49 protein-coding genes (2 of these 49 running past the window's edge) are annotated in these 57,671 nt (G+C 45.1%); 17 read left to right on the top strand and 32 right to left on the bottom strand.

Going from position 1 to position 57,671, the window contains the following annotated elements:
• The 8 genes from JHD69_RS02000 to JHD69_RS02035 all read right to left on the bottom strand — a co-directional run.
• On the bottom strand, positions 1-1,439 hold the 5' portion of the coding sequence (locus JHD69_RS02000; protein ID WP_199136819.1) for a M28 family peptidase. The gene continues 265 nt to the left of window position 1, outside the view; only the first 1,439 of its 1,704 coding nucleotides appear in the window; the start codon lies at positions 1,437-1,439; its stop codon lies off the left edge, out of view.
• Positions 1,440-1,581: 142 nt separating this feature from the next.
• Positions 1,582-2,028: a DoxX family protein gene (locus JHD69_RS02005; RefSeq protein WP_199136821.1), complete on the bottom strand. Its 447-nt coding sequence runs from the start codon at positions 2,026-2,028 to the stop codon at positions 1,582-1,584.
• A 146-nt stretch (positions 2,029-2,174) separates the two neighbouring features.
• A complete protein-coding gene (locus JHD69_RS02010) occupies positions 2,175-4,157 on the bottom strand; it encodes a beta-N-acetylhexosaminidase (protein ID WP_233165627.1) in 1,983 nt (660 codons plus the stop codon).
• Between the two features lie 38 nt (positions 4,158-4,195).
• The gene (locus JHD69_RS02015; protein ID WP_199136823.1) at positions 4,196-4,666 is read right to left on the bottom strand and encodes a hypothetical protein; all 471 of its coding nucleotides are present in this window, start codon (positions 4,664-4,666) and stop codon (positions 4,196-4,198) included.
• Positions 4,667-4,702: 36 nt separating this feature from the next.
• Positions 4,703-5,212 carry a GNAT family N-acetyltransferase gene (locus JHD69_RS02020; RefSeq protein ID WP_199136825.1) on the bottom strand — a complete coding sequence of 170 codons (510 nt, stop codon included), beginning with the start codon at positions 5,210-5,212 and terminating at the stop codon, positions 4,703-4,705.
• A 111-nt stretch (positions 5,213-5,323) separates the two neighbouring features.
• A complete protein-coding gene (gene dacB / locus JHD69_RS02025; protein ID WP_199136827.1) occupies positions 5,324-6,733 on the bottom strand; it encodes a D-alanyl-D-alanine carboxypeptidase/D-alanyl-D-alanine endopeptidase in 1,410 nt (469 codons plus the stop codon).
• A gap of 4 nt (positions 6,734-6,737) precedes the next feature.
• On the bottom strand, positions 6,738-7,862 hold the full coding sequence (locus JHD69_RS02030) for an ATP-binding protein (RefSeq protein WP_199136829.1): 1,125 nt from the start codon (positions 7,860-7,862) through the stop codon (positions 6,738-6,740).
• A 154-nt stretch (positions 7,863-8,016) separates the two neighbouring features.
• Positions 8,017-9,009, bottom strand: coding sequence for an aspartate-semialdehyde dehydrogenase (locus JHD69_RS02035; protein ID WP_199136838.1), 993 nt, complete (start codon positions 9,007-9,009; stop codon positions 8,017-8,019).
• A gap of 130 nt (positions 9,010-9,139) precedes the next feature.
• Here JHD69_RS02035 and JHD69_RS02040 point away from each other — a divergent pair, with 130 nt between their 5' ends.
• The gene (locus JHD69_RS02040) at positions 9,140-10,942 is read left to right on the top strand and encodes a lamin tail domain-containing protein (RefSeq protein ID WP_199136840.1); all 1,803 of its coding nucleotides are present in this window, start codon (positions 9,140-9,142) and stop codon (positions 10,940-10,942) included.
• 96 nt (positions 10,943-11,038) lie between these two features.
• Positions 11,039-11,392, top strand: a complete 354-nt coding sequence (locus JHD69_RS02045; RefSeq protein ID WP_199136842.1) for a YtxH domain-containing protein — start codon at positions 11,039-11,041, stop codon at positions 11,390-11,392.
• 79 nt (positions 11,393-11,471) lie between these two features.
• On the opposite strand, the gene JHD69_RS02050 is transcribed toward JHD69_RS02045, so the two are convergent.
• The 9 genes from JHD69_RS02050 to JHD69_RS02090 all read right to left on the bottom strand — a co-directional run bounded on the left by JHD69_RS02050 (position 11,472) and on the right by JHD69_RS02090 (position 21,071).
• Positions 11,472-12,353: a sugar phosphate isomerase/epimerase family protein gene (locus tag JHD69_RS02050; RefSeq protein ID WP_199136844.1), complete on the bottom strand. Its 882-nt coding sequence runs from the start codon at positions 12,351-12,353 to the stop codon at positions 11,472-11,474.
• An 18-nt stretch (positions 12,354-12,371) separates the two neighbouring features.
• Positions 12,372-13,610, bottom strand: a complete 1,239-nt coding sequence (locus JHD69_RS02055) for a nucleoside permease (protein ID WP_199136846.1) — start codon at positions 13,608-13,610, stop codon at positions 12,372-12,374.
• A 90-nt stretch (positions 13,611-13,700) separates the two neighbouring features.
• A complete protein-coding gene (locus JHD69_RS02060; protein ID WP_199136848.1) occupies positions 13,701-14,396 on the bottom strand; it encodes a 3-keto-disaccharide hydrolase in 696 nt (231 codons plus the stop codon).
• Positions 14,397-14,435: 39 nt separating this feature from the next.
• Positions 14,436-15,893: a Gfo/Idh/MocA family protein gene (locus tag JHD69_RS02065; protein ID WP_199136850.1), complete on the bottom strand. Its 1,458-nt coding sequence runs from the start codon at positions 15,891-15,893 to the stop codon at positions 14,436-14,438.
• 23 nt (positions 15,894-15,916) lie between these two features.
• On the bottom strand, positions 15,917-16,300 hold the full coding sequence (locus tag JHD69_RS02070; RefSeq protein WP_199136852.1) for a c-type cytochrome: 384 nt from the start codon (positions 16,298-16,300) through the stop codon (positions 15,917-15,919).
• A gap of 19 nt (positions 16,301-16,319) precedes the next feature.
• Entirely contained in the window at positions 16,320-17,372 is a 1,053-nt protein-coding gene (locus JHD69_RS02075; protein ID WP_199136854.1) for a sugar phosphate isomerase/epimerase family protein, read from the bottom strand.
• 6 nt (positions 17,373-17,378) lie between these two features.
• Positions 17,379-18,533: a Gfo/Idh/MocA family protein gene (locus JHD69_RS02080; protein WP_199136856.1), complete on the bottom strand. Its 1,155-nt coding sequence runs from the start codon at positions 18,531-18,533 to the stop codon at positions 17,379-17,381.
• A gap of 88 nt (positions 18,534-18,621) precedes the next feature.
• Positions 18,622-20,322, bottom strand: coding sequence for a GMC oxidoreductase (locus JHD69_RS02085; protein WP_199136858.1), 1,701 nt, complete (start codon positions 20,320-20,322; stop codon positions 18,622-18,624).
• 101 nt (positions 20,323-20,423) lie between these two features.
• The gene (locus JHD69_RS02090) at positions 20,424-21,071 is read right to left on the bottom strand and encodes a gluconate 2-dehydrogenase subunit 3 family protein (RefSeq protein ID WP_199136860.1); all 648 of its coding nucleotides are present in this window, start codon (positions 21,069-21,071) and stop codon (positions 20,424-20,426) included.
• Between the two features lie 319 nt (positions 21,072-21,390).
• Here JHD69_RS02090 and JHD69_RS02095 point away from each other — a divergent pair, with 319 nt between their 5' ends.
• Together JHD69_RS02095 and JHD69_RS02100 are read left to right on the top strand one after the other, a co-directional pair.
• On the top strand, positions 21,391-22,335 hold the full coding sequence (locus tag JHD69_RS02095) for an NAD-dependent epimerase/dehydratase family protein (RefSeq protein WP_199136862.1): 945 nt from the start codon (positions 21,391-21,393) through the stop codon (positions 22,333-22,335).
• Between the two features lie 78 nt (positions 22,336-22,413).
• The gene (locus tag JHD69_RS02100) at positions 22,414-23,142 is read left to right on the top strand and encodes a YebC/PmpR family DNA-binding transcriptional regulator (RefSeq protein WP_199136864.1); all 729 of its coding nucleotides are present in this window, start codon (positions 22,414-22,416) and stop codon (positions 23,140-23,142) included.
• A 91-nt stretch (positions 23,143-23,233) separates the two neighbouring features.
• On the opposite strand, the gene JHD69_RS02105 is transcribed toward JHD69_RS02100, so the two are convergent.
• The 13 genes from JHD69_RS02105 to JHD69_RS02165 all read right to left on the bottom strand — a co-directional run bounded on the left by JHD69_RS02105 (position 23,234) and on the right by JHD69_RS02165 (position 44,098).
• Complete coding sequence (locus JHD69_RS02105; protein WP_199136866.1) at positions 23,234-24,010, bottom strand: prolyl oligopeptidase family serine peptidase; 777 nt, start codon at positions 24,008-24,010, stop codon at positions 23,234-23,236.
• A gap of 5 nt (positions 24,011-24,015) precedes the next feature.
• Entirely contained in the window at positions 24,016-26,328 is a 2,313-nt protein-coding gene (bglX, locus tag JHD69_RS02110) for a beta-glucosidase BglX (RefSeq protein WP_233165628.1), read from the bottom strand.
• Position 26,329: 1 nt separating this feature from the next.
• The gene (locus tag JHD69_RS02115) at positions 26,330-28,072 is read right to left on the bottom strand and encodes a discoidin domain-containing protein (RefSeq protein ID WP_199136869.1); all 1,743 of its coding nucleotides are present in this window, start codon (positions 28,070-28,072) and stop codon (positions 26,330-26,332) included.
• 1 nt (position 28,073) lies between these two features.
• Positions 28,074-29,438: a glucoamylase family protein gene (locus JHD69_RS02120; RefSeq protein WP_199136871.1), complete on the bottom strand. Its 1,365-nt coding sequence runs from the start codon at positions 29,436-29,438 to the stop codon at positions 28,074-28,076.
• 8 nt (positions 29,439-29,446) lie between these two features.
• Entirely contained in the window at positions 29,447-31,111 is a 1,665-nt protein-coding gene (locus JHD69_RS02125) for a glucoamylase family protein (RefSeq protein ID WP_199136873.1), read from the bottom strand.
• A 66-nt stretch (positions 31,112-31,177) separates the two neighbouring features.
• Positions 31,178-32,002 carry a LamG domain-containing protein gene (locus JHD69_RS02130; protein WP_199136874.1) on the bottom strand — a complete coding sequence of 275 codons (825 nt, stop codon included), beginning with the start codon at positions 32,000-32,002 and terminating at the stop codon, positions 31,178-31,180.
• A 20-nt stretch (positions 32,003-32,022) separates the two neighbouring features.
• On the bottom strand, positions 32,023-33,504 hold the full coding sequence (locus JHD69_RS02135) for a RagB/SusD family nutrient uptake outer membrane protein (protein ID WP_199136876.1): 1,482 nt from the start codon (positions 33,502-33,504) through the stop codon (positions 32,023-32,025).
• Between the two features lie 11 nt (positions 33,505-33,515).
• Positions 33,516-36,491: a SusC/RagA family TonB-linked outer membrane protein gene (locus JHD69_RS02140; RefSeq protein ID WP_233165629.1), complete on the bottom strand. Its 2,976-nt coding sequence runs from the start codon at positions 36,489-36,491 to the stop codon at positions 33,516-33,518.
• A gap of 300 nt (positions 36,492-36,791) precedes the next feature.
• Complete coding sequence (locus JHD69_RS02145; RefSeq protein WP_199136880.1) at positions 36,792-39,698, bottom strand: ligand-binding sensor domain-containing protein; 2,907 nt, start codon at positions 39,696-39,698, stop codon at positions 36,792-36,794.
• 77 nt (positions 39,699-39,775) lie between these two features.
• The gene (locus JHD69_RS02150; protein WP_199136882.1) at positions 39,776-40,147 is read right to left on the bottom strand and encodes a DMT family protein; all 372 of its coding nucleotides are present in this window, start codon (positions 40,145-40,147) and stop codon (positions 39,776-39,778) included.
• Positions 40,148-40,178: 31 nt separating this feature from the next.
• Entirely contained in the window at positions 40,179-40,502 is a 324-nt protein-coding gene (locus tag JHD69_RS02155; protein ID WP_199136883.1) for an ORF6N domain-containing protein, read from the bottom strand.
• 75 nt (positions 40,503-40,577) lie between these two features.
• On the bottom strand, positions 40,578-41,510 hold the full coding sequence (gene trhO / locus JHD69_RS02160) for an oxygen-dependent tRNA uridine(34) hydroxylase TrhO (RefSeq protein ID WP_199136972.1): 933 nt from the start codon (positions 41,508-41,510) through the stop codon (positions 40,578-40,580).
• 134 nt (positions 41,511-41,644) lie between these two features.
• On the bottom strand, positions 41,645-44,098 hold the full coding sequence (locus JHD69_RS02165) for a DUF5686 and carboxypeptidase regulatory-like domain-containing protein (protein WP_199136885.1): 2,454 nt from the start codon (positions 44,096-44,098) through the stop codon (positions 41,645-41,647).
• Positions 44,099-44,233: 135 nt separating this feature from the next.
• On the opposite strand from JHD69_RS02165, the gene kbl reads away from it, so the two are divergent.
• The 5 genes from kbl to JHD69_RS02190 all read left to right on the top strand — a co-directional run bounded on the left by kbl (position 44,234) and on the right by JHD69_RS02190 (position 48,523).
• A complete protein-coding gene (gene kbl, locus JHD69_RS02170; RefSeq protein ID WP_199136887.1) occupies positions 44,234-45,424 on the top strand; it encodes a glycine C-acetyltransferase in 1,191 nt (396 codons plus the stop codon).
• Between the two features lie 16 nt (positions 45,425-45,440).
• Positions 45,441-46,373: an alpha/beta hydrolase gene (locus JHD69_RS02175; RefSeq protein WP_199136889.1), complete on the top strand. Its 933-nt coding sequence runs from the start codon at positions 45,441-45,443 to the stop codon at positions 46,371-46,373.
• 119 nt (positions 46,374-46,492) lie between these two features.
• A complete protein-coding gene (gene pheS, locus JHD69_RS02180) occupies positions 46,493-47,533 on the top strand; it encodes a phenylalanine--tRNA ligase subunit alpha (RefSeq protein WP_199136891.1) in 1,041 nt (346 codons plus the stop codon).
• A 1-nt stretch (position 47,534) separates the two neighbouring features.
• Positions 47,535-47,948 (top strand): Rieske (2Fe-2S) protein, encoded by a 414-nt coding sequence (locus JHD69_RS02185; protein WP_199136893.1) that lies wholly within the window; start codon positions 47,535-47,537, stop codon positions 47,946-47,948.
• Positions 47,948-48,523 carry a TetR/AcrR family transcriptional regulator gene (locus JHD69_RS02190; RefSeq protein WP_199136895.1) on the top strand — a complete coding sequence of 192 codons (576 nt, stop codon included), beginning with the start codon at positions 47,948-47,950 and terminating at the stop codon, positions 48,521-48,523. Before JHD69_RS02185 ends, JHD69_RS02190 begins: the two co-directional genes overlap by 1 nt.
• Positions 48,524-48,551: 28 nt before the next feature.
• On the opposite strand, the gene JHD69_RS02195 is transcribed toward JHD69_RS02190, so the two are convergent.
• On the bottom strand, positions 48,552-49,070 hold the full coding sequence (locus JHD69_RS02195; protein WP_199136897.1) for a hypothetical protein: 519 nt from the start codon (positions 49,068-49,070) through the stop codon (positions 48,552-48,554).
• A gap of 133 nt (positions 49,071-49,203) precedes the next feature.
• On the opposite strand from JHD69_RS02195, the gene JHD69_RS02200 reads away from it, so the two are divergent.
• From JHD69_RS02200 to JHD69_RS02215, 4 genes are all read left to right on the top strand, one after another.
• Complete coding sequence (locus tag JHD69_RS02200; RefSeq protein WP_199136899.1) at positions 49,204-49,314, top strand: phenylalanyl-tRNA synthetase subunit alpha; 111 nt, start codon at positions 49,204-49,206, stop codon at positions 49,312-49,314.
• 251 nt (positions 49,315-49,565) lie between these two features.
• The gene (rlmD, locus tag JHD69_RS02205; protein WP_199136901.1) at positions 49,566-51,002 is read left to right on the top strand and encodes a 23S rRNA (uracil(1939)-C(5))-methyltransferase RlmD; all 1,437 of its coding nucleotides are present in this window, start codon (positions 49,566-49,568) and stop codon (positions 51,000-51,002) included.
• 42 nt (positions 51,003-51,044) lie between these two features.
• Entirely contained in the window at positions 51,045-51,614 is a 570-nt protein-coding gene (locus JHD69_RS02210) for a hypothetical protein (RefSeq protein WP_199136903.1), read from the top strand.
• Between the two features lie 3 nt (positions 51,615-51,617).
• Positions 51,618-52,034: a hypothetical protein gene (locus JHD69_RS02215; protein WP_199136905.1), complete on the top strand. Its 417-nt coding sequence runs from the start codon at positions 51,618-51,620 to the stop codon at positions 52,032-52,034.
• Between the two features lie 75 nt (positions 52,035-52,109).
• On the opposite strand, the gene JHD69_RS02220 is transcribed toward JHD69_RS02215, so the two are convergent.
• Positions 52,110-52,826 carry a head GIN domain-containing protein gene (locus JHD69_RS02220; protein WP_199136907.1) on the bottom strand — a complete coding sequence of 239 codons (717 nt, stop codon included), beginning with the start codon at positions 52,824-52,826 and terminating at the stop codon, positions 52,110-52,112.
• A gap of 139 nt (positions 52,827-52,965) precedes the next feature.
• Here JHD69_RS02220 and JHD69_RS02225 point away from each other — a divergent pair, with 139 nt between their 5' ends.
• From JHD69_RS02225 to hemH, 4 genes are all read left to right on the top strand, one after another.
• On the top strand, positions 52,966-53,475 hold the full coding sequence (locus JHD69_RS02225; RefSeq protein WP_199136909.1) for a phosphoribosyltransferase family protein: 510 nt from the start codon (positions 52,966-52,968) through the stop codon (positions 53,473-53,475).
• Positions 53,476-53,596: 121 nt separating this feature from the next.
• Entirely contained in the window at positions 53,597-54,445 is an 849-nt protein-coding gene (locus JHD69_RS02230; RefSeq protein WP_199136911.1) for a 4-hydroxy-3-methylbut-2-enyl diphosphate reductase, read from the top strand.
• A gap of 148 nt (positions 54,446-54,593) precedes the next feature.
• A complete protein-coding gene (locus JHD69_RS02235; protein ID WP_255530373.1) occupies positions 54,594-56,897 on the top strand; it encodes a TonB-dependent receptor in 2,304 nt (767 codons plus the stop codon).
• 2 nt (positions 56,898-56,899) lie between these two features.
• On the top strand, positions 56,900-57,671 hold the 5' portion of the coding sequence (gene hemH, locus JHD69_RS02240) for a ferrochelatase (protein WP_199136915.1). 242 nt of this gene lie beyond the right edge of the window; 772 of the gene's 1,014 nt are visible here — the first part of the coding sequence; the start codon lies at positions 56,900-56,902; its stop codon lies beyond the right edge, outside the window.

The following is a 57,671-nucleotide window of genomic DNA, read 5'->3' on the forward strand; positions in this document are numbered from 1 at the left end:
ATAGCTGTATTTTCATTGGCTGTAACTAAAGTAAAGCCAGCTGTAAGGGCGCTCACGCCTACATTTTTCATGGTAGTGGCCGAAACTTTGTCGATTCTGTCGTTATCGGTATGGTAAAATACATCGGTAAAGTGCCACATCAACAAGCCTGGAATTTTGTTTTGCAGGAACGGTGTATGGTCGCTGCCCCCTTCAAAAGGATTGTAATTAACCGTCCAGTTGGCAAATTTGCCCTGCGCTTTGCAAATGTCGAAGATAAAATCGTTGTAATAATGTGGGAAGAGGTCTTTTTCTTTCACATCGCCAGCACCCCATTCGGTATGTTTATCATTGCCGCGGGTCCAGATGGCCGATGGGTCAGGCATTTTTTCGATCAGGAAAGAGCCGCCGGTTTTTTGGGTGTCTTCGCCCACCATGTCTAAGCTCATGCCCCACATAATGCCCTTGGCACGTGCCGCATCGTCGGTAATGTACCGGCCGGTCGATACAATTTCATCGCCCCATAAAAAGGTAAGCGTGCGTTGCGGCTTAAATTTGCCCGATTTAACCAAAGAAGCCGTTAGACGAGCCATTTCGGCCAAGGTGCCTACGCCGCTGGCATTGTCGTTTGCACCCGGTTCTTGCACATGCGCGCTGTACACAAAGCGTTCGTTAGGATTTACGCTGCCCTTTACATTGGCTACCAAGGTCAGTTCTTCGGCTTGGTAAATCTTGGTTTGGATATTTACTTTCAGCTCTACTTTTCCCTTAAGACAGGCGGCTTTCAGTTTTTCTTTTACGCCATACGACAGCAACAACGACCAAACGCTGGAGTTGGCAGGCATGCTGCCAAATTGAATAGAGGTTTGGTGTTTTTCGGGCTGCGTATATTTAGGCATCGAATAACCCATTACGCCAATGGCACCAGCTTTTGAAGCAACACTTAGCAATCGGCCGGCTGAGGCATCGGCAAATACGATCTTGCCTTTCAAGTCTTTGCCCTCCAAATCCTGCGCGGTGCCCTTGCCCACAAAAACAACTTCGGCCGTAACACCTGTAGCAGGGGTCGAAGGGCAGTTGATCGGTATCATGTTGCGGTTGGTTTTAAAAGCAATGAGGGGCTGGGTCTCGCCAATTAGGGTTACGCTGGCATCAACCGGCTCCCAAGTATTGCGTTTCATGGGGCGTTTTTCTATGCGATAGGTCAGGGGTGCTTCAAATTCGTCGGCTTTCTGCTCTGTAAAGCCTGCTTTTTTCAAGATGCCTTCTACATAATGGATACTGGCATTGAAACCCGTATTGCCAGGTACGCGAAAATATTGCTCTACAAATGCGGTGGTGGCATAGGCGTTTTTTTCGTTAAAGCCGGCACGGGTCAGTTTGAAGTAATCGTCGGTTTGGGTTTGTGCGATGCTGGTCGAAATTTTGAACAGCAAGGCAAAGAGTAGGAATTTCTTCATGATTGTTTCTTAAAACGGAAAGTTAGCAAGTTTATCGTTAACCTGCGCTATGGAAAACGTAAAATATAGCAGATAAACAACCATGGACAAAGCAATAACCATCCATGCCAGGCATAGATTTTTGTGGATGAGGAATTAAGGACTAAACCCGTTTGTACTTGATCTGGTGGTCGACCGAAAAAGGGCCGGAGCCAACTACCCAAAACAGCACCAATAGGCAAAGTACGATAAGCGATAGCCAAAGTTCCGAATTGAGAGCTGAAAAGCCGTTTGAAATGTTGACGAACAATACCGCGCAAACCAGGATTGGAATCTGGATAACGACGGCAAAACGCGTAACCAACCCAATGGTAATCAAAATTCCGCCCACCAAGTGCGCAAAGGCAACGAGGTGTATGGCAATGCTCGACATCATTTCGGAAAATCCGAATACGCTGTTCTTAAATAAAAGTTCCTGCTGATGGCCTGTGTCGCTGATTAGCGCTATGCCTTTGCTAAAGATGATGAGGCCTAATACAATGCGGACTACATCTAGCCATTTGGCGCGATGCGAATCGCCCCAGTGCTCAACTTTTTGGATAACGTTCATAATAAACCTCCTTTTAAAGCTTACGTCAAGTTACGAAAAATATTGAGTTAAACAAAACCAAACGGTGCTTGATTTAAATTGTTGAAAAATAAAGGATTAGCAGTTGCATGAAAAAGCCACAGACTGATTGGGTCTGTGGCTTTTTATTATCGTTTGCCTGCTCTTTTTTCGAGCTCTTCTATCGGCATGTTCATCATCCGGCCAACCGGCGTTTTGCCTCTGTAGGTAATTACTTTCAATACCTTGGCATCAATTGGTGGCACCAAAGGTCCATTATATTTTGGATAGAAACGGTCTGGAAACGAGTTGTCGAAACTGTAATACATGTCCAGGCCATCCACCTCTGTACTCAAAGTAATCAGCAAATTGCGGTCGGCAGTTCTCCTTACGGCAAATATCGGGTCGTAAACGCTTGGTGCGTATTTGGTTTCGGCCACATCCAAACGTTTAAAGTGTTGTTCGGTGCGGGCAAAGAAATTGGCCCAGTTCTTTTTCTCTTTTGGCGACCATACCGACTCGGCAATGGCAAATCCCCGTGGCCAGGTCATGTATTCGGCCTGACGGATGTTGTACACCTGCTCGGTCCACAAATTGGCTTGTCCGCCTTTGATAAAGGCCGGATTTACGCCATCGGGTACCGGATCAAACTCATACGATTTGCTCAAACGCAACGAAGCATACACACGAGGCTCGGTAATGGCATCGGCCTGCATGTAATCGATATAGGCATATTGTGTAGGGCTCATCACCACTTCATGGCCTGCTTTGGCTGCTTCGGTTCCGTATTTCATGCTTCGCCAGCTCATTACCGCTGCGCTTTGCGATACACCACCTTCTAAAACTTCATCCCAGGCCATGAATTTTTTGCCTTTCGATTGTACGATTTTCTCTACCCTGCGTTCAAAATAGCCCTGTACTTCAGGAATGGTTTTCAGGCCTTCCCGTTTCATCAGCTCTTTAACCTGGTCGTTCTTTTCCCAAAAATTATGAGAAGCTTCATCGCCACCCATATGGATATATTCGAAAGGAAAAAGCTGCGCAATCTGCGAAATTACGGTATCTAAGAAAACATAAACCTTTTCGTTGGCCGGACAAAGGGTATTGTCAACCAAAGCAATAGGCGGGGCACCGCGGCTCCAATCCATGATTTTCTCGCCGCTGCGTACTTTGTAGTTAACGGCGTCTGGCGTGCACGAAAGGTCTGGGTAAGAAGCAATGGCGGCCAAGCTATGTCCAGGCACATCAATCTCGGGCAAGATATTCACAAAGCGATCTTTGGCATAAGCTACCAGTTCTCTAATATCGTCTTGAGTATAAAAACCACCATAGTTACGGGGTTCATCAGGTGTTGGCGGAATAAAATCGCCAAAGCTGCCTACGCGTTTTACGTTCCAGGCACCTACTTCGGTCAATTTTGGTAAACCTTTGATTTCGATTCTCCAGCCTTCATCGTCGGTAAGGTGCAGGTGCAAAATGTTGTATTTGTAGCGCACCATGGCATCAATGTATTGTTTTACCTCTTGCTTGGTAAAGAAATGGCGGGCAACATCAAACATCAATCCCCTCCAGCCCAAGCGCGGGTAATCGGTAATTTCGGCACAAGGCATCGTCCATTTTATGCCTTTTACTTCTTCTTTGCTCTCAATTTCCTTGGGCAACAGCTGCAGTAAAGTTTGCACGCCATAAAATAGGCCTGCAGGCTTATTGGCCCTAATGGTTACCTGTTTTGGCCCTACGTTTAAGCGGTAGCCCTCCATGCCTATGGCGGCATCGTTGGTTTCGTTGATGATCAGTTTAATGGTGGCGGTAGCCGATGGGGCGCTGATGGTGCTTACATAATAGCCGGTTGGCGTTGACAAACGCTCCTGTAAAAAGGCGATAGTTTGTTTCAGCTCTGGCGATTTATGGGCCTGGATGACAATATTTGCGGGCAAAACAAAATGCCCGGCTTGTTTAATAATGCTTACCGGTTCTGGAATAATGGCAATTTCGCTATTGGCCATGCTTTCGGTTTCGCCAGATGTCTCCATGTCGGTACTGGCTAGCGTTGGACCGCTACCTTCGGCAGATTGTGCAAAAACATGAAGGTTAAAGAGCAGGAACAGAATAAAAGATAAGCTTCGTTTCATTGAACTGATTAAATTGGATAGAATGAAACCGCAATTTATTAATTTTTAGGTGAATTAGCAGGATCGTTTTTGCGAAAAAGATAGGCCAAGGGCAAGCCGATGCAAAGTACTAAGATCAAACAATTGACCAATCCTGCCGACCAGGAGAAGGGAATTTGTGGTGCCCTTGTGCTGGGCACGATAATCAGGTTCATCAGCAACCAAATCAAAATACCATACAAAATGGCAATCAGCCAGATGTTTTTAAACCATTGCCATAATTTGGGGTAAAGTAGCGCAAATAACACCGTAAATGCCAAGGCAATGAGGTAATGAAACAAAAGACCGGCCAATGTGGTAAAAATGCCACCGTTCATGGCTTCCTGGCCAAATGCCGCGCTGGCAATGTATTGGAGTACAAGGATTACATTTTTTCCGGTTTTAAGGTAGAAGTTAATGAAGGCGGCCAAAATATCCAATGTGCCCACCAAAAGGCCAGCCTTGAAAATGAGCGATAAGTTTTTGTGCATCTTTGCAAGTTAGTAAACCTAAAAATAACAATTGATTTACAAAACCGCAGGCTTCCGCACGGCATAAATCAGCTCGTCGTAAACCGTTCCGTTTTTATAAAACGTACCTGCCAGCTCTGCTTCTAGCTTAAAGCCTGCTTTTTCCAGTACGCGTTGCGATTTGATGTTGGTATCAAAGGTCCGTGCAAAGATACGGGTCACCTCAAAGGTCCTGAAACCATAGTTTAGCATCAGTTTTACCGCCTCTGGTACAATGCCCTGGCCCCAATATGCTTCGGCAATCCAGTAGCCCATTTCAGCATTTTTGCAATAGAAATCCTGTTGCGGGTGTACGCCGATAGAGCCTGCAGCTTCTCCGTTTACCACAATGGCGAATATCTCTTGGGGAGTGGCCGATAAAGCCAGATTGATAAAGGCAATGCCATCATCTTGGGTATAAGGAAAAGGAAATTTGTTGCTCAGGTTTTTGGCAATGTTGTAATTGTTGGCATGTTTAACCAAGCTGCGCAAGTCGCTCAGTTGAAATGGTCGGAGTTCGAACTGCATATGGAGACGTTGTTTGGGTAATGGGTTTTCAAGGTAACAAATAAAGGGGCCATTAGTTCGTTGGCCGCTAGATTCAATGGAATGTTAGTGCGAGCCTGTTGTTTGCAAGTGCTATTTTAGCGCATCGAGTACCTTGAACAGCTTTTTGCTAATGCCCGAACCGTTGTAATTGTTAATGTTGATGACTGCAATATACTTGTTACCGTTTTTATCGGTGTAATAGCCCGCATAGGCCGATACATCGTTAATGGTGCCGCTTTTGATCTTCATGCCGTTGTATTCGGGCAACGAATTGTAATAGGCTGGAAACCAATCCTCTTTTTGTGCCTGAAACAAGATGCTGGCCATGGCGGCGGTGGTAACCCGGGTGCCCGGCGAAAGTCCGCTGCCATCTAAAATATTCAGGGCATTTTTGTCGATGCCCTTGGCGGCCCAGAAATTAATAACCGAAGCTGCGCCGTTTTTGGTGCTTGGCGTTTTTCCCAGCTTCCAGGCCATGGTTTTGAGCAGTTGCTCACCATAAAGATTGATGCTCTTTTTGTTGAACCAGTATACGATTTCGCTCAGGTCGGGCGAGCTTAATGTAGCAAGTTTTTGGGCAATAGGGGCTACGCTTTTGTTTTCCAGAGCTAACCTACGTGCTGTAGTGGCTTCTTTGGTGCTTTGGATGTTGAGCCTTAACAAAGTGTCCTGCAAGCGATAGGCGGCCTCAAAAGCTGGGTCGGGCAGGGCTAAGGAAATACCGGCCTTGCTAATGCCCATGCCCCAGGTGCCTCTTAAATAAGCCGTGTAACTGTAGGGAGGCAAAAAGGCATAAGCATTGTCGCCAGAGCCATTTACGCCTGTTTTTAATTCGTTTACAATGTTGAGGTAAGGCATTGCGGGTACGGTTTCGAGTACCTTTACATCATTTCCAGGGGCTGTGCCAGGCTTTAAATGCACATCGAACTGGTTTTCGCGCCAAGCCAGCGCCGAAGTACCCGCCCCATAATAGTTGCCCATGTCTTGCCAAATCCAGCCTTCGGGCATCGATTGGGTACCGAACAGGCTATCGTCGCCAATTACCGAGCCTTCTATTTTTTTGATGCCCGCATTTCGTATGGCCCCAACCCATTGGTTTAAAACTACGTTTTCCTTACTTTGTGCATAACGCCAAGAGCCCAAGGTAGGATCGCCGCTGCCTATAATCACCAAATCGCCCTGCAAAGTGCCGTCGGCAGTAATTTTGCCCGTGTAGGCCAGGGTAGTCTGGTACCTGAAGTCTTTGCCCAAAACGCTAAAGGCCGTTGCCGAAGTAATGGTTTTCAGCGTAGAGGCTGTGGCCAATCCTATGTTTTCGTTCTTGGCAAAAATTACCTTGCCCGTTTGGGCATCCAGCACACAAAGCGAAGCGATGGCATATTTGGCTTGGTCGTCATTCATCAAATTGCTGTAAGCCTGCTCCAGTTTGGCCACAGTATTTTGGGCGAAACCGTTTAACGAGAAGAGTAAGAATAATAAAGCGGCCTTGTATGTTTTCATGGCATTAAATTAAAAAGTAAGTATAGTTTTTTCTGTTGATAACAATGGTTTGGTTAACCTGATAGTTCGCTGTAAAAGTTGTTGGGAATTTAACTTTTTTGTTGTCGTTCCATTTGATTTCGATGGCATTTGTTTCTCCGTCTATTGCTTCGATCAGGTCTATTTCCTGTTGCTGAAAACTCCTCCAGAAATAATATTTGGCAAATTTCCTATGGTTGTTGGTGGCTTTGATGTATTCGGCGATGACATAGTTTTCGAAAAGCTGGCCGCTGTCTAGTCTTAAACCAAGCGGACTAAAATTCTGTATAATGGCATTTCGAATACCCAAGTCGTAGAAATAGATTTTTTTGCTTTTTTTTATTTCATTTCTCAGGTTGCCGCTGTAGGCGTTTAGTCTAAACACCACAAAACATTTTTCGAGCAAATCGATATACCTCTCCACGGTTTGTTTGTCGGCTTCAATAAGCTGCCCCAGTTCGTGATAGGAAATTTCGTTGCCAATTTGCAATGCCAAGGCCTGTATCAATTTTTCAAGCTGCAGGGGTTTCCTGATATCGGCCAATGAAAGAATGTCTTTAAAAAGATAGCTATTGGTCAAATTAAAGAGTAGTTCTTTTTCTTCTCCGGGGTAATTGATGGCATCTGGATAGCTACCGTAAATCAATCTTTTTTCTAAAGCCTGTTCTTCGGTGATGAGATTGGTATGGTTAGCTAGTTCTTCAACGGAAAAAGGAAACAAATGGTATTCGAACTTACGCCCCGTTAGGGGTTCTTGTATTCCCGAGGCCAGATCTAATGTCGATGAACCAGTAACCAGGAGCTGTATATCGCTGAAATTGTCGACAATAAGCTTTAGCGTCAGTCCAATATTTCGCACCCTTTGCGCTTCATCAATCAGTATGATTTTGTTTTTTCCGATAATAGATTTAAGACGCTCGGTACTGATGTCCTGCAAGTTGTTGCGGACGCTTGCTTCATCGCAGTTTAAAAACGTAAATGGCAAGCCTGTGTTCTTGGCCAAACGTTTCAACAAGGTGGTTTTGCCTACCTGTCTTGCTCCAGTCAGGATAATGGCCTTTCCTTTGAAAAACTTGGATTCTATAATAGGCTCTAAAAGTCTGCTAACCATCACATAAATATATAAAATTTCGATTGTAATCTAAAAATTATATATAAAATTTAGATTATAATCACCTGATTATATATAATTTTTAGATTAGGATTTGGTGCCCTACAAAAAAAGTGATGCGTAAGCATCACTTTTCTATTTGAAACTAAAAAAATTAGATCAATTCTTTTTTGACCAGATACTCGGCAATTTGTACCGCATTGGTAGCGGCTCCTTTGCGCAGGTTGTCGGCAACAATCCACATGTTTAAAGTGTTTGGCATTGATTCATCCCTGCGGATGCGGCCTACAAATACCTCATCTTTTTCATGGGCATCTTTAGGCATTGGGTATTTGAGGTTGGCAATATCGTCAACTACTACAATACCTTCGGTTTTTTCTAGCAAAGCTACCACGTCGGCTAGGTCAAATTCGTTTTCGAATTCGATGTTTACCGATTCAGAGTGGCCACCCATTACCGGAATACGCACGGTTGTAGCGGTTAAGCGGATGCTATCGTCGCCCATAATTTTACGGGTTTCGTTAATCATCTTCATTTCCTCTTTGGTATAGCCGTTTTCGGTAAATACGTCGATTTGCGGAATAACGTTCAAGTCGATTGGGTAGGCATAGGCCATTGGGCCATCGTGGATGCCTTTTCTCTCGTTCATCATCTGGTCAACCGCCTTTACGCCCGTACCTGTAACCGATTGATAGGTTGATACCACCACTCTTTTGATTTTGTACTTGTCGTGCAAGGGCTTTAGGGCTACTACCATTTGAATGGTAGAACAGTTCGGGTTGGCAATGATTTTATCGTCGATAGAAAGTACGTTGGCATTTACTTCCGGAACTACCAGTCTGATGGCCGGATCCATGCGCCAGGCCGACGAGTTGTCGATTACCGTAGTGCCGGCTTCCTTAAAACGCGGCGCGTGCTCTAGCGAAGTGCTTCCGCCAGCCGAAAACAAGGCGATATCCGGGCGCATGCCAATTGCAGTATCCATGCTAACGATTGGATACTGCTTACCCTTAAACGTAATTAACTTGCCAACGCTCTTTTCTGAGGCAACTGGAATTAATTCGGTTAACGGGAAGTTTCTTTCCTCCAATACTTTTAACATTACAGTGCCCACTAATCCTGTGGCACCTACTACTGCAACTTTCATTTTTTTAATTTGTTTTTAATGGTGATGAAGCAATTATGATTTGGTAATCGTTCCTTGTTGGAGCCGATAAAACCATAAGGATTTCATCTTTTTTTAATTATATTTAATTGATTTCTAATATCTACCAAATATGAGAAAAACTTTGCTCTTTTTTATGATGCTGAGTGCTAAACTTGCATTCGGCCAGGTTTTCGACGATTTCTCCGACGGAAACTTCACTTCAAACCCAGCTTGGACTGGCCAGGCCAGTGCCTTTAGGGTAAATAGTTCCAATCAGCTGCAGACGTCGCTAAGTGCTGCTGCACAAACGGTTATGCTGGCTGTCCCCAATAGGCTGGCTGCAAATGCCAGGTGGGAATTTTTTGTGCAGCTGAATTTTGATCCTTCTGCAGCCAATCAGGCCAGGATTTATTTGGTGGCCGACCAGCAGGACTTAAATGGCCCATTAAATGGCTATTTTATCCAAATTGGTGAAAATGGCAGTACCGATAGTTACGATCTGTATCGGCAGGCGGGTACAACGGTAACGAAAATCATCGATGGACCGGCCAAATCGCGGGCCGAAGTAAACAAGCTTTTAGCCAGGGTAAAAGTAACCCGTACCGACGAAGGCGAATGGGAGGTATATGCCGATATTACCGGGGGCACAAACTATAATTTGGAAGGCAAGGCTATCGATAAGGCCTTCTTGTATGGCGATTGGTTTGGGGTTTCATGCCGATACACCGCTACCCGGTCTGAGGGTTTTATTTTTGATGATTTTAAGGTAGACGAACTGGTGCCAGACGTAAGCCCGCCAACTTTGCTCAGTGCCAAAGCTTTGGACGATAAAACCATTGAAGCCGTTTTTTCGGAGCGTTTAATAGCCGGTACGGCTTTAACTGCCAGTAATTACATTATTACTAAGCTGGGTAGTCCGGCTTTGGTTAAGGCTACGGCTTTACCCAATGTTTACCAACTGGTATATGCTTCGGCTTTGCCAACAGGTAACTACACCTTGACGGTAAGCGGCGTAAAAGACCTAAAAGGAAATACAATTTCAAAGGATAATCAAGCCAATTTTATTTTTGTACAGCCATACGAATTTCAAAAGGGCGATATCCTGATCAGCGAGATTTTGGTCAATCCCAAAAAAGACGGTGTCGATTTTATCGAGATATATAATGCGAGTAACCAGCTGCTGGATTTAAAAAATCTGCAATTGGCTAATGCCGATGCAAATGGCAATCCGGCAAGTATTAAAAATGTAAGCCCTGTCTCCTTACTGATGCCTGCCAAAACGTATTGGGTGTTAACGACTAATCCGGATGCTGTTCAAGCGCAATACCAGGTCAGTTTTCCTGCACAGTTAGTGAAAATGACAAGTTTGCCTACGTTTAATAATGATAAGGGTACGGTGGTATTGTTAAGTTCATTAAAGCCGATTGACCGGCTGGCATACCGTGAAGACATGCATCTGGCCTTATTGCGTAATGCCGATGGTGTTTCGCTGGAGCGGGTTTCGTTTGCCAGACCAACCGATGAGCCAGGCAATTTCAAATCGGCAGCGGCTAGTGTGGGTTTTGCAACACCAACTTATCGCAATTCGCAGGAGGAAGACAGCCAACTGCTTGCTAACCGTGTAACCCTAGGCAGCAAAACATTCTCGCCTGATGGGGATGGTTTTGAAGACCAGTTGCAAATTGATTATCGCTTTGTGAACAACGGGCAATTGGCTAGCGTCAATATTTATTCAGACAAAGGCATTTTAGTTCGGAAATTGCAAAGAAACACCAGTATTGCCACTTCGGGAAGCTTTGCCTGGGATGGCACGGACGACAATGGGCAACGCAGCAAGGTGGGTATTTATGTGGTACAATTTGATACCTTTGCACTAAACGGCAAGCGTGAGCACTTTAGACAGGCCTGCGTATTGGCTGCCAAGCTCAATTAACGTAAAGCTTTGGTGCCAAAACCATCATGAGTTGGTTAAATTGACGTTATTTTAAACAATAGCGCTGATCTGTTGTTGTTTTTTAAAACAGTTGTTATGAAATACGAAAAATTAATTTCAAGGCTTTTTGCCGAAAAATCAAATTATAATGCCCAAGTGGCGGTTGCCTTAATTGCGGGTTTGGCTGCGGGTGCAGTGCTTGGTATCTTGTTTGCCCCAGCCAGTGGCGAAGAATCGCGTAAGCGTATTGCTGATGGAGCCAAAAATCTGGGTAACGGTATGCGCGACGGTTATGATAACCTTAAACGTCGCATTGTTGGCGAAGAACATGAGGAACTGGCGGCAGAAACGGCGGTCCCGCATTTGGTTGGAGAACCATCGCCGAAAAAACGCAGATCGGCTATTAAAGATCTGGTTGCAGAGGCTCAGCAAAACGCAGAACAGGCTTAGGTTTTGCCCAAATCGAAAGCCCGGCTTATGCTTAAAATAATTAAGTAGGCCGGGCTTTTATATGGTTAAGCGAATGCTTCTACAATAGATTGGCTTTTAGGTATTCGCAACTGGTTTTTATGGAAGCCAGTTCGTTAGGCTGATAATTGGTTTCATGCTCTACAAAGAAATGTTTGGCACCCGATTGTTTAGCCTGGGCAAAAATAGCCTTAAAATCGATGGCGCCTTTGCCTACCTCCGTATTGAGGCCATGATTGGTTTTATCCATGTCTTTAACATGCCACATGGTAAAGCGTTTTGGGTGGGCGGCAAATAGCTTCAGCGGATCGTTGCCCGATCTCACTACCCAATACAGATCCATTTCAAAATCGACCAATTTTTTGTCGGTTTCATTTAACATCACTTCATAGCCGGTGGTTTCGCCAAATTTCTTGAATTCGAAATCGTGGTTATGGTAGGCTAATTTTAATCCAGCAGCTTTGCACAAGGATCCTGCTTCGTTTAGTCTAGCTGCTACTTTCTTAAATCCGTCTAAATCTTTTCGCAGGTGGTCGCCCAGGTAAGGAATGGTGATGTATTCAGACCCCAATATGTTGGCGGCTTCAATGTAGGTTTTAAGCACGTCACTGTTTCCGGTACCGATAAAGCCATCCATGTCGTAATGGCCACTTGGTGCCCTCAGGCCATGCTGTTTCAGCAAATCGCCAAAAGCTTTGGGGTCGAGCCCCCAAAATTTGTCTCTTTTCGAGTAGCCATAGGTTTCCACCTCGCCATAGCCTGCTTCGGCCACGGCTTTGATAACGCCTTTAACATCTTTGGGCAATAAGTCTCTGAGTGAGTAAAGTTGTAGTCCAGCCACTTTTTTCGGCTTGGCAAAAGCCAAGGCGGGCAAGGAAGGCAATAAGGCAGCGCCTGCTACGAACAGGCCGGTTTGTTTAATAAAGGATCTTCTAGAATTCATATCAGGATGGTATCGATTTTAACTTTGGGCTTCGGTTATGTCTTTGGTCTTGTCGTTAAAAAGAATGGTAAATAACAAGAACACTACAAAAGCTATTCCAGCAGGGATAATCCAGATCATTTTCCAGTCAAAGCTTCCATCGGCCATAGCATAGTTGTCTTTAATTAAGCCCGCTATTTCAAATCCAATCAACATTCCTATGCCATAAGTGGCCAAGGTAATTAATCCTTGAGCTGAGCTTTTGAATTTTTCACCTGCTTTAGAGTTAGTATAAATCTGTCCTGAAACGAAGAAAAAATCGTAACAGATACCATGAAGTGCAATACCTAAAATCAGCATGAAACTTAACTCACCTGCATTGCCATAAGCAAATAAAGCATACCGGATGGCCCAAGCTATCATACCCACTAAAATGGTTTTCTTAAAGCCAAAACGTTTAAAGAAAATAGGGATAAATAATAAAAATATCACTTCAGAGGCCTGGCCAATGGTCATTTTTCCTGTCGGATTATCTACACCAATCGTAGAAAGAAAGAGATTGGCATTTTGATAATAGAAAGCCAATGGAATACAGATCAGGATAGATGAAATGAAAAAAATCAGAAAGTTCTTATCTCTTAGCAGTTTCAAAGCATCAAAACCTAATAGTTCTGAAATCTTTACTTTTTCTGATTTAGCTATTTTAGGTGGTGTTTTTGGTAATAGAAAGCTGAATAGTCCCAAAACGAGGGAAGCTATGCCTGCCATTAAAAAAGTGTTTTTCAAAAAGCCTGATGCAGTACCCTCTTTTGAATCCCAATGGAAGTAATAACTGATCAATAAGCCGGCTGCTATCCATCCTAGCGTTCCCCAAATACGAATGGTAGAGAACTCTTTTTCAGGGTCTTTCATTTGGTTAAACGAAACTGAGTTTACTAAGGCTAAGGTAGGCATATAGAGCACCATATATACAAACACATAAGGATAGAATACACTGATGTCTGTAGCTTTGTACATTTGGTACATTAAAATAGCTCCAATAATGTGCAACACTCCTAGAATCTTTTCTGCATTAAAATAACGGTCAGCAATTAAGCCTATAATAAAAGGTGCAATAATGGCTCCCCATGATTGAGTTGAGAAAACCGATGCTGTTTGCGAGCCTGTAGCAGTTAAATTAGCTGCTAAAAAGGTTCCTAAGGATACAAACCATGCGCCCCAGATAAAAAATTCCAGGAACATCATGAAAGATAGTTTAAATCTCGTTGTCGTATTCATTTGGTTTAGTTTGGTTAGTTTAGGGTAGTGGGGGAAGGCAAGTGCTGGGAGGTTTGATTTGTCCTCAAACCTCCCAATTTAAGCCTGTTTTTAAAGTTCTTTAATCATGATATTTCTGTACCATACTTCGTCGCCATGGTCTTGCAAAGCGATTTTACCGGTTTTGAAAGTGCCGAAGCCCTCCCATTTGGCAAATTTGCTACCCGCAATCAGCGATTTCCAGTTGTCGTCCCAAAGCGTGGTGTTCACTACGGTTACGCCGTTCAGCTTGAAGGTTAATTTGCCCTTATTGCTGATGATTTCGGCTTTGTTCCATTCGCCAACCGGTTTTACAGGTTCCGACGAACTTTTGACTAGGTCGTACAAATCGCCGGCACGGTGCTTGGTGATTTTTCCATCTGGATGCCCGTCGTTATCCAATACCTGCATTTCTGGGCCTGTGCTGTAAGTTTGGCCATATTTTGGCAATTCTTCATGCACATAAAAAATAATGCCGCTGTTTGATTTCGGGGCTACCTTCCACTCGAGGCTCAAATGGAAATTGGAATATTCCTTATCGGTTACAATATCGCCGCCATCGTTGTTCTTGGCCTTCGGATTAAAGTGGAGCACGCCGTCTTCGGCTTTCCAGCCTTGGCCAACCGTAGTTTTGCCATAAGTATGCCAACCGGTAGTAGTTTTGCCATCGAATAACCATTTAAAGCCTTTAGGCAATTTGGCGGTTTGCGCAGCGGCGCCGTAGCCCATGGCCAGTAGCAATGCCGCTGATAATAGGTATTTGTTCATCTGTTAGGATATTTTTAGTGTTAACGTTTTAGAAATTAATTAAGCGCCCAAAGTCCAGCCTTTGCGATATTCTCTTTTTACGAATTGGTTCACATCGTCAAAATTGGTCACCTTCATTTGGTCGTTATCCCAAAGCAATTTGGTATACCTGCCTGGGTAAATGATTTTTCCGTCGGCATTTTTCTTTTGGATATCGGCGCCACGGATGGCCAGGTTGGCCATGAGCAAGGCTTCAGTTAGCGGGCCGGCAATTTCGAACGGCGAGCTCAGTTCGTTTTTGCCGTAGCCGGCGATAGCCGCTTCTACCCACTGGGCATAGTGGCCGTTGGCCTGGTTAGGTACGCGGGCAAATTTTGGACGCACTTTGATATCGGCGTTTTTTGATAGAGGCAACAAGCGGGGGTTGGCACTGTAGGTGCTGGCCATCATTTTGCCTTTGGTGCCGATAAACAAGGTGCCGTTGCCACCATCGCCAAAGGTTTCGTTGGCCTGCAGTTCTTCCGGCCTTTCCGGCTGAATACCGCCATCCATCCAATGTACGGTTACATCGCCTTTGGTTTTGTTGGTTTTTGGAAATTTAAGGGTAACATGGCTCGATGGCGGGCAGCTTTCGGGGAAATAGCCTCGCTGAAACTCATCTACGTAAACAGAACCTACGCTGGCTTGTACTTCGGTAGCGTATTTCAGGTTCAATACGCTAAATGGTGCTTCTAACAGGTGGCAGCCCATATCGCCTAAGGCACCGGTGCCATAATCCCACCAGCCACGCCAGTTAAAAGGCACCAATTTGTTTACATAATCCTTATAGGGAGCGGTGCCTAGCCATAAATCCCAGTCGAGCTCTTTCGGGACCTCGGCTTTATTGGCAGACCAGGCAATACCCTGTGGCCAAACCGGTCTGTCGGTCCAGGCGTAAACGGTATGTACGTCGCCAATGAGGCCGGCATCGTACCATTCCTTCATTTGACGCGGTCCATCGTTTGAGGCACCTTGGTTACCCATTTGGGTTACTACTTTATACTTTTTGGCGGCTTCGGTTAAGGCGCGTGCTTCGTAAATATCGTGAGTAAGGGGTTTTTGCACATAAACGTGCTTGCCCAACTGCATGGCGGCCAAGGTTTGTATGGCGTGGTTGTGGTCGGGGGTTGATACCGAAACCGCATCGAAGTTTTTATGTTCTTTTTCATACATTTCGCGCCAATCGCGGTAGTACTTTGCTTTTGGAAAGTCTTTAACGCTTTTGGCTGCCCGGCGATCATCCACATCGCAAAGGAAGGCGATATCGGCCTTGCCACTGGCGGCGAATGCCGCAATGTCGCTTTGTCCCTTGCCACCTACACCCACACCGGCAACCAACAGCCTATCGCTTGGTGCCAAAAAGCCCTTGCCGCCCAAAACGTGGCGTGGCACAATCATAAAAGCGGCCGTAGCAATGGCTCCAGCCTTAATAAAATTACGTCTACTCTGTGATTCCGCTTCTTGTTTTCCCTTTTCCATTAGTTTAGTTTTTTAAGGTTTGATTATTTCTTGAGCGATAAGATGTATTTTACCATCAGCTGTGCATCGTCGTTGCTGATTTTAGGATGCGGTGTCATCGGAACAGCGCCCCAAGTACCTTTGCTTCCCTTGATGATTTTTCCGGCCAATGCGGTTACTGTTTCTGGTGTATTTGGGTATTTGGCTGCGATTTCCTGGTAAGCCGGCCCGATCAGTTTATCTTCTTTGTGATGGCAACCGATACAATCTGATTTAACGATCAATAATTCGCCTGGATCCATAGCCGGCTTGGCTGCTGCAGGCGCTGGGGTTTCGGTATTGGCCGTTGATGATTCGTCCGAACTTGAACCGCCGCAAGCTGTGAGAAATAGGGCGATTCCGCTTAAAAATAGGAGTGTTTTTTTCATTTGTGTAGGGTATTGTTGTTTAAATGCCTAATATTTTTTGGTTAAAGCCGGTATCGCCACCCGAGGCCGCAAAATCGTCGAATGCCTTGGTGGTTACCGGAATGATCTGTTTTTTAATGAATTCGGCTCCTTCACGGGCACCGGTTTCAGAATCCTTGATGCAGCATTCCCATTCCATAACGGCCCAGCCTTTAAAGTCGTATTGTGCCAATTTGCTAAAAATACGTCTAAAATCGACCTGGCCATCGCCTGGCGAACGGTAGCGGCCTGCCCGGTTGGCCCAGCTTTGATAGCCTCCAAAAGTGCCTTGTTTGCCTGTAGGATTAAATTCGGCATCTTTAACGTGGAATGCCTTAATGCGTTCGTGGTAAAAATCGATGTATTGGATATAGTCTAACTGCTGCAATACAAAATGCGAGGGATCGTACAGCAAGCAGGCCCTTGGGTGCTGGTTTACCTTGTCTAAAAACATTTCATAGGTTTCGCCATCAAAAAGGTCTTCGCCTGGATGTATTTCGTAGCAAACGTCTACGCCACACTGGTCAAATTCGTTGAGGATAGGCAACCAGCGCTTGGCCAATTCCTTAAAGCCATCTTCTACCAAGCCTTCGGGGCGTTGCGGCCAAGGGTGGAAAGTATGCCAAAGCAGGGAGCCGCTAAAGGTAGCGTGCGCATTTAAGCCCAGGTTTTGCGAAGCCTTAGCGGCATATTTCATTTGTTGTACAGCCCATTCGGTTCTGGCTTTCGGATTGTTTCTTACTTCTGGTGCGGCGAAGGCATCAAACAACTGGTCGTAGGCTGGATTTACAGCCACCAATTGGCCCTGCAAATGCGTAGACAGCTCGGTAATGGCCAAGCCGTAAGAAGCCACTTTGGCCTTCAATTCGTCGGCATAGGTTTTGCTTTCGGCTGCTAGTTTTAAATCGATGAAGCGTGGGTCGAGTGTAGGAATTTGGATGCCTTTAAAGCCCAAGCTGGCCGCCCATTGGCAAATGCCATCGAGCGAGTTGAAAGGTGCTTCGTCTCCAATAAACTGGGCTAAAAATATGGCTGGTCCTTGTATCGTTGTCATTTTGTTCTAAATTTTAAAATCGTACCATTTTTGGTCTGATTTACTCGAGGCTACTACATTTTCTATGAAGGCCATTCCCCTTACGCCATCGTTGACGTCTGGGAAATCAAGCATAAAAGGGCTTGGGGTTTTGCCATCCAGCCTGGCTGCTAAAGTCAGCGCAAAATTCTTATAGATATTGGCAAAAGCCTCAAGGTAGCCTTCAGGGTGTCCGGATGGGGTTCTGGTGTTGAATTTGGCAATTTCGCTTACATAGGCATTGCCAGTGCGGTAAACCTGCATGGGCTGATCGAGCCATTTCACGATTAAGTTATTAGGCTCCATTTGGTGCCATTCCATGCCGCCTTTTTCGCCATAGATTTTAATTTTTAAGGCGTTTTCTTCGCCGGCAGCAATTTGCGAAGCCATTAAAGTGCCATTGGCGCCATTGTTAAACCTGAGGAGCACGTTGCCATCGTCGTCGAGCGCGCGACCATTTACAACAATGTGGAGGTCGGCACAGATCTTGGTGATTTGCAGGCCTGAAATATACTCGGCCAAGTGCGCGGCGTGTGTGCCCACATCGGCCATGCAGCCACTGATACCGCTTTTAGCAGGATCGGCGCGCCAGGCTGCTTGCTTGTTGTCGCTGGTGGCAGGTTGGCTTAGCCAGCCTTGTGGATATTCTACGCATACTTTTCTGATGGTGCCCAACGCGCCATTTTTGATCATCTCTTTGGCTTGTTTTACCATTGGATAACCTGAGTAGGTATGCGTTAGGCAAACAAAAAGTCCGGTTTCATCGGCTTTCTGCTTCAGTGCTTTGGCTTCGGCCAGGGTTAAGGTAATAGGTTTGTCTATCACCACATGAAATCCATTTTCGAGCGCCAGCATAGCGGGTTCAAAATGCAGGTTGTTTGGGGTAACGATGCTTACAAAATGCATGCGCTCGTTTTCGGGCAGCTGCTTTTCTTGGGCAATCATCTGCTGATAGCTTTCGTAAATCCTACTGGCAGGCAACATTAAATCTCTGCCAGATTCTAAAGCTACCTTGGGATCGGAGCTTAATGCTGCACAACTGAGTTCTATCAATCCATCTAATTGGGCCGACATGCGGTGAACTGCGCCAATAAAGGCTTTGCGTCCGCCACCAATCATGCCCATTCGTATCTTGCTTTGCATAGTATTTTGGGGTGTAGGGTTTAAGGCCAAAGGCGTAGGGCTGGTTTAGCCTTACACCTTTAACCTTTTTGCCTTCTACCTTTATTGATTAAATGTTTCCTTTCTTTAATTCGCTTACTGCGTAATCGGCCGCTCTGGCGGTTAAGGCCATAAAAGTTAGCGATGGATTTTGGCAGGCAATAGAAGGCATGCATGAACCATCGGTGACAAATACATTTTTTACCTCGTGCATTTGGTTCCATTTGTTCAGAACCGAGGTTTTAGGGTCTTTGCCCATGCGCGCGGTTCCCATTTCGTGGATGGCCATGCCCGGTACAGAGCCATTATCGTAGGTTTTTACGTCCTTAATGCCTGCATCTTCCAGCATTTCGGCGGCATCGTTCATCATGTCTTGACGCATTTTGTATTCGTTGTCGCCAAACTCGCAATCGATAGCTAATACGTGCTGGCCCCATTTGTCTTTTTTGGTTTTGTCGATATACACCCGGTTTTCGTGGCGCGGTAGCGATTCGCCGAAACCGCCCAAGCCCATGCTCCAAATGCCTGGTGTAGAAATCAAGTCTTTGAAATCGCCACCAAAAGCCAATTCGGCAATGTCTTTGTGCCAGCCCGAACGGCCTGCACCGCCTTGGTAGCCGAAGCCACGGAGGTAATCGCGTTTATCGTTGCCGATGTTTCTGTAGCGAGGAATATAGATGCCGTTTGCTCTCTTGCCGTAAGTATATTTATCGTCGAAACCTTCGGCGGTACCCGAGGCGCCGCAACGGAAATGGTGATCCATTAAATTATGGCCCAATTCGCCACTGGCGTTGCCCAAACCATTTGGGTGTTCGGCAGAAGTAGAATTGAGCAGCAAGAAAGTGGTGCCCAAAGTAGAACCATTTACGAAAACGATCTTGGCGAAATACTCATGATGTTCCATGGTTTCCGAATCGATTACACGCACGCCTTTCGCTTTTTGGGTCTCTTTATCGTAAATGATTTCGTTTACCAAAGAAAAAGGGCGTAGGGTTAGGTTTCCGGTTGCTACAGCTGCTGGCAGGGTAGAAGATTGGGTACTGAAATAAGCACCAAACGGACAGCCACGGCTACACAAGTTGCGGTATTGGCAACTGCCACGGCCCCCATGCTCTACGGTGAGGTTTGCCGTACGACCAATAGTCATGATACGGGCTTTGTTGTATTTTTTTTCGATGCGCTCTTTTACAGATTTTTCTACGCAGTTCATCTGCATCGGAGGCAGAAAATGTCCGTCGGGAAAGTGGGGATAGTTTTCGACCTGGCCACTGATGCCTGCAAATTTCTCTACATAATCGTACCAAGGGGCGATATCCTTGTAGCGGATCGGCCAATCAACGCCATGTCCGTCTTTGGCATTTTCTTCAAAGTTCAGGTCGCTTAAACGGTAGCTTTGGCGTCCCCACATCAGCGATTTGCCCCCTACATGGAAACCACGGTACCAATCGAAGCGTTTGACCTCGGTGTAAGGGCACTCCAAATCGTTTACCCAAAAGCTTTCGTTATACTCTTGATAAGGATAGTCGCGTTTTTGTACCGGATGCGTCTTTTTCTGCTCTTCGGTTAGTCGACCGCGGTGTTCAAATTCCCATGGCTTTTTCATGGCCGTGGTATAATCCTTAATATGTTCAATGTTTCTGCCCCTTTCGAGCATCAATACTTTTAAACCTTTTTCGGTTAGCTCTTTTGCTGCCCAACCTCCGCTAATACCCGAGCCTACTACAATGGCATCGTAAGTGTTTTGTGCGGTAGCTTTTGTATTTAAGTTCATTTGTCTGTTGTTTTGTTTTCAGTGGTTTTTCAGTTCTTTCGGCTTGCCTGTTATGCAATGGGCAATGCCTCAATTGGTTCAGAACTTTTGGTAGATTAAGTTTATGCCCAAACCCTTTGGCCCGGTTTAAGGTCTACGCAACCATCATAGCGGCCTGGGATTTGTACGTATTCATAGGCTTGTGTTGCGCCAACCTCTGATGTAAAGAAGCCCAGCATGGTCAGGTCTCTGGCAATGGCAAAGAAGTAAGATTTGCCAGGAGGCTTTTCTTTAACCGTCATTGGATTGCCTTGTTTGTCTGTAGCCTTTGATTGCTCATCCAGTTTTTTCTGTTTTTCGCCATCTTCTTTCTGCTCAGCTACTGTTTCGTCGCGAAGCTTGGTTACCAATTGTTCGCGCTCTTTGACCGATATGGCAAGGAAAGATTTGCCGAACTCTTTTTTCGAACGGTCTTCTAAACCTTCGAGGCCCTTTACAAAAGTTTTTTGCGCTTCGTCGGGATAACATTCTTTCACCATCATGATAATGAAAGGTCCTACATTGGCGGCTTTGGCGCCCGGTGATTTTGGGGTGGTTGGAATAATGATGTCGGCCAGCTCTGTAACAAGTTTTTCTTGGTCGGCAGTGAACAAGTGCGCACTGTCTTTACCCGGCTCATTGCAGCTGTCGAACAAGGTTGCCAAGGTAGTTGCCGATAGGGCTCCACCAATTAAGAAGGCAACACTTTTTACGGCTTCTCTTCTGTCCATAAGTATTTGGTTAAAGGTTTCTGTGATTTAAATTACTGATTATATGTTAACTCAACGAACGTCAGACTTTATTTAGAATGATTATAGATTATATATTGTATTAAATACACTTAGACCCAGCGCTAGAACCCATATGGGCATTGTAAAAATTAATTTACAAGCAAATAAAATACCTTAAAAAATCAGGACATTGCCCATGTGGCAAAAATGGTTTTGCTTTGTGCTAAAAGCCGATAAACATTTTTATGGCACATAACTTTAAACAATTGCCAAGGTTTGCGGCAATTTTTTACCTTTGCTACCCATACCTATTTTAAAAATGAACGAAAAAATATTAGTCCTAGGTTCTAACGGACAGATCGGAACCGAATTGGTTACTGCCTTGCGCAAGGCGTATGGAAACGACAATGTGGTAGCCTGCGATATCAGAAGGCCGGATTATGAATTGAAAAATGCCGGGCCGTTTGAATTTGTAAACGTTTTGGACAAGGAAATCCTGAAAGAGATTTTCGAAAAATATAAACCGAAACAGGTTTATTTGCTGGCAGCTTTGTTGTCGGCCACAGGCGAGCAAAACCCAAAATTGGCATGGGACCTGAATATGAATGGTTTACTCAATGTGCTTGATTTGGCTTTGGTGTATAAGACCGCCAAAGTTTATTGGCCAAGCTCTATTGCTGTTTTCGGGCCGAATTCGCCAAAAGACCAAACCCCTCAATATTGTACCATGGATCCGAACACGGTTTATGGAATCAGCAAATTGGCGGGCGAGCGCTGGTGCGAGTATTATTATCAAAAATATAACCTGGATGTAAGAAGCATCCGCTATCCGGGATTGATCAGTTGGAAAGCTGCACCTGGTGGTGGTACTACCGATTATGCGGTTCATATTTTCCACGAAGCCCTGAAAAAAGGAAGCTATTCGTCGTTTTTATCGGCCACTACCGAATTGCCGATGATGTACATGGACGATGCCATTCGTGGCACCATCGAATTGATGGATGCACCAGCCGAAAATATCGGCATCAGGTCTAGTTACAATTTCGCGGGTATCAGCTTTACCCCAGAGGTATTGGCCGCAGAAATCCGTAAGCATATCCCTGATTTTAAGCTGTCTTACACCGAAAACGATCCGCGCCAGGCCATTGCCGATAGCTGGCCAAGATCGATAGACGACAGTTATGCACAAAAAGAATGGTTGTGGAAGCCGGAATTTGACCTGGCCAAAATGACCAGCGAAATGTTAATCAATTTAAAAAAATAATCAAGATATAGGTGGAGGGGCTAAAGGCTGAAGTTTTCCTTTCTTACCTCTCTTATCTCCGTACTCAATACTAAAAAAATGGGAAGAGCATTCGAATTTAGAAAAGAAAGAAAATTTAAGCGTTGGGCCAAAATGGCGGTTCAGTTTACGCGTATTGGCAAAGATATCGTCATTGCGGTAAAAGAAGGTGGTCCGCACCCAGAAACCAACTCGCGCCTGCGTACGGCCATTCAAAATGCCAAGGCGGTAAATATGCCCAAAGACAGGGTAGATGCGGCCATTAAGCGTGCTTCTGATAAATCGATGGCCAACTATGAGGAGATTGTTTACGAAGGCTATGCGCCGCATGGCGTTGCCGTACTGATCGAAACGGCTACCGATAACACGAACAGAACCGTGGCCAATGTGCGCAGCTATTTCAATAAAACCGATGGCTCTCTGGGCAAAACTGGATCTTTGGATTTTGTGTTCAGCCGTAAATCGATCTTCAGGTTTGTGCCTACCGACGGCCTGGATTTGGAAGAACTGGAATTCGAATTGATCGACGCTGGTTTGGAAGAATTGTATGTGGAGGCCGATGAAGAAGGAAACGATATTGTAGTGGCGCAAGGCGCTTTTGAAAGCTTTGGTTCTTTGCAGAAAGCTTTGGAAGAAAAAGGCATCGAACTGAAAAGCTCTAAATTGGAGCGTATCGCGCTTTCGCACCATCCTGTTTCTGAAGAGCAGGCTGCCGATGTGATGAAGCTGATCGATAAGCTGGAGGAAGACGACGACGTACAGGCCGTTTACCACAACATGGCCGAGTAGTTGCAAACTCATGAATAAAAAAGCCCCGATTTATTGTCGGGGCTTTTGTTTTTAATTGTACCTTATCTGGCACTGAACCGATTTGGTGATGCTATTTATGCTGGCTTAAAAGCCATGGCAACAATTCGGGTTCGGCAAAAGCACTATCCCAGCTGTTATGGTTGGCCTTGAGGTAAATGGTAAATTTGGGTTCGTGCCCCAGCTTTTTAAGCTCTCGGTAAATGCCGTAAGAAAACTGTGGCGAAACTACATCGTCCAAGCCACCATGAAAAATCCAAAGCGGTACATGTTGGTATTTCTTTGCGTTGGCCACGTTATCGCCACCACAAATGGCAAAGGCCGCTGCAAAGGTTGAAGGCCTGCGCCTCAAGACCTCAAAAGTACCCATGCCTCCCATCGATAGGCCACCTACATAGATTTTGTTTTTGTCGGCAAAGGGTTGTTTAACCATTTTATCGGTTAGCTGCAGCAAAAGCGACATCGATTGGGTAGGCTCCCCGCCTTTCACAAAAGTGAAAAAACGTTTGGTGTTAACGGCTTCGATCTCTACATTGGCCCAATAGCTTTGCTCGGCGCACTGCGGAAAAATAACCACCGCTTCAAATTTTTTCCTGAAATCATCAGCTAAAAACATCTGGGCACCATGGGTTAGTTGTTTTTCATTGTCATTGCCGCTTTCGCCACGTCCGTGCAAAAAGAATACGATTGGGTATTTCTTTGCAGGGTCAAAATGCTCGGGATATAAAATCCTGTATTTTAAAGTATCTGCCCCCTGAACCAGGATTTCCTTCTTGAATTGAGAAAAATCTTGCGCTTTTGCTTGAACAAGTGCTAGAGCAAAACACCATAAGGCGATTAGTTTTTTCATCGGATTTATTTTACCAGTTTGAAATCTGCTGTTTTCACGTCTCTTACATTTGGTCCAATAAATGCCTTGAAATCGCCGGCTTCGGCAACATACTTCAGCTCACTATTGTAAAACTTCAAGGCTTCTTCGTCGATGTTAAAGCTTACGGTTTTGCTTTCGCCGGGTTGCAGGCTTATTTTTTGGAAACCTTTCAATAGTTTTACGGGTCTGGTGCTGCTGCCTACCATATCGCGGATGTAAAGTTGTACTACTTCTTCACCTGCATATTTGCCAGTATTGCTCACGGTAATGCTGGCGGTTATTTTTTGGCCAGGTTTGAGGGTGTTGGTGTTCAATTTCAAATCGCCATAGGCAAAAGTGGTGTAGCTTAAGCCAAAACCGAAAGGATAGAGTGGGTCGTTGCTGACGTCTAAATAGTTAGAACGGAATTTTTGGAACCACTTGCCATCTTCTAACGGACGTCCAGTATTTTTGTGGGCATAGTACAATGGCAGCTGACCTACGTTTTGCGGAAAGGTTACCGGGAGCTTGCCCGATGGGTTTACATTGCCAAACAATACATCGGCAATGCCATTTCCTGCCTGAATACCTCCAAACCAAACGTTTAAGATGGCCGGTACGTTCTCATTTTCCCATACCAGGGTCATTGGCCTACCGGCAAAGAGCACCAAAACTACCGGTTTTCCGGTTTTAACCAAAGCTTTCAATAATCTTTGTTGTACAGCTGGAATGCCCAAATCGGTGCGACTAGAGCTTTCGCCACTCATTTCCGATGATTCGCCTAAAGCCGCTACGACAACATCGGCTTTTTTTGCGTTTTCAACAGCTTCCTTAATCAGTTCTTCTTCGCTGCGGTTGTCTCTAGGAATTTCTCTGCCAAACATGGTCGAATGGGCCTGCAAAGTCGCATCGGCGGTGAGGTTAGCGCCTAGGCTATGCAAAATCTTTACCTCGCTGCCGGCCACGTTTTTAATGCCTTCCAGCAGGGAAGGAACGATGGCCATATCGGCATTTACACTCCAGGTACCGGGCATGTTGGCTTTGCTATTGGCCAAAGGCCCCACCAAGGCAATGGTGCCCGATTTCTTAAGTGGCAATACCTGGTTCTGGTTTTTGAGCAAGACAAAGGTCTTGGCAGCGGTTTCTCTGGCAAACTGGATGTTGGCCGGAGTAAGGATTTCGTTTTTGGCTCTTTCTTCGCTGCAGTATTTAAACGGATCGTCGAATAAGCCCAGTTTGTATTTGGCTTCTAAAATCAAGCGGCAAGCCCTGTCGATTTCGGCTTGTGTTACTTTGCCGTCCTGGAGCGATTTTTTAAGCGTGGTTAAGAAGCCTTCGCTCACCATGTCCATATCGTTGCCTGCTTTTAGGGATAATGCCGAAACGGTCTTCAAGTCGCCCAAGCCATGGTCGATGAGTTCGCTTACGCCGGTATAGTCTGATACTACAAAGCCTTTAAAGGCCCATTGCTTGCGTAAAAGATCGGTAAGCAGCCATTTGTTGGCAGTGGCTGGTACGCCATTGATATCGTTGAATGACACCATGATGCTGCCCGCGCCGGCATCTAAAGCGGCTTTGTAGGGCGGCAGGTAATCGTTGTACATGCGGTCTAGGCTCATGTCGGTGGTATTGTAGTCTCTGCCACCCTCTGCGGCGCCGTACAAGGCAAAATGTTTAACGCAGGCCATGATGGTGTTTACCTTGGTTAGGTCGTCGCCTTGGTAACCCTTAACCATTACCTTGGCAATTTCGGAACCTAAAAAGGTATCTTCTCCGCTGCCTTCGGCAATCCTGCCCCAGCGTGCATCACGAGCGATATCAACCATCGGCGAGAAGGTCCAGTTCAGGCCGTCGGCACTTGCTTCGGTAGCCGCTATGCGGGCTGTTTTCTGGATCAGTGGCATATCCCAGCTGGCCGCCAAGGCCAAAGGGATAGGGAAGGTGGTTTTATAACCGTGTATGACGTCCTGTCCGAAAATCAAAGGGATTTTCAAACGGCTCTTCATCGCTATTTCTTGGGCTTTTCTGATTTTTTGTGGGGTAGTTAAGCTAAAAATCCCTCCTACGTTTCCCTTGGCTATCTTCGATTCTACATCGGTGCTTACGGCCGAGCCAGTAGTGGCCTCGCCACCGGTAACGAGGTTAAGCTGACCAATCTTTTCGTCGATCGTCATTTTGGTCATCAGGTTTTTGATGAAGGAATCCATTTTTGCTTGCTGCGGATTGGTTGTTTTTTTGACCTGTGCCGAGCTGGCCAATGCAAAAAGGGCCAATAAAGTAAATAGGAAAGGTGTTTTTTTCATTATGTGTGTATTCATGTTATTCAACTTTTTTAATGGGTGTTTTGGCTGAAACACCGTTTTCGTTTATGGCTTCTATCGTGAAATAGTAGGTTTTCTGGCTGTCCATAGCCTTGAACCAGTATTCGTTAAAATCGTGGATCATGATGCAATTGTACAGCTTGTCGGGCGCGGTGCCGTAGTAAAGGTTGTAAGCAAATGCATTATCTACCGGTTGCCATTTGATGTAGGCGCTGCGTTTGTCTTTTTCGGTACGCAAAACAATCAGGTTTTTAACCGCTTCGGGTTTTTCGCCATTGCCGTTGCCAAATACCCTCAATCCGCTAATGGCAAATTTGCCGGTTGGCATATGGATGTTCACCATTTTGATGAAACGGGCTTGTACGGGTTTGCTGAGTTCGATGTAATCATGGGGTACATCGGTTTTGTTCTGGCTCTTGTCGGACAAAGTGCTCCATTTTTTGCCATCGAGCGAATACAGCAATTTGTACTGGTGGTAAATATTGGTCTGCTTGCCCATAAACTCGGCGTCTTGATCGGCATAATTGATTTGGATGGCATTAACGGTTGAAACGTTGCCCAAATCTGTCTGGATCCATTCGCCGTTGTTGGCCGTTTTGGCGCTCCAATAGGTTTTGATGTTTTCGTCAACGGCGTTGTTGGCATTAAAGCCTGCCAAGGTAGACGAAACGGTTACTGGTTTTTTATAGTTGACGAGCATCCAACCCGGACCAGCGGGGCCATCAGGTTTTCTGGCGGCAGGCAGGTAAAGCGGATAATCGCCAAAGGCGGTATTGCACCACATCACATCGTCTTTGTCAAAACCACTTGGCCAAATACCAATGCGCCTTTCCCAAGTATTTTTTACGCAGATGATCGAAGTAGAAACATGCCAATAGTTTTGTTGGTTATCCTGAAAAGTGGCGCCATGGCCAGCACCTCTCGAAAAGCCACCTGGCTTAAAGCTCAGGGGGTCGGATTGCGGCGTGGTTTGGGCGCCATCAAAAAGTGGTTTGTTGCCTACTACCACGCCGTCGGCATAACCGCTAAACTCGGTTCCCGGCGCGCCGTATTGGAAATAGTATTTGCCGTTGTGCTTGGTCATCCAGGCACCCTCAATAAAAGGGTCGAGAAAAGTATTGTCCATGTGCTCGCCAAAGCGCTGCCAGCCAAAGCGCCAATCTTGCAACAAGTACATGGGCGTACGTGTGCCTATGGGTTTGAAGGTTTTGCGGTCGAGCTCTACACCATATACCGGAAAGGTATTGCTGCTGCCGTTGTACATGTAAAAACGGCCATCGTCGTCGGTGAAAAAGGCCGGGTCCCAGCCCCCAATTTCCAGCGAATCGACTAGTGGAAACCATTTGTTGTTTTTGGGGTCGGTGCTTCCCCAAAGGGTAAAGTTTTTGGTATAGGTACTGCCAAAAACCACCATGGTATCGCCAACCACGCCCACGCCTGGTGCGCAAAGCTCATCAAGGGTCTTGTTCCAGGGGCGTAAAAATTTTCTTTCGTTAAACTTCCAGTTGAGCATATCGCTGCTGTGCCAATAACCCCATTGGTTAGTGCTGAACAGGTAGTAGTCGCCTTTGTAGTTTACAATAACAGGATCGGCGGTGGCGCGATGCTTGCCCCATTCTACAAAGCTCGGAAAAGGCGTATAGCCATAATCGAGGTTAATAGGGTTACAGTAGGTCTGTTGCTGTGCAAAGCCCGTCGATACACTGAAAAGAACAAACAATAGGCCTAAGACTTTCTTCATTCTATTTTTTGATTGCAGGGCTTTCAAAGCCTAGTTTGATTAATCCTTTTTGTACATCTTCGTTTTGCATGAACAATTTCCAAAGCAGACCCGAACGGTGGTTTTCGATCATCACCACCATTGGCCCCTGGTCTATGCCCAAATATCTTTTCGGATACCAGTTGTCGGTTTCTGAAAAGGCATCGTAAAAGCCGTATTTGCCCCAAACCTTGTCACCCAGGTTTTCGTACAGATGCCTGATGACCTTCATCGATTCTTTTGGGGTGTAAGGCAGGGATGAAATGGCTGCCGTAGGGGAGATGACGCCAAAATCCTCTTGGATGCTGTGTGCGGCATAACCTTTAACCGAATAGCTGGCGGTTAAGCCCCAGTTGTTGGGGCCATAGCCTTTAAAGCCTTTTGGATTGGCCACGCAATAATCGTGGATGGCCAAAGTTTGGTTTACGTTATTCTCCCAATAGTTGGCGTAACGGTCTTTTAAGCCTTTCGGATTTAAGCCCAAGTAAGAATAATGTGCCCAAAACAAAGGCCCAACAGTATTTTTTGGGGTTTGGTAGGATAAGGTAAAAGGATGTCCGTATACTTCGAAGCTGGTTTTCAGTTCACCGTTTCTAGCCCAGCCTTCGTGGTAAACCGCTGCCGGTACACCGTGTGTTGGCGATGAAGCCGCCAATACATACATGATCAAACATTCATTATAGCCTTTAACAGGAAAATTCATCTGCCATTTGTACTCGGGCGACCAGTGCCAATACAATACGTTTTGGCCATTGCGGTACCAATCGAAATCAATGCCTTTCCAAAGCTCATCAGCTTTTTCCGAGACTTCTTTTTCGGCAGGGGTTCCGTTTTTGTAATATTCTTTGATGCAGATCAGGGCCTGTGCTACAAACGAACTTTCTACCAAGTCGCCGCCATTGTCTTTCCTGCCAAAGGGACGTACCTTGCCAGTTTCCCCATGAAACCAGTGTGGCCAGGCGCCATGAAAACGATCCGACTTGCCCAAAAAATCTAGGATTTGGTTCAACCTTTTCAAACCTTCCTCACGGGTTACGTATTTTCTGTCGATGCCGCTTAAAATGGCCATCAGGCCAAAGCCTGTCGCTCCGGTGGCTACGGTGCTTTTATCGTTTTCGGGGTAGATGTTGTCGGCATGGTAGCGTTCCCTGGCCGCGCCAGAGGTAGGTTCGGCGCCATCCCAAAAATATTCGAAGGTCTGTTTTTGAACAACGTCTAATAATTTGTCGTCGGAGAGGTTTTTTTTGATCTTAGGCGCCTTTGTAATTTGTTCAAAAGTCTGTGCGCCTGCATGATTGATGCCTAAGGTCGCAAATGCAATAGGTATGATTAAGTATTTCAGTTTCATGGATGTGTTTATAGATTAGGACCTGTAAAGCCCAGGTTCCTCATTCCGGTTTTAACTTCGGGAGCGCTCATAAAAAGGTTCCATATCAGCTTGGTCCTGTAATTTTCGATCATCACGATGATTGGGCCCTGATCAATAGCCAACGTAGAGTTAGCGAACCATTGTTGATGTAGCGAAAAGGAATCATAAAAGCCGTAATCGCCCCATAGCTTGTTGCCCAATTTGTAGTAGAAATACTTTAATGCCTGCATGGATTCTGTTGGCGTGTAAGGGAACGATGCCAATGCGGCGGTAGGCGCAATCACTCCAACGTCGTTGCTTGGCGAACTCGCGGTATAGCCGTTCGGAATGTCGCTGGCGGTAAGTCCCCAGCAGTTTTCGCTATAGCCGTAATAGGCCAACGGATTGGCTTTACAATAGTTGTAGTTGATGAGGGTATGTGCCTTGGTCTGTGTTTCGTAATTGGCATAAGCATCGCTCAGGCCCATCGGATTGATACCCAAAAAGGAATAATGCTCAAAGAAAAGCGGACCGCCATTGGCCGAACCTAAAGGCAACTGCACGCCGTAATAGGTGTTGCCATTTTTCATGGCTCCGTTTTGAGCCCAGCCTTGGTCGTAAACTGATTTGGGAATGCTGAAGGTAGGAGAGGAAGCGGCCATGACATAAGTGATGAGCGATTCGTTCCAGCCTTTGATCGGCAGGTTCATGTCCCAGTTATAATTTGGACTCCAATGCCAGTAGAGTACGTTGCCGTTGTCTTTTCTGTACCAGTTCCATTCAACGCCGTTGTAAATGCTATTGATGTCGGCCCTTAGTGCGGTTTCGGCCGCGTCTGCACCATTAAAGTATTGACGGGCGGTAATGAGGCCGGCCATTAGGAATGATGTTTCTACCAAGTCTCCACCGTTGTCTTTGGTGCTGAACGGGATAACCTTACCCGTATTGCCGTCGAGCCAGTGCGGGTAAGCCCCATGAAAGCGGTCGGCAGTTTTAAGAAAGGCCACGATTTTTTGCATCCTAGCCAAGCCCTCGGCGCGGCTCACAAAGTTTCTGCTTACGCCCGTTACCAAGGCCATGATGCCGAAACCCGAGCCTCCGGATGTTACTGTGTTCCCAGCGGTGTTTCTCTCGCGTGCCAGTCCACTGGTAGGATGCCCAAAATCCCAAAAATACTTGAAGGTTTGCTTTTGAACCAGGGTAAGGAGCTCGTCATCTGTAATTCTTGGAAATTTATCGGTATTGTCAACGGCAGTAACCAGTGTTACGCTGATGCCGCTTTGCAGTTTGTTGCCGGTTTTTGACAGCAATCCAGTGTTAACTGTTAGGGTATATTTTGTAATGGGTTGAAGCGCAGCGGGCGTAATCACAACCGTATTATCGTTGTTTTCTAAAGAAGATACAAAACTGGCACCATTGCCGGCACCGTCTGTAAGTGTAACATTGCCAGCAACAGAGCTTCCGTTGATTGGGCTTGAGAAAGTAATTTTAACTATAGGGGCATTGTTTAAGCCATAGTAGGTAAAGCCATTGAAGGTGTCATTTACCTTTAAATCGGAAAAGGAATAGGTAGCGGGAGCAACAGGTGGATCAACTGGGGCCGGGGTGCTTCCCTTTTTGCAGGAAACAAAGAGAACGGAAAGGATCAGAAAGTAAAAATAAAGCTTATTCATGGATATGGATTTAAAAAGGGGATTGCTGAGACAATCCCCTTTAATAATTGTCTAAAATGAGGAGTATTATTTACCTCTTCCTTCTAGTTTGGCCAAAGAGCCGATTTCGGCATCAGAAAGGGCTTTGTTATAAAGCCTGATTTCATCAACATTGCCAGTTAGGAAGCTGGCCCAATCTTGTTTGCCGGTAGCACTGGTTTGACTAGGCGTAGTTTGGAATTGAACCGTGCCAAATACTACTTTGCCACTGTTGGTCCAAGCCAAAGGTCCAGTAAGACCATTTACGGTGCCAGCACTTACTCTTGATCCATTTACATATACCTTAACCATGTTAGTGGTTGCGTCGTAAGAAATAGCTAATCCAACCCATTTGCCGAATAAATTAAGCACATTATCAGCCGCATATGTCCTGTCGCCGCCCTGATTAATATGGATTCTCAATTTTCCATTGTCGTTAGTACTACCATTTTCGATGAACACTTCTAGGTTGCCCCAGAATTGGGTAGTGTTTGACAAACTGAATAGACCGATGATGCCATTTGATGGAGGAGGAGTGTTGATCCATTCTGTCAAGGTAAAACTTTGTAAGCCGGTAACTTTTGCAGAAGGTGTTGTTAATACATAACTATTGGCCGCACCTTGTAGCGATTGTTTTTTTACGCCCCCAGCAAATGATGTTCCTGTATTGGCACCTGCAGTATTGGAAACACTGTCGACCAAACTTCCATCAAAAGCCCAATAGGCAGCTAAATTGCTCGGTGCAATTTGACTGGCACTGGTATAGCCTCCAATATTCAAAGGCGGAGCATAGCTGGCCGGATCAAAGTCTTTTTGGCAAGAAGATAACCCTAGGGTTGCTGCTGCCATCAATAAAAAATATCTTGTTTTCATTCTTATTTAAATTTAAGCGATTAATAACCTGGGTTTTGGGTTAAAGTACCCGCACTTTTGTCGATTTCAACCGAAGGAATTGGCCAAACTTCGTTTTTGCCAGCTGCCCAACCTTTAGGACCAAATACAGCGGTACCACGGCCCTGGCGGATCACATCGAAATAACGGTCTGATTCCATGGCCAGCTCTACTTGCCTTTCTTTCCAGATGGCTTGGCGCAAAGCATCTTTGTCGCTGGTGGTTACATCAGGCAATACGCCAGCTACACCGCCCCTGGCACGTGCTCTTACCCTATTTAGCGATGATTTGGCTAAGGTAGGGTTATTCAGCTCGTTAGCCGCTTCGGCATTCATGAGCAATACATCGGCGAAACGCAATACCCTTACGTTTTGTTGGCTGCCTTCGGTATAGCCGGTTACGATTAAGCTAAATGGAACATATGATTTTTGATTGTACATCGGATTATCGCCGGTTGCAGGAATTGCATCGCCTTGCGGGGTAGTCTCGCCCCTGAAAATGATGGTGGCATCTCTTCTCACGTCGCCCGCCTCGTAAGCAGCGGCCAAAGTAGCTGTTGGTACGTTAAAGCCCCAGCCTGCAACTGTACCCCTTACGCCTTGTACTTGGCTATATTGAGAGTTGGAAGCGTCTTTATTGTTCAAAATAAGGTCGCATTGGATTTCGAAAACCGATTCTACACTGTTTTCGTTGGCCAAACGGAAGCCCGCTTCATAACTAGGGAAAAGATCATAGCCCATTGTCATTACGGTGTTGGTAAAAGAAAGTACCTGATCCCATTTGCCTAAATACATGGCAACTTTTGCATGCAATGCCAAGGCTGCGCCTTTGGTCGCTCTACCGCGATCTGCTGCTGGATAAGTTTGTGGCAATACGGCTGCCGCATCATCCAGGTCTTTTTCAATGGCGGCCCAAACCTGAGCCTTTGGCGTTCTTGGGATGTTAAATTCAGAAGGATCTTTTGGTACGTTCAAACGCAATGGTACATCGCCAAAGGCACGAACCAGTCTGAAATAAGAATAAGCCCTGATGAATTTGGCCTCTGCCAAGTATCTCGCCTTTAAATTGGCGTCCATATTGATGCCCGGTACATTGTCCAATACCTGGTTGCAAAGATTGATATTTTGGTACTGGCCTTCCCAGAAACCCTGCAACTGCCCTTCGGTTGAAGTTACCGTGTAATTGTCGAATGCATTCAAATAGCTAGCATCGTTAGGAGAACTGCCTTTTTCGGCATCATCGCCACCAATACTCTCTACCGCCAACGCCGGAAAAGCCGTATTGGCCCAGTTTCTGATGTTGCCATAGATGGAGTTGACAGCTTTGGTAGCGTCATCTTGCGTTTTCCAGAAAGTAACCGCAGGCTGCTTGGCCTGAGGCGGTACATCCAAGAAACTTTTTTGACAGGCAGTTATCAAAAGGCTTGAGCCCAAGGCAAGCAAACCGATTTTTTGTATGTATGATTTTTTATAATTTGTTTTCATTGCTGTTGATATTAGAAAGTAACTTGAAGACCTAACCTGTAAGCGGCCGATAAAGGATATACACTTGCATCGATGCCTCTAGAAGTAGGAGAGCCTACGTAGCCAATTTCTGGTGTAAAGCCTTTATAGCCAAAGATGTTGATAGCGTTTTGGGCATCTAGGAAGAACCTTACTTTTTTGGTCATCCATTTGCTGGTTAGGGTAGACGGCAAGGTATAACCCAATTGAACGGTTCTTAAGCGGATATAAGAGCCATCTTCAACATAAAACGAGTTTGGTGCCGAATTAGCCGTAGAACCCACATTGGCCGAAGGATAGGTAGTTGAAGTACCCGGACCATGCCATCTGTTGTCGTAAAAGTCTTTGCTGAAATTCTCGTTACCAAAACGATAAGCGATATTGGCATTGTAAACATCTACGCCGGCTACACCTTGGATGTCAAGCGCCAAATCGAAGTTTTTGTATTCGAAAGTGGTGTTTAAACCAAAGCTGTATTTAGGGTTTGGATTGCCCAATACAACGCGGTCTTTACCGTCGATGATTCCATTTCCGTCTTGGTCAACATATCTAAAATCGCCTGGCTTGGCACTTTTCTGAGCTGATGCGGCAACTTCTGCGGCGGTTTGGAAAATACCATCAACCTTGTAGCCGAAAAACTGGCCGATAGCGCCACCTTGTACGGTTCTGGTCGCTAAAGCACCATTTGCAATGCCTTGTCCGCCACTATAGATAGGGTTCGAACCCGTGATTACAGAAAGTACTTTGTTGTTGTTGATGCCAATATTGCCGCTAACCGAGTACTTGAAGCCGCTTTCTGTTTTATCGGTCCAAGTAGCCAAGAATTCAAAGCCACGGTTACGGAAATCGGCTTGGTTGCCCAGCATCTCGCTGCCAACTGTACCCACAGAGCTTAAGATGGGGATGTTGAAGATAGCTTGCTCTGTTTTTTTGTTGTAATAGCCGGCTTCAACGCTTAAACGATTGTTTAAGAAAGAGGCTTCAAAACCAATATCGGTTCCAGCAGTGCGCTCCCAATTCAAGAACGAAGGAACCAAAGAGTTGACGTTGGCACCCGTATAAACCACGCCGCCTAGAACCACTACATAGCCAGCTCGTTGGTCAACGGTTAGGGTTGTTGGGTTAACCGGTACGCCAGCATTACCTACTTTACCCCAAGATGCTTTAATCTTTAAGTTGTTAAATACATTTTGGTTTTTCATGAACTCTTCGTTGGTTACAACCCAGCCTGCACCTACAGAAGGGAAGTAGCCCCAAAGATCGCCGCCATTAAAGAACTGCGAAGCCGCATCGGCACGTAAGGTAGCATTCAATAGGTAACGGTCTTTAAATGCATAGTTAACTCTGCCAAAATATGAAACGTAGGTGGTTAGATTACCTCCATCAATTACCGAGCGATCAGCGGCGCTGCCTAACGACAGGTACAAATCGCCATCGCTAGAATAAGGAACATTAAGTGCGGTAGAATTGATGAAATAGTTCTTCCTTCTTTGCGCGGTTTGACCAGCAAGCACGGTTAAGTTGTGGTCGCCGAAGGTATTTTTATAGGTCAGTGTGTTTTCAATGATCCAGTTTCTGTCTTCGCTGCGGTTAACCGCAAGCTTACTTACATTGTTTTGCTGGCCTTGAGTTGCTTTGTACACTGGTGTGTAGCCTCTCATCTCGTTTTGACCAAAATCGCCACCAAGACTGGTTTTGAACGTAAAGTTTTTAGCAAAGGTCAACTCGGCAAATACATTTCCGTTGAGGCGGTAGTTTTTAGATTTCTGGTTAAAGAAATCCAAGGTAACCTGAGGGTTGAAGTTATTGCCTCCACCCAAACTGAAATCGTTGGCATCGCCATAAGTTCCGTCTGCATAATATACCGGAACAACAGGGCCAGCAGCATAAAGCTGACGGAAAATACCTCCATTGATATCATTGGTGTTGATCGATGTTCCAGATACGTTATAGCCTAGTTTTAAGAATTTCGCAACTTGGAAATCATTAGCCAAACGTGCGGTATAACGTTTATAGCCTTGGGTTTTAACAATACCGTCTTCATTGGTATAGCCTAAAGAGAAGTTATAGCTCGATTTTTCTGAACCACCGTTTACCGAAATTTGGTGATTGGTTTGAAAAGCATTCCTAAAAGCCTGATTATACCAATTGGTTCCGGTGCCGAAGCTGGCTGGGTTGGCAAAAAGTGGCGTAGCCCCATTTGATGCAGACAGTTCGTTGATAATGGTAGCATATTCTGTGGCGTTGGCCATTTCAACCTGGTTGGTTACGGCCCTATAGCCCACAGAACCATTGTAGGAAATGGTCGGGCTGCCGTTTTTGCCTTTGTTGGTAGTTACTAAAACTACGCCGTTGGCTGCACGGATACCGTAGATGGATTGTGAAGATGCATCTTTTAAGATACTCATGCTTTCAATATCGGCAGGGTTGAGGAAACTGATATCGTCAAACCAAACGCCATCAACTACATAAAGCACGCCCAAGTTACCATAAATGGTTCCGGTACCACGGATAGAAATTTGTGGCGAAGCACCTGGCGTACCAGAGTTGGTGATGTTTACACCCGCAACTTTACCCTGAAGCGAACTTACCGCGTTTGGAGAAGCCTGCTTTGAGATGTCGGTGCCTTTTACTGTGCCAACCGATCCGGTCACATCTATTTTTCTTTGTGTGCCGTAACCTACCACCACTACCTGTTGCAAATCGTTGGTAGCCGTAGTCAAGGTAACGTTAATTCTAGTTCTATTGCTAATGGCTACTTCTTGGGTATTAAAACCTATATAGGAAAATACCAAAGTAGCATTGCTCGGCGCACTAATAAAATAGGCTCCGTTAGCATCTGTTTGAACCCCGTTTGTTGTGCCTTTTACTACAACGCTCGCCGCCGGTATAGGTAACCCTTGGTCATCTCTAACTTCGCCCTTAACTGTAACGTTTTGGGCATAAGCTACGTCTAATAAAAAAAGCAAACAGAGAAAAGTTAAAACAGAAAATTTTGTAAAGATTTTTTTCATACTGTTATACATGTTTGTGTTAATTGATTGTTCTAATTTTCTGTTTTTGTTTGGTTAGTGCAAACGATTGTGCCTATACATTAATACATCAAGGGGGTGTGATGTACTTTCTCAATAGGCTTAACAAAATTGATTTTTGGTTCAAAAACAGCGTTTTTGAAATGATAACAGGAAAATTACAGCTACTACAAATGAAAAATCTGGAGCTTTGATTTGCGCGCTCAAAATTGTTTGATGAGAGGTAATGATGTAGTGCTAGAGCTCCATTAAAAACTCAACAAGGTTCTTGTCGTGGGGAACGTCAAGTTTTTTACGCAAACGATAGCGTCGTATTTCTACGCCCCTGAGCGAGATGTTAAGGAGCGAAGCCATCTCTTTGCTGCTCATGTTCATGTGCAGGTAGGCACATAGTTTGAGGTCGTTCGGAACGAGGTCTGGATGGTTGGCTTTTAGCTTTTTGAAGAAGCTTTCGTGGGCCTCGTTAAAGCTGCTTTCGAAGAGGTTCCAATCGCGCTCGTCGTTCATGCCATCGTCTATTACCTTTTGGATTTTGCGCAACTGGTCTTCCGACAGTTTTTTGCCGTTTTCGTCTTTCAGTTTGGTAATTTCCTGACTCAGTTTTTGCAACAGTTCGTTCTTGTAAACCAAACTCATGGCCGAGTTGGCCAATTCCCTGTTTTTGCCGGCCAGTTCGGCTTGCAGTTTTTCGGTACGCAGCTTAATGATCTGCTTCTCGGTGGCCTCGGCTTCTTTCTTTAAGAACTCTTCTTTTTCAACCTGAAGTTTTTGGGTAATCAGCTGCTGGTCTTTCTTGAGCTTGGCTTCGTAAATGCGTTTGCCGGCAATTAGCGCCACGATGCCTACCAGCAAATAAAATGCGATGGCCCAATTGCTACCATACCAAGGTGGCAAGATGGTAAATTCGACTTCGGTAACCTGGCTAATAAGCTCGTCGTTTATTTTGGCACGTACCTTAAATTTGTAAGTGCCCCTGCCCAGGTTCGTAAAGTCTTTTTGGGTTGCAGGGTTCCAATCAGACCATTGCTTAGAGTAGCCTTCCAAATAATACTGAAACTTGATTTTTGATTGGCGATAATAAGGAATGGCAAAAGAAATGCGAATGTTGTTTCGGCTGAAGGGGATTTCTATGGCTTGGTTGTTATCGCCATTCTCTGCCAGCGTAACATACTTGTCGGTAATGTCTTCGATCTTTCTAATGAGCACCGAAGGCAGTGGAGGCTGACGCTTGGTTTCGATATCGGTGGTGTTGTAAATGACAAAGCCATCATCAACGCTAATCAGGTATATTTTATCGCCAATTTGGCTAATGTTTTCGTAGTACTGTACCATACGGCCGTCCAATACGCTAAATCTTGTCGAATCAACGGTGATTTTTCCAGGTTCGGCCAAATCAACCAAACTCATCCGGCCATGACTGATGAACCAGTATTTTTTGAGTCCGGCATCGATAATCTTGTTTGATGCGGCGAAGCTCCCCAAATTTTTGTTTAGTGCATCGTACTTGCTAAAATGGTTGCTGATGTCGTCGTATACAAAAAATCCCGAATCGCTCGAAAAAAGGATTTTGTTTTCGATGTTGAAGATGTTGATGTTATAATTGCTGGGCAGCCCATTTCTCTCATCGTAATATTTGATGTTGGTTGCTGTTTTCAGGTCGGGGCTCAGCGTAAGCTTGTAAAGCCCCTTGTAGGCATGTCCTACCCAAATATCGCCTTTGGCATCTTCTTTTACATAGCGTGAAGGTTCGTTAAATCCACTTACCTTATGGCTAAATTTCCATTTGCCGCTCGCGTCCTTTTCGAAAATGACCAATCCGGTATAAGTGCCTTGGATCAAAAAATTAGGTTTGGAAAGCATCCTTTTGATAGTCCAGCCCCCATTAATGCTCGATATTTTTTGAATTTGATTGCCATTTACCTCAAAAGTGCCATCGTTGTGCCCGCAGAGGATTTGATCGCCAATTACCCTGAGGTCCCAAACCTGGCCTTGGGTATTGGGCACCAGCTTGAAATCAAAAGAATTGAACAGGTTGCTGCTTTCGGGCAACCAAGGACTTGAAAATAAACCTTGATTGGTGCCGAGATAAATCCTGTTGCCCCAAATCAGGCTCGAATAAACCGTACCAAATTGGCCAGCCTTATCGAAATAAAAGTAAAGTGGAGAGTTAAGTTCGATGCGGTCGATGCCATTGTCAAGCCCCGCCCAAAGGTTTTGCTCGTTGTCGGCATAAAGGCACAGGATGGTATTGTTCTGCAAACCACTCGATTTGTTGATGCGTTGCACGATGTTGCCGTCTTCGTCGATAATGATCAGGCCGTTTAAAATGGTGCCGTAAGCGTAGTACTTGCCAAGCACCTTGGCGCCATTGTTCAGCTGAAAGGTTTGGAGAAAGGAATTGGCCGCATTGGCGAATGGCTTAAAGGTCTGGCCATCATAAATAAAAAGTCCGTTTTTGCTGGTGCCGATAATGAAGCTGCCGTTCTTGTAAGGCAGTATGGAAAGTATTCCGGTATAGCCCAGTATTTCGCTGCCCGCCAAGGGACTTAGCGTTTTCCCCTGAAGCTCGTAAAGTCCCTTGCCCAATACCTCTACAAAGAAACGTTTGTTGGCCTGGTACAAGAACAGCATGGCACCTGACGATTTGACCACACTTACTTTATTGTTTTCGTAAATGTATATGGTAGAAAAAGACTGAAAGATTACTCTTTTGTCGTCAATATAAATTTTCCAGATCTCGTCTGTTAGCTGATTTGACTTTGGAATGAGCTTGGTTAGCGAAGTGTAGGCCAGCTTTCTGTTTTGGTAAGACCAATAGCCGAATTCGCCGAAGCTGCCGGTATAAATACGTCCGTCATTGCTGGTAGCTACCGAACGCACAATTTGCCGGTTGGGCATTTTGTACTGTTGCCAATATTTGCCATCGTAAACCAACAAGCCTTCGGCATTGCCAAAATAAACCAGCCCCGCTTTGTCTTTGGCGATAGACCAGTTCTGGTTGCCAGATAGGTAAGCAGATTTGGGGTAGTTCTGTACATAAGGCACCCCGATACTTTGAATGCCATTGGCCCTGAGCAATGTAGGGGTAAGGCAACACAGCATCAGGGAAAGAAGGAATTTGCAGGTATTGGATTTGTTCAGCATAAAAAAAGGCAACCTGAAATAGCTAACGGACAGCCATTTTCGGCAAAATAAATACAAGTATAAAAATAATGCCTTATTTATTTCTTGATAAAGGCAAAGAATACCGCAAGGATTATAAGTGCAAAAGCCACAATGTGGTTCCAGGCAATTTTCTCGGTCTTGAAAAACAAAATTGAGAAAATAAGAAACACGGTAATGGAAATGGCTTCTTGGGTTACTTTGAGCTGCATGAGGTTAAACGGCCCGCCGTTTTCCTTAAAGCCATATTTATTGGCTGGAACCTGAAAAATATACTCGAACAAGGCAATGCCCCAGCTGATCAGGATGATGGTGATCAGTCCCAGGCTTTTGCTCCATTCCATTTCCTTGAACTTTAAATGCCCGTACCAGGCCAAAGTCATGAAGGTATTAGAAACGAATAAGAAGAAAACGGTAAGTAAAGCTCGCATGCAATAGTTGAATTAGGTTTAAGAAGTGATTTTATAGCCGATTTTTCGCGTTGTTTTTGGTTGGTTTCTTGGTCGCTTTTATCAAGGCGTATTGCCTAATGGGTACGAAGGCATAAGGCCGCGACGGGCTAAATTTAGCGGTTGGAGACAGGCTGTCACAATTTGTGAGAACCGCTGGCCATTCTGTTTGGGTTAACTGAAACAGAAATTCTTCGGGAAAACGACCAATGTTCCTGTTTACGGCCTGCTTCAAGGCCCTTGTTTCGGTTTCGTACAAAGCCGACAGATCAAAATCCAAGATTACCTTTTGGTTTCGGATCTGATAAATCTTGTTTTTTATCGTTTGCAGTTCCATAGGTAGATGGTTTTGTTGCTATAAATATAATCATCTATTGGCATCTAACCATCTATCTTGTTGGTTAATGGTTAACTAGGCTTTCGCTACGGGCTGGGGCACTTTTACATAATAACCGGTCCCGTCGTAAGGTCGCTTGCGTGGGTGGGTAGCACAGGCGGCCGAGCAGCAGCCCTGCAGTTCTTCGCCACATTCGTCGCATTGCGTAAAATGCTCATTGCACTCCGGATTGGCGCAATTGATCATTTTTGAAGTGGTTTTGCCACAGTTGAAGCATTTTGAAACTACGGTAGGATTTACCGAATTGACGTCAACGGCAATGCGGTTGTCGAAAACATAGCATTTGCCTTCAAAATCCTTTCCGCCGGCTTCTTTGCCATATTTGATAATGCCGCCGTGCAACTGGTAAACATCATTAAAGCCATGGTGCAGGAGCAGGGCAGATGCTTTTTCGCACTTGATGCCGCCTGTACAATAGGTCATTATCTTTTTGTCTTTGTATTGCGCCAAGGCATTGATCTGGTCTGGAAAATCGCGGAAATTGTCGATGTCTAATGTAATGGCATTCTTGAATTTGCCCAAGTTGTGTTCGTAGTTGGAACGCACGTCCAGTACAATCACATCTTCTTCTTCCATCATCTTGCTGAACTCCAAAGGCTCGAGATGTTTTCCGGTTTGTTTATTCGGATCGATAATGCTCGTATCCCTCAGGCCAGAATGCACGATTTCGGCCTTGTAGCGGCAGTGCATCTTGATGAAAGAAGGTTCGGCCACATCGTCTATCTTGAATTCGGTTTTGGCAAAGCGCTCATCGGCATGTATGTGTGCCATATAGGCTGCGCAAGCTTCAACAGTTCCAGAAACGGTTCCGTTCAATCCTTCGTCGGCTACAATGATACGGCCTACAAGGCCCAAAGATTTGCAAAAAGCAAGGTGGTCGGCTGCAAATTGTTCAGCCTCAGCTATTGGAGAATAGCAGTAGTAAAGTAAAGTCTGATAATTCATAATTCATTGATACCGTTGCAAACGGCGTTTAATGCGTTGCAAAGATAGCAAAAAAGGCGGAAGGTAAAAAAGTAAAAGGCAAAGGTTTAGTCCTTAATTATTCTTTAGCCCGCTGCCTTTTGCCTTGTTGTGACGCTTTAGAAGCCGTACGAAATCCTGAAGCCTTCTTCTACTTTTTTGTTGCCATCGTAGGCATAGCCGTAACTTACCCCAAAACCAAGGCGCTGCAGGCCGAAATAATATTCGGTGTAGTTTCTTTTTTGCGGTTGGGTTAAATAATTGATGCCTACCAGTTCTTCAAGCTTCAATTTGCGCAACAAAGGGATTTTATTGGTCATGAAACCTGCAAAATTGTGTTCGAAATGCGCTTCGAAGTATTGTTTGTCGGTGCTGTAGATGTAAAAATCAAGGTACCTGAACTTGCGCAGGTTAGGAGGGAAAATGGTCGAATTGTTGCCCCTGAAATGTTTGCTGTCTGGATAAAAAACAGCTGTGTTGTTCAGAAACTTACCGGCACCCAAAACAAACGACGAAAAACCCAATAAGCCAGCGCTGATGCGTTCTTGGTAGACTTCCAGACTAACCAGGTCGTAGTCTACATCGCTGCCCAAAACGTTCTTGATGCCCTTTCTGTAGCCCAACTGAAAGCGGGGGTATTTCGAATCCTCGTAAAATTTGCCATCAGGACGGGTAATGTATTTTTGGCCGATAGTGTAACTCAATGTGGCACTTACATTAAACGAGTTGTAGGTAGGGAAAAGCGGGGTTTCCGAATCCGGTGTAAACGGATTGTTCGAAGTAAACTCCCGGTTCTTGACGTCCCTGATTTTAAAACTGTTGGTGTTTTCCAACGTGTGGTTTCTGGTGTATTCTACGGCAACCGAAGCCTGCAGTCCGTCGGCCAGCTCCCTGGTGGTCGCCACGTTGGCAAACTCCTTTTTGTAGAATTTAGACAGGTTTCGTTCAAAAAGCAGGGTATTGATCGAGTTGGTTAATAAGCTCATCGAGCCATAGCGGTTCAGGTCGGCAATCTCGCTGCCAAAAGAGGCGCTCACGCTGGCTCTTTTCAAAGGATCGTAATAGTAGTTTCCACTGAGGTTAGCTGTAAATATACGATTCGAAAAACCGTATCGCACCTCTGGCCTGATGCTGTAAAACTTGCGGTCTTCGAGCTGCTTCCTGTAGGTAATGCCATATTTTAGCGCAACGCCTTCAGCCGTGTTGTAAAGCACAGAACGCATCAGCGGATCGAAATAGAAATAACGCTTGTTGTACCTGTCGTTTATGCTGTAGCCGGTAAGCGCGAGCTTGACAAGGCCGAATTTGTTGTTTTCGCGTTCCAAAGAATCCAGGTATGGCTTCGATTCTTTGCGCAGGGCGATGCTGTCTTTCCGCTTGTAATCGTACCTTTCTTCGTCGGTTAGTGGAATAGGCCTGTTGTTGGCCCAATACAGCGAGTCTTTTTTGTTGACGGCCCTGGTTACTTTCAGGATTTCGGCCGTAAAATAGTTTTTAGGAAAATTGGGATGGATGTTAAAGTTGCTGTAAACCCCTACAAAATAGCCTTCGAACTTGAATTTGAACACGCTGCCGTTAAACTGGAACTTAATGCTCGATGGCATGTAAACATTTTCTACTTTGATAAACTGTTGGCTGATGTTCAGGGTATCGATCAGGTTGATGCCCGCATCTTGGGTGAGGTATAAATTGGTGCCCATCAATCTCCAGCTGTCGTCGGCAATGTAAATAATGCCCCTAAACACCGGGTCGTTGGTGCGACGCGGCATTACCTCTATTTTGTTGATGGTTACTCCGTTCTCTTCGGAAGTTCCCAACAATTTGTATTTGTAATAAAAAAGCGCATTGTCGGCAATAGGCGAAACAAAACTCCTCGAACTCAGTCCCGAGCCTTCCAGCAAAAGGTTTTCGTAGAAGTTGATGATCAGGTCTGAGGCTTTGTTGAAACTGAAGGAATTGCTTCGTCCGGATACTTTAGATGATACCATTTCTTCTTTAACCTTGCCCGGACGCTTAAAGCTGAACTTTGATTGCGATTCGGATAAATAGAGAATGCCCTTGCGGTTGGTATCGAGGTCTAAGGTTTTCTGAATGTCGCGACCCAGGAATTTTTTCGGTGCGCCCACCAGTTTCTGCAGACCTTTGATGTATACATCGCTGCTGTACTCGTCTACCTCGTTCAGGTGTTTTTTCCGGTTGGCAATGGCCTGCCTGATGATGGCATAGGCGGGGTCTTCGGCATTAGCCCTGATCACTACATTGTTCAAAGTATAGCTTTCTTCGGCCAATGTTGTGTTTAGCGTCAGGTTATCGCTTACCGCAATCGTTTTTTCCGTTGCCTTGTAGCCAATGGCCTTGTAAACCAAGGTGTAGTTTCCCTTGTCGAGCGCAAGTTTGTAAAGGCCATCTACGTTCGCCGATACGCCATGCGTAGTGTTTTTGATGTATACCGAAGCAAAGGGGATAATCTCGCCCTTGTTGTCGGTTATTTTTCCGCTCACTTGATATTGTTGCGCAAATAAAGAATTCAGGGCTGTAATCACAAAAAACAGGGAGAGGAAAATTTTCTTCATAAAGTGTATTTAAATTATAAATATCGATTAAGTTCTGGAACTTAACACATTTAAACTGTTAAAGTTTGTTAACGTGTCTTATATTTGTAGAGCAATCTGCCAGCAAAATGGTTGCATCTTAAATGAAAAATAAATATGTATAAAACTTTACAGCCCGTTCTGCAGCAAGAACTAGAAGAAATAGAAAACGCCGGACTATACAAACGCGAGCGTATCATTACCACGCCTCAGGGTGCTGCCATTAAGGTAAGCACCGGAGCAGAAGTGCTTAACTTCTGTGCCAACAACTATCTCGGATTGTCTTCGCATCCTAAAGTGATCGAAGCGGCCAAAAAAGCGATAGACGAGCATGGCTACGGAATGTCTTCTGTACGTTTTATCTGCGGTACGCAAGATATCCACAAAGAGCTAGAGGCCAAGATTTCCCAGTTTTTGGGCACCGAAGATACCATTTTATATGCGGCTGCTTTCGATGCCAACGGTGGGGTTTTCGAACCTTTGTTCGGCCCGGAAGATGCCATTATCTCAGACGAACTGAACCATGCCTCGATTATTGACGGGGTAAGGCTTTGCAAGGCGCAACGCTTTCGCTACAAAAATATCGATATGGCCGACTTAGAGCAGCAGTTGATTGCGGCCAAAGATTGTCGTCACCGCATTATCGTTACCGATGGTGCCTTTTCTATGGACGGTTCGGTAGCTCCTTTGGATAAAATCTGCGATTTGGCCGATAAATACGAAGCTTTGGTCATGATAGACGAATCGCATTGCTCAGGCTTTATTGGCAAAACCGGTCGTGGTACACACGAGTACTTTAATGTTATGGACAGGATCGATATCATTACCGGTACCTTGGGCAAAGCCCTTGGCGGTGCTTCAGGTGGTTTTACCTCGGGCAAGAAAGAAATTATCGACATGTTGCGCCAACGTTCGCGCCCTTACCTGTTCTCTAATACCCTGGCGCCTTCTATTGCCGGTGCCTCGATTACGGTATTGGATATGTTGAGCGAAACGACCGAGCTGCGTGATAAATTAGAAAACAACACCAAATATTTCCGCGAAAAAATGACCGAAGCTGGTTTCGATATCAAGCCTGGTTTCCACCCGATTGTTCCGGTAATGCTGTACGATGCCAAAATTGCGCAGCAGTTTGCCAGCAAAATGCTCGAGGAAGGCATTTACGTAATCGGATTTTTCTATCCGGTAGTGCCACAAGGCAAAGCCAGGATCAGGGTGCAGCTTTCTGCCGGCCACGAACAGCATCATTTAGACAAGGCCATTGCCGCCTTTACTAAAGTGGGCAAAGAATTAGGCGTAATTAAATAGGCTTTGCTTTAGCTCAATGAAAAGAAGTTTAATGATGATAGGCATGGGGCTGATTGGCCTCATGCTTTTTTCCCAATGCGAGAAGAGCGATCCGCCTTCTTTTCAGGTAGCTGCCCAAGCTGAAACGATGCTCAATGTAAGCTATGGCAGCGATGCCTGGCAAACGCTGGATGTTTACCTGCCGGCCAACCGAACCACCAATACCGGTATTATTATTTTGTTGCATGGAGGCAGTTTTATCGGTGGAGATAAGAACGAATTTACTGCCCAAGCCAAATATCTGGCCAGCAGCGGCTTTGCAGTGCTCAATGTCAATTATCGTTTGGTAGATGGCACCGGCTTGTTCAGTCAGCCCTTACCCGTACACCGCGAAAGTGCCATTAAAATAAAAGACCAAGTGGCCGATGTAGGGGCCGTAGTCGATTATGCATTGGCGCATGCCAAAGAATGGGTGGTTAGTGGCAATAGGCTCGCCTTGGTTGGACACAGTGCGGGAGCCACGCTAGGGTTGCTCTATGGCTACGATGCGAAAAATAACGGCAAGGTAAAAGCCATCGCCAATTTGGCCGGTGCATTAGATATTTTGTTTACCAATTTTCCCAACTGGGAGCAATTGCCCCCTTATGTGCTGGAAGCAGGCTATCGCTACACGGGTTACGAGGTGAATGTGGCCAACGAAGCCTATTACAAAGCCATCAGCCCACTTTATACTGCCAATGCCAATCGAAAAATTCCTACACTGAATGTTTTTCCAGAAAACAACGACATTGAAGGTTTGCCCAAACAGGATTTTAACACCTACAGCGCATTTGGTGCCCAGCTCAATTTGCTAAAGGTGCCCAACGAATTGCTGTTTGTTGCCGGAGCCAACCATACCTTTAACCAAGCCGGAAAATGGGTGCTGGTGCTAGACAAAACCTGCAGCTTCCTCCATAAAAACATGGACTAGCATTTTTTGAGGCTGCGTTTTGGTGCCGCTTAGTTCATTTTCTTGTAATAAATGCATTCAAGATGATTTTTGAACCGGGCAACACCAAATATTTCTATTAAATGCCGTATATTTGGCAGATGTTACAAGACCAAATTACACAGTACACCGCAGAGGTCAATGCATTTGATACCCATAATGCCGACGAACTCGAGCAGTTCCGCATTAAATTCTTGGGAACCAAAGGTATAATCAAAGATATCTTCGACCAGTTCAAAGCCGTTTCTCCAGAAGAAAAGCGGGTTTTGGGCAAAGTACTGAACGAATTTAAGCAATTAACAGAAGCCAAATACCAAGCGCTAAACGAAACCGTCGAAAGTGAGCAGGGCTTGGCCGGTCATGTGCAACTAGACTTAACGCTGCCTGGCGAAGGCTTCGAAGTGGGTGCCCGTCATCCCTTGGCCTTGGTTAGGAGAGAAATCATCGAAATTTTCAATAAACTGGGCTTTAGTGTTGCCGAAGGACCGGAAATTGAAGACGATTGGCATAACTTTTCGGCCTTGAACTTTCCTGAAGAACACCCGGCAAGAGATATGCAGGATACCTTCTTCATTAAAAAGGGCGGCGAAAAAGGCGATATCGCTTTGCGTACCCATACCTCATCGGTACAGGTAAGGATGATGGAAGCCGGACAGCCACCTTTCAGGGCGTTGATGCCTGGCCGCGTATACCGCAACGAAGCCATTTCGGCAAGAGCGCACTGCTTCTTTCATCAGGTAGAAGGTTTGTACGTAGACGAGAAGGTGTCGTTTGCCGATCTGAAACAAACCCTTTTCTACTTTGTACAGGAGCTTTATGGCGAGGGTACCAAAGTACGTTTCAGGCCATCTTATTTCCCTTTTACCGAGCCATCGGCCGAGATGGATATTTCTTGTACCATTTGCAAGGGCGAAGGTTGCCAAATGTGCAAATACAGTGGCTGGGTTGAGATTTTAGGCTGTGGCATGGTTGATCCGAATGTTTTGGAGAACTGTGGCATCGACAGCAAAAAATACAGCGGTTTTGCCTTCGGAATGGGTATTGAGCGTATCGCCAACCTGAAATTCGAAATCAAGGACCTGCGTCTGTTCTCCGAGAATGACGTGCGTTTCCTTAAACAATATAAAAGCGCATTGATCTAAGATGAAAAGACTGATCGGGATATTGTTTGTGGTGCTGATGGCTTCGTCTTGTGCCAAAGAAAATAACTTCATACCCGATTATCCCGTAAATTTTAGCGCACCGTTAACCGATCCGAGGCTTAGCAGGTTGAGCAGTCCCGGTGGGGCAGTAACCTTAAATGGCTACGGCGTTGCGGGGATTGTTATTTACCGTAGGCCAGATAATGCCTACGTGGCCTACGACCGTTGCAGTACGGTAAATCCAGAAAAGAAAAACGCTGTGGTTTTAGACGATCCTGTGATTACGGTAACCGACCCTGTTTCTGGAGCAAAGTACTCTTTGTACGATGGAAGTCCGGTAAAGGCGCCAGCTCAAACATCTTTAAAACGATATAATGTTGCCATTGCAGGCAATAACTTACAGGTGACTAATTAATGGAACCAGAAAAAATAAAAGAAAGCATTGTCAAAGCAGCCAAAGAGCTGTTTAGGAAATATGGTTACCATAAAACCAGCGTAAACGAGATCGCCAAAAAAGCACGTATCGCCAAGGCTACCATCTATAAGTATTTTGATAGCAAAGAACAGGTTTTAGATGCCATTTTGATGGATTACCTGGATGTAAACCTTCACGAAATTTTAAGCAACAAGGTGCAGTTTGCCAGCGAAGAAGAGCACCTGAAAGCCTTGGTCATGAAAACCTGCCGCCTGTCTTTTACGGTTTGCAACGAGTTTATCGGCTGGGATTTTGTGCGCGAAAACGCCAACTCGCAAGAGTTTTTGAAGCACCTGTCAGATCAATTGGAGGCTTTGTTGCTATCGGCCTACCTCGAGCTTGATAGTTTCAAGAAAAACCCGGCGCGTAGGGGAGGTTTGGCCTTTTTGCTCAAAGCGAGCAAAAGCATTGTTTTCTCGTTTGCCTTTACCTCGGTTAGCGATGCCGATGTGCGCAAAAACTTTGTCACCTTTCAAAAAGAAATCCTGCCTTATCTGGTTAAGGCGGCGTTGTAATTCGTAATAGGTTTCTTAAAATTAGAGTCTAATCGTTGGCTTGGCTTTGTTTAATGATAAACTGGCCCACAACTTGGTGCTTCAAAACCAGGAATGCACCTATAATTGTTTTGGCCAGTTGTATGAGCATGCTGCCAGACCCTGTGTTGTTAGGTAGATCGGTTCCATTTTGTAAATAAGTAAAGGTCTGTTGCAAAAATACCGGCGCCGAGTCGATAAAAACATAACCGCCTAAAACAATTAATGCGATATTGATGGCCGCGCCTCCGTTAATATTGGCATCTACTCTTTCTTGTTCAAATCCTTGCGTTAGTTTTAGCTTTTCGATCAGCCAGGCGCTTTTAAAAATCAGAACCAATGGAATGAAAAGGTAAATGGTGAACATGATCAATGGCATTAAGACGTAGGCCATAGTCGATGCATCAACAGGCATACTTGCAAGAGATAATAAGCCCGCTACAAGTTGGCTGGCTGCCGCAATCAAGTGGAGCAGGAAATAGACACCCAATGTTTTAAGAATGATGGTCCAGAGCGTTTTGAGATTCATAAGTGGGTTAGTGTATAAACAAATATAAGAACAGCTTCATGATATCGAAATCCTTTACATAAATTTAACATATACCGTTTTGGTTTTTGGTTCAAAATATTGTATTTTTGTTCAAATAGCAATAAAATAGGCGATGAGTAAAGAAGTTTTAGAAATTTCTGTAATGGTTGACGAGCAATTCGACATGAACTTTAACCTGGTTGAAGGCTTTTTTGGATTAATCCTTAAAGTTTTTGGACAGTAATAAGTTCAGCTGAATTATCCTGGTGCGGATTTGTCAATCCGAATGGAACTTTATGCTTTGTATTTTCTGTTTCAACAGCAAAAAGAAAACCTTCCCAAGGTTCGCCAATGATGGAAAGCTCTTAACTTGACTGTCTTATTTGACCTTTTGCCTCATACCTTCTATCTTCCGCCTTCTTTGGTCTTTCAGCTTTAGTCTTTAGCCTCTAGCCCAGCAAAACTATCAACGCGACTTTTCGTATATTTGCATCAATGAGTAGAAACAGAAGAAATAGCGCTCCGATTGTAATTCCCGAGTTGCAGATTATTGATATTGCCGAAGAAGGCAAGGGGGTGGGCAAAGCCGATGATTTGGTGATCTTTGTAGACAAAGCCGTTCCTGGAGACGTGGTAGATGTTCGCTTGGTGAAGAAAAAGAAAAACTTTGCCGAAGCGGTAATCGAAAAGCTCCAAAAACCTTCCGACCTGCGTACCGACCCTTTCTGTAGCCATTTTGGTACTTGTGGAGGTTGTAAATGGCAACACATGGACTACGAAGCCCAGCTGCGTTTCAAACATAAGAACGTAGAAGCTGCGCTGCAACGCCTGGCCAAGGTAGATACCAGCGCCATGGAACCTATCCTGGGGTCGGCCGTAAACAGGTACTACCGCAACAAACTCGAATATACTTTTTCTAATAAACGTTGGCTCAATGCCGGCGATATGCAGATAGAGCGCGATGATAAGGAAATGAATGCCTTGGGCTTTCACGTGCCTTTGCGTTTCGATAAAATTCTGGATATCGAACATTGCTACCTGCAAAAAGAGCCGAGCAACAGTCTTCGCTTGCGCATTCGCGAATATGCGCTGCAAAACGACCTGAGTTTTTACGACCTGCGCAACCACGAGGGCGCGCTCCGCAACCTGATTATCCGTACCTCTTCAACGGGCGAGCTGATGGTGGTGGTGGTTTTTGCCTATGCCAGCCAAGAGCAGATCGACGGGTTGATGGCGCACGTAAAGACGGCTTTTCCCGAAATTACCTCGCTCCTCTATATCGTTAACCAAAAAAGAAACGATACCATTTTTGATCAGGAAGTTATTGTTTATTCGGGCAGGGATCATATTTTCGAGGCGATGTCGCTCGATGGGTCGGAAGCCAACAAGGTGAAATTCAAGATCGGGGCCAAGTCTTTTTATCAGACCAATTCAGAGCAAGCCTACGAATTGTATAAAATCACCAAAGAATTTGCAGGTTTTAAGGGCGATGAACTGGTATACGATTTATATACTGGCGCCGGAACCATTGCCAATTTTGTGGCTGGTAGCGTAAAACAGGTAGTAGGCATCGAGTACGTGCCAACGGCCATTGAAGACGCCAAATTTAATGCCGAGTTGAACGGTATCAACAATACGCTTTTCTATGCCGGCGATATGAAGGATATCCTAACGGCCGATTTTATTGCCGGTCATGGCAAGCCCGATGTAGTGATTACCGATCCGCCGCGCGCCGGTATGCATGCCGATGTGGTAGATCGCCTGTTGGAAATGGAAGCCGAAAAGATCGTTTACGTAAGCTGCAATGCCGCTACGCAAGCACGGGATTTGGCGCTACTGAAAGAAAAGTACGAAGTGGTACGGATAAAACCCGTTGATATGTTTCCGCATACACAACACGTAGAAAACGTGGTTTTGCTCAAACTGAAGTAAAATAACATCACGGCTGGTTAAGGCCGTCGCAATGGTAAACAGATGAAAAATATTTGGATTTGTTTGTTGACTTTGATGGTTTTGGTTGCCTGTAGGGGCAAGGTCAAAACTGATGGCGCAGTAACAAAGCCAAGCGTGGCCGAAGTACCTGCCAGACCCAAAGTCGATTGGAAGAAGCAAAGCGTTGATACCATTTTGCTAACGCCTGCCGATACGGCTTTTGTGGTCAGAAACAAGCTGGTTGACGATGATATGGGCGACAAGCAAAAAAGCTACCTCATCAATGTATTTTTTGCGCCTAAAAATTGGCCAATGCTGTCATTCGACAAGGCAGTCGGCGCGCATCTTGTTTGGTTAGGCGATTTGGATGGCGACGGACAGCCCGAATTGCTGCTCAGGCCAGAATGGTTCAGCAGTTGTTGGTCAACCGTCAACCTGTTTTCGTTAAAGCATAACAGCTGGAAACTGGTTAAAACAGGCAGCATGTATTTTTGTTCAGACCAATATCCGTTAGCAAAGAGAGTAATCAAAACCGGTCAAGGCTATGCGCTTTTAACCGATAGCCTAACCGATGATAAATTTATCGTCCTGAAAAAAGAAATCAAGTTTTAAGAAATGGAATCAGAAGAATTATTAGGCAATTTAGGCCAAAATGGCAATAAGGAACAGGCGCCAGAACGCAAAAGCCCTTTGGTAAGCCTGGAAAAAGATCTGGCTTTTTATGCCGATTCGATCAAGGAGGTTGCCGTTGAAATTATGGTAGAAGGTATTTCTTCCCATCCTATTTTTATTGCCCACCAACATGAAGTAAGCATTGGCGAGCTGATTTTGAACCGCGAGGAGCTCAATACGGCATGGACTATCCAGGCCTCAACTTTGGAAGAATTTGTTCAAAAAGGAATTATCCATCCCGATAAAAAAGAGCATTTCCTCAAAAGCTACAAAAAGCCGGAAAACTACATGTGCATTTTCGTCATTGTACCCGAAGGCGCCAATTTTGTGTACTATCCATATCCGAAAGCAGCAAACTAGCCTTTGGCCTACAAAAAAGAAAGCCCATATTGCATGTGCGATATGGGCTTTGCTATTTAAACAAAAAAACTAAAACTAATTCACGTGGTTGATGTCGCCGCTTTTTGACGAAGTGGTTTTTTTGAGCGAGGCATTGCCTTTGTAGTGGATATCGCTGCCGCCGCTTGCACCAGCTTCCAACGCTTTGTTTACGTAGATGTTGGCATCAGAACCGCCGCTTACGTTTACTTTGGCATTGTTTACCACAAATCCAAAAGCGTCTATGTCAGAACCGCCAGAAGCACTTGCCTGCATGTTTTCGGCAGTTCCTTTTAAGTCGGCATCGCTGCCGCCACTAATGCTCAGGGTAAGGTCTCTGCAGTTTAGGGTCAGTTTTACATCAGAACCGCCACTGGCTCTTACGTTCAGCTGGTCGGCCTTCATGGTATTTTGGGTGTATACATCAGAACCCCCGCTCGAGGTAAGGCTTTTGATGTTTTTGTAGTTCACATAGACCTTTATCGATTGGTTTTTGAACAGCCTGCTCCAGTTGATGCCCTCTTTGTATTTGATTACTACGCTGCTGCCGTTTTGTTCTACCACCACATCCTTAATTACATCGTCGTTGCCTTTGATGGTAAGGCTTTCGGTGCCACCTTGGGTCAGGTACATGTCAATGCCGCTGCTTACGGTAAGTTGGTCAAAGCTTTTTACGCTTACGCTTCTGTTGCCTTGGGCATAGGCCAAGCTAAGGCCAAAGCCAAAAGTTGCTATTAAAAGGAGGCTGATTTTTCTGATACTGGTCAATTTCATGATTCTTTTTGCTTTAGGGTTTGTAATGATTAGACGCCGATGCCTGCCAAAACGTTGCAGGATTTGCTAAAAATAATTTTTTGTATTTGATTTTGAGGTTTAATTTGTTCTTTTGTAGGCAAGATCAAACAATTTCATTATGCCCGAAAACCAGGTACTTATTCTAGATAAACAGCAGATTGCGCAGAAGATCAATCGCATTGCCTATCAGATTTTGGAAGACAATTTAGGAGAGAAGGAGCTGGTGCTGGCTGGAATTTGGGACCGTGGCTACAAACTGGCCCTGCGCCTGCAAAAAGTACTGCAGGAAATCTCAAGCTTCAACCTGATCTTGTTGCGGGTAGACCTCGAAAAACAAAGCAGCAAACTGGTGGCCAAAACCGACTTGCCCGAAAGCGTATGGAAAAACAAAGTGGTGATCTTGGTTGATGATGTGCTCAATAGCGGCAAAACATTGGCCTATGGCTTGGGTGTGTTTTTGAATACCCCACACAAAAAAATCCGCACGGTGGTATTGGTAGATAGAAGCCATAAAATATTCCCGATTGCTACAGATTTCGTTGGATTGGAACTTTCTACCATTTTAAAGGAGCATGTTGACGTGGTAATGGATGTAGAAGGCGAAGAAGACCGTGTTTACCTCAGCTAAGATGGTTTGTTGCCAACTAAGCCTTTAGATAAAGTTGAATTTGGGATGACGCGAAGGCCAAAGAGGCTGTACTCAACCTCACCTTTTTTATGTATTTTTGTGAAAAATAACAGAGCGCAGGATGGAGTACAATTTAAACGTTACGATTGACAAGTCGTCGGGTTTCTGCTTTGGGGTAGTATACGCCATTGATATGGCCGAAGATATCCTCGACCATGAGGATTACCTCTATTGCCTGGGCGATATTGTACACAACGACGAAGAAGTAGAACGCTTAAAAGCTAAGGGGCTACGCATTATCGACCACGAGCAGCTGCGTCAGCTTTCTAACGAAAAAGTACTCATCAGGGCGCACGGCGAAGCCCCCTCAACTTATGAGTTGGCCCTCAATAACAACCTCACGCTGATCGATGCTTCTTGTCCGGTGGTACTCAAACTGCAGAACCGGATTAAAAACTCGCACGACGATAAAGAACAGATCCTGATTTTTGGCAAGCATGGCCATGCCGAAGTGATTGGCCTGCAGGGGCAGACTGATGGCAAAGCCATTGTTTTTCAAGACCTGGCCGAACTCGACTCGCTGCAGCTGCCCAATAAGTTTACCTTGTACAGCCAAACCACCAAGAGTACCGATAAATTCTACCAGATTAAGGAAGAGTTGCTCCATAGGGGCTATGAAGTAAAAGCCAACGATACCATTTGCCGCCAAGTTTCTAATCGTTACGAAGAACTGGAAGATTTTGTGGCCGGTTATGACAAGATCGTTTTTGTATCAGGTAAAAAATCGTCGAACGGCAAAGTGCTCTACGATGTATGCAAAAAGCACAATGACAATTCTTACTTTATCTCCAATGTAGAAGAATTGGACAAAAACTGGTTCTCTCCAAGCGATAAAGTAGGCATCTGCGGTGCTACCTCAACCCCGATGTGGCTTATGGAAAACGTAAAAACCACACTAGAGGCTTACTAGGCAAATCAAGAAATTTGTTTATGTCAATCCGTTCGACCATTTTCTTCGTAGTACAATTAATTAAGATTAAATTAAGATGATGTTGAAGAAACGCTTTCTACTTTTTGTTTTTCTGATTTCCTCTGTTCATGTTTTTGCCCAAAATGCTATGGTAAAGGGTAAAATAACCGATGTTTTTAGCAATCAGCCCTTAATGGGGGTAAATGTGGCCATACAGGGCAAACAGCAGGTTGCTATCTCGGATAGTTTAGGTAATTATACGCTCAATGGCCTGTTGCCCGGTGTTTATAATCTTCAGTTCAGTCTTGTAGGTTACCAATCGAAGGCGGTATTTGATGTTTTGGTAAGCAATGCCAGGCCAATGACCATGGATGTTGCCTTGGAGGCCGAGGTTAGCAAGCTGAATGAGGTGCTTATCCAAAGGCCAAAATTTATCAAGCCTATAGAAAGCCCCTTGTCGCTCAGGACTATTGGAGCTACCGAAATTAAGCGAAATCCTGGAGGTAACCGTGATATTTCTAAAGTAATCCAGTCGTTGCCTGGGGTTTCGGCGCCGGTCAGTTTTCGCAATGACATCATTATTCGTGGAGGTGCACCAAACGAGAATCGCTTTTATTTAGATGGGGTCGAAATTCCGAACATCAATCATTTTACTACCCAAGGTTCCTCAGGCGGTCCTGTTGGGCTGATCAATGTCGATTTTATCAAAGAGGTCGATTTCTATTCAGGAGCATTTCCGGCCGCAAGAGGCAATGCGTTAAGTTCCGTATTCGAATTCAAGCAAAAAGATGGCAGTCAGGTAAGGCCAGAGGCATCGTTAACTTTGGGCTCTAGTGATTTTGCCCTGATGGGAGAGGGGCCAATCGGCGAAAAGACAAGCTATATGGCTTCATACCGCCTGTCTTATTTGCAAGGCCTTTTTAAGGTACTGGGCCTTCCTTTTTTACCCTCTTACCAAGATTTCCAGTTCAAGCTCAAAAGCCGTTTCAATACCAAGAACGAATTAACGCTATTGGGTTTGGGTGCATTAGACAAATCAGTGCTCAATTTTAATACGAAGCAAACGGAAAACAATCAGTATATCTTGGCCAATCTGCCCGAAAATAAGCAAGAAAACTACACCATTGGCGCGGTTTATAAAAATTACCGTTCAAAGGGCTTTTCAACTTTTGTGCTAAGCAGGAATTACCTGAGCAATAGGGCCGATAAGTTTCAAGATAATGACGAAAACAAACTGCAGACCTTGAATTATCGTTCTACCGAGACCGAAAACAAGCTACGGTTCGAAAATTCGTCGCTAGAAGGCAGCTACAAAATCAATTTTGGAGCAGGGATCGAAACAGCCAATTATACCACCAATAGCCTGCAGGTTTTGCCGGGAGGCACCGAAAACTATGCTTCAGAAATCGACTTGATCAAATATGGCGCTTTTGCACAAGTGAGCGCACCTTATCTGGACAATAAGTTAAACCTTTCGTTTGGATTAAGACTAGATGGAAATAGTTTTAATAGTGAAATGGGGAATCCGCTAAAAACGCTTTCTCCACGTTTTTCGGCATCGTATAACTTTAGCGAAAAAATAAGCTTCAACTTCAATACGGGCATCTACTATCAACTGCCTGCTTATACCGTGCTGGGCTTTAGGGAACAGACTGGTGGCGTATTGGCCAATGCCAATATCGACTATATCAGGTCGTCGCAACTGGTGGCAGGATTTGAATACAACACCCTCAAAAACACCAAGTTTACGGTTGAGGGGTTTTACAAGCACTACGGCAATTATCCAATGGTTAAGGTATTTAATGATGTTGTTCCCCTGGCTAATTTGGGTGCAGATTTTGGCGTAGTGGGCAATAAGCCTGTAATGGGGACCACCGAAGGCAGAAGCTATGGCTTGGAGTTTTTTGCCCAACAGCGCTTAAACCGGGGATTTTATGGTATTTTGGCGCTTACTCTTTTCAGGAGCGAATTCGAAGATAAGAATGGAGAATATGTGCAGTCGAGCTGGAACAACCGCTACATTTTGAGCATGACGGCCGGAAAGCTTTTGCCTCGGAACTGGGAAATCGGTGCTAAGCTGCGGTTAAGTGGCGGGGCGCCTTATACGCCTTATGATATAGCCTATTCATCATTAAAAAGTAATTATTCGGTTTTCCCGCAGGGAATTCCCGATTACGATAGGTTGAATGACAGTCGTTTAAAAGGTTTTTATCAGCTCGATGTAAGGGTGGATAAAAAGTACCCTTTTAAGAAATTTAACCTTAACGTATATTTGGACATTCAGAATTTAACTTATAACAAATACGAAACCCAGGCGCAGCTGGTGCTAGACCGAGATGCCAATGGTAATCCGCAAGATGCCTTGGGAGATCCAACACGTTTCAGAACAAAATTATTAACCAACACCAGTGGTAATATATTGCCAACAATAGGGGTAATCTTTGAACTATAATTATGGGAAAAAAGGGAGTTTTATTAGTCAATTTGGGTACGCCAGATAGTCCGGAAGTAAAAGACGTAAAGAAATATCTAGATCAGTTTTTAATGGATGGCAGGGTAATCGACATTCCCAAATTTAACCGTACCCTATTGGTTAAAGGCATTATCGTGCCATTCCGTAGCCCTAAAACCTCCAAGCTTTATAAGGAAATCTGGAACGAGAAAGGCTCGCCTTTGTTGTACTACAGCAGGATACAGGCCGCCATGCTGCAAGAGCAATTGGGCGATGGCTACCAGGTAGAGCTGGCCATGCGCTATCAAAACCCATCTATCGAAGCTGCCTTAGCCAAATTAAAGGCAGGCTTGGTCGAAAGCATCAAGGTAATTCCCTTGTTTCCGCAGTATGCCTCTGCAAGTACCGGCTCGGTTATGCAGCTGGTCATGGAACTGGTAGGCAAATGGGCTACTATACCGAACATCAGCTTTGTCAATTCTTTTCACGATAACCAGTTGATGATAGAGGTTTTTGCCGAAAATGCCAGGAAACATCGTCCCGAAACCTATGATCATGTTTTGTTCAGTTTTCATGGCCTGCCAGAGCGTCAACTGCTTAAATGCGACCATACTGGAAGCTATTGCCTAAAACATGAAGCTTGTTGCCAAACTTTAAACGATACCAATAAATTTTGCTATTCGGCCCAGAGCCATGATACGGCAAGGTTGTTGGCCCAAGAGTTGGGCATAGCCAAAGCAAATTATACCGTTTGTTTCCAATCTCGCTTGGGCA

Source organism: Pedobacter sp. ASV12, assembly GCF_016429155.1.
Lineage (GTDB): Bacteria > Bacteroidota > Bacteroidia > Sphingobacteriales > Sphingobacteriaceae > Pedobacter.

Coding starts and splice junctions, on each gene's coding strand:
- JHD69_RS02005 (WP_199136821.1), bottom strand. CDS start 2,028: ATGAACGTTATCCAAAAAGTTGAGCACTGGGGCGATTCGCATCGCGCC.
- JHD69_RS02010 (WP_233165627.1), bottom strand. CDS start 4,157: ATGAAACGAAGCTTATCTTTTATTCTGTTCCTGCTCTTTAACCTTCAT.
- JHD69_RS02015 (WP_199136823.1), bottom strand. CDS start 4,666: ATGCACAAAAACTTATCGCTCATTTTCAAGGCTGGCCTTTTGGTGGGC.
- JHD69_RS02020 (WP_199136825.1), bottom strand. CDS start 5,212: ATGCAGTTCGAACTCCGACCATTTCAACTGAGCGACTTGCGCAGCTTG.
- dacB (WP_199136827.1), bottom strand. CDS start 6,733: ATGAAAACATACAAGGCCGCTTTATTATTCTTACTCTTCTCGTTAAAC.
- JHD69_RS02030 (WP_199136829.1), bottom strand. CDS start 7,862: ATGGTTAGCAGACTTTTAGAGCCTATTATAGAATCCAAGTTTTTCAAA.
- JHD69_RS02035 (WP_199136838.1), bottom strand. CDS start 9,009: ATGAAAGTTGCAGTAGTAGGTGCCACAGGATTAGTGGGCACTGTAATG.
- JHD69_RS02040 (WP_199136840.1), top strand. CDS start 9,140: ATGAGAAAAACTTTGCTCTTTTTTATGATGCTGAGTGCTAAACTTGCA.
- JHD69_RS02045 (WP_199136842.1), top strand. CDS start 11,039: ATGAAATACGAAAAATTAATTTCAAGGCTTTTTGCCGAAAAATCAAAT.
- JHD69_RS02050 (WP_199136844.1), bottom strand. CDS start 12,353: ATGAATTCTAGAAGATCCTTTATTAAACAAACCGGCCTGTTCGTAGCA.
- JHD69_RS02055 (WP_199136846.1), bottom strand. CDS start 13,610: ATGAATACGACAACGAGATTTAAACTATCTTTCATGATGTTCCTGGAA.
- JHD69_RS02060 (WP_199136848.1), bottom strand. CDS start 14,396: ATGAACAAATACCTATTATCAGCGGCATTGCTACTGGCCATGGGCTAC.
- JHD69_RS02065 (WP_199136850.1), bottom strand. CDS start 15,893: ATGGAAAAGGGAAAACAAGAAGCGGAATCACAGAGTAGACGTAATTTT.
- JHD69_RS02070 (WP_199136852.1), bottom strand. CDS start 16,300: ATGAAAAAAACACTCCTATTTTTAAGCGGAATCGCCCTATTTCTCACA.
- JHD69_RS02075 (WP_199136854.1), bottom strand. CDS start 17,372: ATGACAACGATACAAGGACCAGCCATATTTTTAGCCCAGTTTATTGGA.
- JHD69_RS02080 (WP_199136856.1), bottom strand. CDS start 18,533: ATGCAAAGCAAGATACGAATGGGCATGATTGGTGGCGGACGCAAAGCC.
- JHD69_RS02085 (WP_199136858.1), bottom strand. CDS start 20,322: ATGAACTTAAATACAAAAGCTACCGCACAAAACACTTACGATGCCATT.
- JHD69_RS02090 (WP_199136860.1), bottom strand. CDS start 21,071: ATGGACAGAAGAGAAGCCGTAAAAAGTGTTGCCTTCTTAATTGGTGGA.
- JHD69_RS02095 (WP_199136862.1), top strand. CDS start 21,391: ATGAACGAAAAAATATTAGTCCTAGGTTCTAACGGACAGATCGGAACC.
- JHD69_RS02100 (WP_199136864.1), top strand. CDS start 22,414: ATGGGAAGAGCATTCGAATTTAGAAAAGAAAGAAAATTTAAGCGTTGG.
- JHD69_RS02105 (WP_199136866.1), bottom strand. CDS start 24,010: ATGAAAAAACTAATCGCCTTATGGTGTTTTGCTCTAGCACTTGTTCAA.
- bglX (WP_233165628.1), bottom strand. CDS start 26,328: ATGAATACACACATAATGAAAAAAACACCTTTCCTATTTACTTTATTG.
- JHD69_RS02115 (WP_199136869.1), bottom strand. CDS start 28,072: ATGAAGAAAGTCTTAGGCCTATTGTTTGTTCTTTTCAGTGTATCGACG.
- JHD69_RS02120 (WP_199136871.1), bottom strand. CDS start 29,438: ATGAAACTGAAATACTTAATCATACCTATTGCATTTGCGACCTTAGGC.
- JHD69_RS02125 (WP_199136873.1), bottom strand. CDS start 31,111: ATGAATAAGCTTTATTTTTACTTTCTGATCCTTTCCGTTCTCTTTGTT.
- JHD69_RS02130 (WP_199136874.1), bottom strand. CDS start 32,002: ATGAAAACAAGATATTTTTTATTGATGGCAGCAGCAACCCTAGGGTTA.
- JHD69_RS02135 (WP_199136876.1), bottom strand. CDS start 33,504: ATGAAAACAAATTATAAAAAATCATACATACAAAAAATCGGTTTGCTT.
- JHD69_RS02145 (WP_199136880.1), bottom strand. CDS start 39,698: ATGCTGAACAAATCCAATACCTGCAAATTCCTTCTTTCCCTGATGCTG.
- JHD69_RS02150 (WP_199136882.1), bottom strand. CDS start 40,147: ATGCGAGCTTTACTTACCGTTTTCTTCTTATTCGTTTCTAATACCTTC.
- JHD69_RS02155 (WP_199136883.1), bottom strand. CDS start 40,502: ATGGAACTGCAAACGATAAAAAACAAGATTTATCAGATCCGAAACCAA.
- JHD69_RS02165 (WP_199136885.1), bottom strand. CDS start 44,098: ATGAAGAAAATTTTCCTCTCCCTGTTTTTTGTGATTACAGCCCTGAAT.
- kbl (WP_199136887.1), top strand. CDS start 44,234: ATGTATAAAACTTTACAGCCCGTTCTGCAGCAAGAACTAGAAGAAATA.
- JHD69_RS02175 (WP_199136889.1), top strand. CDS start 45,441: ATGAAAAGAAGTTTAATGATGATAGGCATGGGGCTGATTGGCCTCATG.
- pheS (WP_199136891.1), top strand. CDS start 46,493: ATGTTACAAGACCAAATTACACAGTACACCGCAGAGGTCAATGCATTT.
- JHD69_RS02185 (WP_199136893.1), top strand. CDS start 47,535: ATGAAAAGACTGATCGGGATATTGTTTGTGGTGCTGATGGCTTCGTCT.
- JHD69_RS02190 (WP_199136895.1), top strand. CDS start 47,948: ATGGAACCAGAAAAAATAAAAGAAAGCATTGTCAAAGCAGCCAAAGAG.
- JHD69_RS02195 (WP_199136897.1), bottom strand. CDS start 49,070: ATGAATCTCAAAACGCTCTGGACCATCATTCTTAAAACATTGGGTGTC.
- JHD69_RS02200 (WP_199136899.1), top strand. CDS start 49,204: ATGAGTAAAGAAGTTTTAGAAATTTCTGTAATGGTTGACGAGCAATTC.
- rlmD (WP_199136901.1), top strand. CDS start 49,566: ATGAGTAGAAACAGAAGAAATAGCGCTCCGATTGTAATTCCCGAGTTG.
- JHD69_RS02210 (WP_199136903.1), top strand. CDS start 51,045: ATGAAAAATATTTGGATTTGTTTGTTGACTTTGATGGTTTTGGTTGCC.
- JHD69_RS02215 (WP_199136905.1), top strand. CDS start 51,618: ATGGAATCAGAAGAATTATTAGGCAATTTAGGCCAAAATGGCAATAAG.
- JHD69_RS02220 (WP_199136907.1), bottom strand. CDS start 52,826: ATGAAATTGACCAGTATCAGAAAAATCAGCCTCCTTTTAATAGCAACT.
- JHD69_RS02225 (WP_199136909.1), top strand. CDS start 52,966: ATGCCCGAAAACCAGGTACTTATTCTAGATAAACAGCAGATTGCGCAG.
- JHD69_RS02230 (WP_199136911.1), top strand. CDS start 53,597: ATGGAGTACAATTTAAACGTTACGATTGACAAGTCGTCGGGTTTCTGC.
- JHD69_RS02235 (WP_255530373.1), top strand. CDS start 54,594: ATGGTAAAGGGTAAAATAACCGATGTTTTTAGCAATCAGCCCTTAATG.